At 70.1% G+C, this 57504-nt stretch carries 47 protein-coding genes (1 of these 47 only partly in view); 33 read left to right on the top strand and 14 right to left on the bottom strand.

The window, feature by feature from the left end; all coding sequences use genetic code 11:
- The 3 genes in view from ACZ3HL_RS25090 to ACZ3HL_RS25080 are tightly spaced (at most 15 nt apart) and all read right to left on the bottom strand, a layout consistent with a single transcriptional unit that may run on beyond the window.
- A protein-coding gene (locus ACZ3HL_RS25090) for an FtsX-like permease family protein (RefSeq protein ID WP_465534117.1) crosses the window boundary here: on the bottom strand, positions 1-1984 show its 5' portion. It extends 251 nt beyond the left edge of the window; the window shows 1984 of its 2235 coding nt (coding positions 1-1984); it begins with the start codon at positions 1982-1984; its stop codon lies off the left edge, out of view.
- The gene (locus ACZ3HL_RS25085; protein WP_465534115.1) at positions 1981-2661 is read right to left on the bottom strand and encodes an ABC transporter ATP-binding protein; all 681 of its coding nucleotides are present in this window, start codon (positions 2659-2661) and stop codon (positions 1981-1983) included. The genes ACZ3HL_RS25090 and ACZ3HL_RS25085 overlap by 4 nt, the downstream gene beginning before the upstream one ends.
- A gap of 15 nt (positions 2662-2676) precedes the next feature.
- Positions 2677-3201 carry a PadR family transcriptional regulator gene (locus tag ACZ3HL_RS25080; protein WP_465416901.1) on the bottom strand — a complete coding sequence of 175 codons (525 nt, stop codon included), beginning with the start codon at positions 3199-3201 and terminating at the stop codon, positions 2677-2679.
- 179 nt (positions 3202-3380) lie between these two features.
- On the opposite strand from ACZ3HL_RS25080, the gene ACZ3HL_RS25075 reads away from it, so the two are divergent.
- Genes ACZ3HL_RS25075 through ACZ3HL_RS25050 form a run of 6 tightly spaced genes read left to right on the top strand, consistent with a single transcriptional unit; the run spans position 3381 to position 12210 of the window.
- Entirely contained in the window at positions 3381-5450 is a 2070-nt protein-coding gene (locus ACZ3HL_RS25075) for a molybdopterin oxidoreductase family protein (protein ID WP_465534113.1), read from the top strand.
- Positions 5447-6874, top strand: coding sequence for an FAD-dependent oxidoreductase (locus ACZ3HL_RS25070; protein WP_465416897.1), 1428 nt, complete (start codon positions 5447-5449; stop codon positions 6872-6874). Before ACZ3HL_RS25075 ends, ACZ3HL_RS25070 begins: the two co-directional genes overlap by 4 nt.
- Positions 6875-6903: 29 nt before the next feature.
- On the top strand, positions 6904-8262 hold the full coding sequence (locus ACZ3HL_RS25065; protein WP_465534111.1) for a nitrate/nitrite transporter: 1359 nt from the start codon (positions 6904-6906) through the stop codon (positions 8260-8262).
- Positions 8262-10766 (top strand): nitrite reductase large subunit NirB, encoded by a 2505-nt coding sequence (gene nirB, locus ACZ3HL_RS25060; RefSeq protein WP_465534109.1) that lies wholly within the window; start codon positions 8262-8264, stop codon positions 10764-10766. Before ACZ3HL_RS25065 ends, nirB begins: the two co-directional genes overlap by 1 nt.
- Complete coding sequence (gene nirD / locus ACZ3HL_RS25055; protein WP_465534107.1) at positions 10763-11110, top strand: nitrite reductase small subunit NirD; 348 nt, start codon at positions 10763-10765, stop codon at positions 11108-11110. Before nirB ends, nirD begins: the two co-directional genes overlap by 4 nt.
- Positions 11107-12210 (top strand): uroporphyrinogen-III synthase, encoded by a 1104-nt coding sequence (locus ACZ3HL_RS25050; RefSeq protein ID WP_465534105.1) that lies wholly within the window; start codon positions 11107-11109, stop codon positions 12208-12210. The genes nirD and ACZ3HL_RS25050 overlap by 4 nt, the downstream gene beginning before the upstream one ends.
- 77 nt (positions 12211-12287) lie before the next feature.
- Here ACZ3HL_RS25050 and ACZ3HL_RS25045 read toward each other — a convergent pair whose 3' ends face one another.
- Together ACZ3HL_RS25045 and ACZ3HL_RS25040 are read right to left on the bottom strand one after the other, a co-directional pair.
- Entirely contained in the window at positions 12288-13406 is a 1119-nt protein-coding gene (locus ACZ3HL_RS25045) for a DNA glycosylase AlkZ-like family protein (RefSeq protein WP_465534434.1), read from the bottom strand.
- Between the two features lie 9 nt (positions 13407-13415).
- On the bottom strand, positions 13416-13811 hold the full coding sequence (locus ACZ3HL_RS25040) for a DUF3224 domain-containing protein (RefSeq protein WP_465534103.1): 396 nt from the start codon (positions 13809-13811) through the stop codon (positions 13416-13418).
- Between the two features lie 60 nt (positions 13812-13871).
- On the opposite strand from ACZ3HL_RS25040, the gene ACZ3HL_RS25035 reads away from it, so the two are divergent.
- The 5 genes from ACZ3HL_RS25035 (at position 13872) to ACZ3HL_RS25015 (ending at position 19594) form a co-directional block, all read left to right on the top strand.
- Positions 13872-14840: a helix-turn-helix transcriptional regulator gene (locus ACZ3HL_RS25035; RefSeq protein WP_465534101.1), complete on the top strand. Its 969-nt coding sequence runs from the start codon at positions 13872-13874 to the stop codon at positions 14838-14840.
- Positions 14833-15630 carry a uroporphyrinogen-III synthase gene (locus ACZ3HL_RS25030; RefSeq protein WP_465534099.1) on the top strand — a complete coding sequence of 266 codons (798 nt, stop codon included), beginning with the start codon at positions 14833-14835 and terminating at the stop codon, positions 15628-15630. The genes ACZ3HL_RS25035 and ACZ3HL_RS25030 overlap by 8 nt, the downstream gene beginning before the upstream one ends.
- 96 nt (positions 15631-15726) lie before the next feature.
- A complete protein-coding gene (locus ACZ3HL_RS25025) occupies positions 15727-16590 on the top strand; it encodes a response regulator transcription factor (protein ID WP_465534097.1) in 864 nt (287 codons plus the stop codon).
- A 48-nt stretch (positions 16591-16638) separates the two neighbouring features.
- Positions 16639-18204 carry a peroxidase family protein gene (locus ACZ3HL_RS25020; protein ID WP_465534095.1) on the top strand — a complete coding sequence of 522 codons (1566 nt, stop codon included), beginning with the start codon at positions 16639-16641 and terminating at the stop codon, positions 18202-18204.
- A 100-nt stretch (positions 18205-18304) separates the two neighbouring features.
- The gene (locus ACZ3HL_RS25015) at positions 18305-19594 is read left to right on the top strand and encodes a sensor histidine kinase (RefSeq protein WP_465534093.1); all 1290 of its coding nucleotides are present in this window, start codon (positions 18305-18307) and stop codon (positions 19592-19594) included.
- A gap of 268 nt (positions 19595-19862) precedes the next feature.
- On the opposite strand, the gene ACZ3HL_RS25010 is transcribed toward ACZ3HL_RS25015, so the two are convergent.
- Positions 19863-20693 carry a siderophore-interacting protein gene (locus ACZ3HL_RS25010; RefSeq protein ID WP_465416874.1) on the bottom strand — a complete coding sequence of 277 codons (831 nt, stop codon included), beginning with the start codon at positions 20691-20693 and terminating at the stop codon, positions 19863-19865.
- Between the two features lie 14 nt (positions 20694-20707).
- Positions 20708-21031 (bottom strand): MGMT family protein, encoded by a 324-nt coding sequence (locus tag ACZ3HL_RS25005; RefSeq protein WP_465534091.1) that lies wholly within the window; start codon positions 21029-21031, stop codon positions 20708-20710.
- A 54-nt stretch (positions 21032-21085) separates the two neighbouring features.
- On the opposite strand from ACZ3HL_RS25005, the gene ACZ3HL_RS25000 reads away from it, so the two are divergent.
- Together ACZ3HL_RS25000 and ACZ3HL_RS24995 are read left to right on the top strand one after the other, a co-directional pair.
- Positions 21086-24301, top strand: a complete 3216-nt coding sequence (locus tag ACZ3HL_RS25000; RefSeq protein WP_465534089.1) for an ATP-dependent helicase — start codon at positions 21086-21088, stop codon at positions 24299-24301.
- The gene (locus ACZ3HL_RS24995; RefSeq protein WP_465534087.1) at positions 24298-27555 is read left to right on the top strand and encodes an ATP-dependent helicase; all 3258 of its coding nucleotides are present in this window, start codon (positions 24298-24300) and stop codon (positions 27553-27555) included. Before ACZ3HL_RS25000 ends, ACZ3HL_RS24995 begins: the two co-directional genes overlap by 4 nt.
- Before the next feature lie 68 nt (positions 27556-27623).
- Here the strand turns inward: ACZ3HL_RS24995 and ACZ3HL_RS24990 are convergent, their stop codons facing one another.
- On the bottom strand, positions 27624-28010 hold the full coding sequence (locus ACZ3HL_RS24990) for a DoxX family protein (protein ID WP_465534085.1): 387 nt from the start codon (positions 28008-28010) through the stop codon (positions 27624-27626).
- 88 nt (positions 28011-28098) lie between these two features.
- Between ACZ3HL_RS24990 and ACZ3HL_RS24985 the strand changes: the two genes are divergently transcribed.
- On the top strand, positions 28099-29175 hold the full coding sequence (locus tag ACZ3HL_RS24985) for a potassium channel family protein (protein WP_276366998.1): 1077 nt from the start codon (positions 28099-28101) through the stop codon (positions 29173-29175).
- Between the two features lie 165 nt (positions 29176-29340).
- Positions 29341-29748, top strand: coding sequence for a hypothetical protein (locus tag ACZ3HL_RS24980; RefSeq protein ID WP_465417345.1), 408 nt, complete (start codon positions 29341-29343; stop codon positions 29746-29748).
- Positions 29749-29942: 194 nt separating this feature from the next.
- Here the strand turns inward: ACZ3HL_RS24980 and ACZ3HL_RS24975 are convergent, their stop codons facing one another.
- Entirely contained in the window at positions 29943-31028 is a 1086-nt protein-coding gene (locus ACZ3HL_RS24975) for a neutral zinc metallopeptidase (protein ID WP_465416860.1), read from the bottom strand.
- A 216-nt stretch (positions 31029-31244) separates the two neighbouring features.
- Here ACZ3HL_RS24975 and ACZ3HL_RS24970 point away from each other — a divergent pair, with 216 nt between their 5' ends.
- The 6 genes from ACZ3HL_RS24970 to ACZ3HL_RS24945 all read left to right on the top strand — a co-directional run bounded on the left by ACZ3HL_RS24970 (position 31245) and on the right by ACZ3HL_RS24945 (position 37371).
- A complete protein-coding gene (locus tag ACZ3HL_RS24970) occupies positions 31245-32423 on the top strand; it encodes a DUF7847 domain-containing protein (protein ID WP_465534082.1) in 1179 nt (392 codons plus the stop codon).
- The gene (locus ACZ3HL_RS24965; RefSeq protein ID WP_465534080.1) at positions 32417-33058 is read left to right on the top strand and encodes a DUF4129 domain-containing protein; all 642 of its coding nucleotides are present in this window, start codon (positions 32417-32419) and stop codon (positions 33056-33058) included. Before ACZ3HL_RS24970 ends, ACZ3HL_RS24965 begins: the two co-directional genes overlap by 7 nt.
- Positions 33055-34179 (top strand): DUF4350 domain-containing protein, encoded by a 1125-nt coding sequence (locus tag ACZ3HL_RS24960; RefSeq protein WP_465534078.1) that lies wholly within the window; start codon positions 33055-33057, stop codon positions 34177-34179. The genes ACZ3HL_RS24965 and ACZ3HL_RS24960 overlap by 4 nt, the downstream gene beginning before the upstream one ends.
- Before the next feature lie 17 nt (positions 34180-34196).
- Positions 34197-35156, top strand: a complete 960-nt coding sequence (locus ACZ3HL_RS24955) for an AAA family ATPase (RefSeq protein ID WP_465534433.1) — start codon at positions 34197-34199, stop codon at positions 35154-35156.
- A complete protein-coding gene (locus tag ACZ3HL_RS24950; RefSeq protein WP_465534076.1) occupies positions 35156-36442 on the top strand; it encodes a DUF58 domain-containing protein in 1287 nt (428 codons plus the stop codon). The genes ACZ3HL_RS24955 and ACZ3HL_RS24950 overlap by 1 nt, the downstream gene beginning before the upstream one ends.
- Positions 36443-36588: 146 nt before the next feature.
- Positions 36589-37371, top strand: coding sequence for a hypothetical protein (locus tag ACZ3HL_RS24945; RefSeq protein WP_465534074.1), 783 nt, complete (start codon positions 36589-36591; stop codon positions 37369-37371).
- A gap of 70 nt (positions 37372-37441) precedes the next feature.
- Here the strand turns inward: ACZ3HL_RS24945 and ACZ3HL_RS24940 are convergent, their stop codons facing one another.
- Positions 37442-38515 carry a hypothetical protein gene (locus ACZ3HL_RS24940; protein WP_465534072.1) on the bottom strand — a complete coding sequence of 358 codons (1074 nt, stop codon included), beginning with the start codon at positions 38513-38515 and terminating at the stop codon, positions 37442-37444.
- A 17-nt stretch (positions 38516-38532) separates the two neighbouring features.
- Positions 38533-39540 (bottom strand): stage II sporulation protein M, encoded by a 1008-nt coding sequence (locus ACZ3HL_RS24935; RefSeq protein WP_465416845.1) that lies wholly within the window; start codon positions 39538-39540, stop codon positions 38533-38535.
- Between the two features lie 61 nt (positions 39541-39601).
- On the opposite strand from ACZ3HL_RS24935, the gene ACZ3HL_RS24930 reads away from it, so the two are divergent.
- Entirely contained in the window at positions 39602-40480 is an 879-nt protein-coding gene (locus tag ACZ3HL_RS24930) for an RDD family protein (protein ID WP_465534070.1), read from the top strand.
- Between the two features lie 76 nt (positions 40481-40556).
- Here the strand turns inward: ACZ3HL_RS24930 and ACZ3HL_RS24925 are convergent, their stop codons facing one another.
- On the bottom strand, positions 40557-41819 hold the full coding sequence (locus ACZ3HL_RS24925; protein ID WP_465534431.1) for a neutral zinc metallopeptidase: 1263 nt from the start codon (positions 41817-41819) through the stop codon (positions 40557-40559).
- 228 nt (positions 41820-42047) lie between these two features.
- On the opposite strand from ACZ3HL_RS24925, the gene ACZ3HL_RS24920 reads away from it, so the two are divergent.
- From ACZ3HL_RS24920 to nudC, 5 genes are all read left to right on the top strand, one after another.
- Complete coding sequence (locus tag ACZ3HL_RS24920; RefSeq protein ID WP_465534068.1) at positions 42048-43817, top strand: DUF2207 domain-containing protein; 1770 nt, start codon at positions 42048-42050, stop codon at positions 43815-43817.
- A gap of 73 nt (positions 43818-43890) precedes the next feature.
- The gene (locus tag ACZ3HL_RS24915) at positions 43891-45480 is read left to right on the top strand and encodes a DUF2207 family protein (protein WP_465534066.1); all 1590 of its coding nucleotides are present in this window, start codon (positions 43891-43893) and stop codon (positions 45478-45480) included.
- Between the two features lie 21 nt (positions 45481-45501).
- Positions 45502-46800, top strand: coding sequence for a M16 family metallopeptidase (locus ACZ3HL_RS24910; RefSeq protein ID WP_465416839.1), 1299 nt, complete (start codon positions 45502-45504; stop codon positions 46798-46800).
- Entirely contained in the window at positions 46797-48173 is a 1377-nt protein-coding gene (locus ACZ3HL_RS24905) for a M16 family metallopeptidase (protein WP_465416837.1), read from the top strand. The genes ACZ3HL_RS24910 and ACZ3HL_RS24905 overlap by 4 nt, the downstream gene beginning before the upstream one ends.
- Complete coding sequence (gene nudC / locus ACZ3HL_RS24900) at positions 48173-49186, top strand: NAD(+) diphosphatase (protein WP_465534064.1); 1014 nt, start codon at positions 48173-48175, stop codon at positions 49184-49186. The genes ACZ3HL_RS24905 and nudC overlap by 1 nt, the downstream gene beginning before the upstream one ends.
- A gap of 356 nt (positions 49187-49542) precedes the next feature.
- On the opposite strand, the gene ACZ3HL_RS24895 is transcribed toward nudC, so the two are convergent.
- Entirely contained in the window at positions 49543-49905 is a 363-nt protein-coding gene (locus ACZ3HL_RS24895) for a hypothetical protein (RefSeq protein WP_465534062.1), read from the bottom strand.
- Positions 49902-50285: a TetR/AcrR family transcriptional regulator gene (locus ACZ3HL_RS24890; protein ID WP_465416831.1), complete on the bottom strand. Its 384-nt coding sequence runs from the start codon at positions 50283-50285 to the stop codon at positions 49902-49904. The genes ACZ3HL_RS24895 and ACZ3HL_RS24890 overlap by 4 nt, the downstream gene beginning before the upstream one ends.
- A 341-nt stretch (positions 50286-50626) precedes the next feature.
- Here ACZ3HL_RS24890 and ACZ3HL_RS24885 point away from each other — a divergent pair, with 341 nt between their 5' ends.
- The 6 genes from ACZ3HL_RS24885 to ACZ3HL_RS24860 are packed head-to-tail and all read left to right on the top strand — an operon-like array spanning position 50627 to position 57405.
- The gene (locus ACZ3HL_RS24885; protein ID WP_465534429.1) at positions 50627-51877 is read left to right on the top strand and encodes an ROK family transcriptional regulator; all 1251 of its coding nucleotides are present in this window, start codon (positions 50627-50629) and stop codon (positions 51875-51877) included.
- A 10-nt stretch (positions 51878-51887) separates the two neighbouring features.
- The gene (locus tag ACZ3HL_RS24880) at positions 51888-53270 is read left to right on the top strand and encodes an extracellular solute-binding protein (RefSeq protein ID WP_465416829.1); all 1383 of its coding nucleotides are present in this window, start codon (positions 51888-51890) and stop codon (positions 53268-53270) included.
- A gap of 4 nt (positions 53271-53274) precedes the next feature.
- The gene (locus ACZ3HL_RS24875; protein WP_465416826.1) at positions 53275-54264 is read left to right on the top strand and encodes a carbohydrate ABC transporter permease; all 990 of its coding nucleotides are present in this window, start codon (positions 53275-53277) and stop codon (positions 54262-54264) included.
- A complete protein-coding gene (locus tag ACZ3HL_RS24870) occupies positions 54261-55154 on the top strand; it encodes a carbohydrate ABC transporter permease (RefSeq protein WP_465534060.1) in 894 nt (297 codons plus the stop codon). The genes ACZ3HL_RS24875 and ACZ3HL_RS24870 overlap by 4 nt, the downstream gene beginning before the upstream one ends.
- Positions 55151-56416: a 6-phospho-beta-glucosidase gene (locus ACZ3HL_RS24865; RefSeq protein ID WP_465416822.1), complete on the top strand. Its 1266-nt coding sequence runs from the start codon at positions 55151-55153 to the stop codon at positions 56414-56416. The genes ACZ3HL_RS24870 and ACZ3HL_RS24865 overlap by 4 nt, the downstream gene beginning before the upstream one ends.
- The gene (locus ACZ3HL_RS24860; RefSeq protein ID WP_465534059.1) at positions 56401-57405 is read left to right on the top strand and encodes an N-acetylglucosamine kinase; all 1005 of its coding nucleotides are present in this window, start codon (positions 56401-56403) and stop codon (positions 57403-57405) included. Before ACZ3HL_RS24865 ends, ACZ3HL_RS24860 begins: the two co-directional genes overlap by 16 nt.
- The last annotated feature ends 99 nt before the right edge of the window (positions 57406-57504 follow it).

Raw genomic sequence — 57504 nt, 5'->3', positions numbered from 1 at the left:
CCGGGACGCCGGTGGCGGACAGCGCCCCGAGCGCCCGGCGTCGTTCCCGGACCTGTTCCTGGGCGAGCACCAGCAGGCTCACCCCGGCCAGCAGCAGGACCAGCAACGCGCCGCCGAGCAGGATGTTCCGCGCGTCGGCGAACATCCGGGTCTCGTCGGCGGCCCGTTCGTCGTTGTAGGACGCCACGGTGAGCTGCCCGCTGTAGGGTGCCACCGAATTCCGCACCAGTTCGACGAAGTCCGGATTCCCGGACGGCCCCCGCAGGCTCACCGCGACCGAGGCCCCGGCCAGGTCGACGCCCGTCATCGCGGCAGGCGTCGCGAGCACATCCAGCCCGAGCTGCTCGGCGAGCCCCGACGGCTTCGCGTCGAACGGGCGCGGAGTGGCGGGAACGGTCCAGGTCTGCTCCCGCTTGTCGCCGTCGGTGACCTTCATCGCCTGTCCTTTGTGGACAGATCCGGAGCGGGAGAACACGTCTCCGTCCCGGCATCCGGTCGCGGTGGTGGCCGCCTCGATCGTGGCGCAGTCGGCGACGGCGAACAGGACGAGCGCGCTGTCCGCGTCGACGAACAGTGAGCGCATGGCCTGGAAATCGGTCGCGCCGGGGACCGCGCGGACGGCGGCCATCGCCTGGTCGGCCACCGAGCCGTCGGCATGGACGGTGGTCCGGCCACCGGACCGGTCCTGGTAGAGGGCGGCCGTCGCCGCCTGTCCCGCCAACGCGCTCTGCACCGCGATCGCCCCGGCGAGCACCACGCAGAGCCCCGCGACCACCCGCGCCGCGGTCCCGCTGTCGCTCCGCAGGCGGCGGATCGCGAGCTGGAACGACGGCGGTCCGCCCTTGATCCGGGCGACGGCGCGTTCCAGCAGCCACGGCAGAACCGCGGGTATCCCGAGCATCAGCAGCACGGCACCGCCGATCAGCGCCGTGCGGCCCAATTCGCTCGCGACGCCGAGATCCGGTGCGGTCAAGGCGATTCCGACCACGATCGGCAGCAGCCGCCACCACAACCGCCGCTTCGGCGGCGCCGTCTCGCGGACGACTCCGAGCGGTTCGACGACCGTATGCCGTTGGGCCGCCCATGCCGCCGCCACGGCCAGGGCGGGGACCACGAGCACGATCAGCACCACCAGCGGCCACGACGGCGTCAGGTCCTTCGGGTACACCCCGAACCGGAACACCTGGAAGTCCGCCACCGCGCCACGGAAGAGCAGGAACGCCGCGGCGCCGGCGATCAGCCCGGCCACGGCGCCCACGAGGGATTCCGCCGCGGTGATCCGGCGCAGCTGGGTGAGGGACGAGCCCGCCAGCCGCAGCGCGGCGAGCCGCCGGTCGCGGGCCGCACCACCGAGCCGGGAGACCGTCCCGACGAAGATGAACACCGGTGTGAGCAGGACGAACAGGCCGACCAGCAGCAGCGAGAGAATCCCTCGTTCGAACGACGTTTCGTAGCCGGGAGGGGCGCCGAAGGCGTAGGTCGCGGCGCCGTTGCGCGGAGTGGCCGTGCCGACGTAGGCGACCAGATCGTTCGGATTGAGCACGGCTTCCGCGGCGATGATCCCGACCGGACTGCCAGGCAAGCGGGGCCGCAGCAGCCCGCTGGTGTCGGCCGCGACGAGTTCGTCCAGCTTCGGGGAAAGGAAGACCTCACCCGGCGCGGGCAGCCGGTCCACCCCCGGCGGGACCGGCGAGTTCGGCCCGGTGGGGTGCAGGTGGACGAGTGAGATCGCCTGACCTCGGAAGTCGGTCGTCGTCGCGTGGTGGTTCAGCGGTGCGACACCCGGGATCGGTTCGTGCCGCGGGGCGGCGGCGTACGCCCGCTGGTCGCGGTTCTCCTTCACGGTGCCCGCGGAGGCGCCGACCAGGAGGACCGCCACCGCGAGCCCGATGCCGGCGGTGCTCAGGACGAGCCTGACGATCGAGCCCCGGCCGCCCCCGACGGCCAGCCGGAACCCGAGCAGCAGGTCTTCGCGCCCGGTCATCGGGTGACCACCGGTTCGCGGGTCCGGCCGTCTCGCACGATGACCTCCCGGTCGGAGTAGGCGGCCACCCGCGGTTCGTGGGTGACCAGGACGACGGCGGCGTCGGTCTGCTTCGCCGTCTCGGACAGCAGACGCATGACCAGCTCACCGCTGAGCGTGTCCAGCGCGCCGGTCGGTTCGTCGGCGAAGATCACCGACGGTTCGGTGACCAGCGCCCTGGCCATGGCGACACGCTGGCTCTGCCCGCCGGAGACCTGGCCGGGTGTGCTGTCATCGGCGTCGCCCACCGCCAGCCGGTCGAGCCAGGTCCGCGCGATCCGCTCGGCGTGGCGGCGCCTCATGCCGCCAAGGCGCAGCGGCAGCGCGACGTTCTCCAGGCAGGTCAGCTCCGGGACGAGCTGCCCGAACTGGAAGACGAAGCCGAATTCGGTGCGCCGCAAGGCGCTGCGCTCGGTGTCGGACATGCTCGCGAGATCTCGTCCGCGGAACAGCACCTGACCTTCGTCGGGCCGCATGATTCCGGACAGGCAGTGCAGCAGCGTCGATTTCCCGGAGCCGGAGGGGCCCATGATCGCGACGATCTCGCCGGCTTCGAGTGTCAGCCCGGCCCCGTCGAGCGCCTGATTCGGGCCGAGGGCCTTGTGCAGGCCGAGCCCGTGTAACAACGGTGTTTCCACTGTGTGGTCCCCAGATCAGCGCGCCAGCTGGCGCGCGAGGTCGTCGAGGCGCGCGGCGGTGAGCTCCAGCCAGCGCAGATCCGCCTCCAGGTGGAAGAGCGCGTGGTCGCAGATCAGCTGGTCGGCGAGGTCGCCGTCGGTTTTGCGGGCGGTGAGCTCGCGCATGGCGCGCAGGTGGGAGCTCCGCTGGACGTCGAGCAGATCCTGCGCGCCGCGGCCGGACAGCAGCGCGAGCACGACCTTGGTGTAGAGCGTGTTCTGCAGGTAGACCGAGGGGTTTTCCGGGCTTTTCAGCCACTCCTCGACGTTGGTGACGCCGGCCTCGGTGATCGCGTACCGCTTCCGGTCCGGGCCGCCGCCCGCCTCGACGCCGTTCTCCTCGACCAGGCCGTTCTTCAGCAGCCGGTTCAGCGTCGAGTAGACCTGCCCGTAGTGCAGCGGACGGTCTTGCCGGAACTGCTTGTCGTAAAGCTGTTTGAGGTCGTAGCCGTGCTTCGGGCCGGCTTCGAGCAGGCCGAGCAACGTGTTCCCGATGGACATGCGGGCGACTATACACACGTTCTATACACGGTGTGTATAGCTGCTGAAAGGGCCCCCGCGTCCTCACGGTGTGACGTCCATCGGCGGCGGGCAATGTCAAACGCCTGAAACATTCGGGAGTTTCCAGGTAACACGGCCTACCTACCTTCAAGCGCTATCGACGCCTGGAGGAGGTGCCCGTGCCGCTCGCCGCCCCCACCGTGACCGCGGTGGACACGCACTGCCCGTACTGCGCCCTGCAGTGCGGGATGAGCCTCGACGGCGCCCGCGTCGCCCCGCGTGACTTCCCGGTCAACGCCGGCGGCCTGTGCCAGAAGGGCTGGACGTCGGGGGAGCTCCTCACTTCGCCCTCCCGTCTGACGACACCGCTGATCAGGGTCGACGGCGAACTCCGGCCCGCGACCTGGGACCAGGCCCTCGACCTCGTCGCGAAGCGGCTCACCGAGATCCGCGCGGCCAAGGGGGCCGATTCGGTCGCCGTCTTCGGCGGCGGCGGGCTGACCAACGAGAAGTCGTACCTGCTCGGGAAGTTCGCCCGCGTCGCGCTGGGCACCTCGCAGATCGACTACAACGGCCGGTTCTGCATGTCGTCGGCGGCGGCCGCCGGGATCAAGGCGTTCGGCGCGGATCGCGGTATGCCGTTCCCGGTCACGGATCTGGCTGACGCGGACGCGGTCCTGCTGATCGGCGCGAATCCCGCCGAGACGATGCCGCCGTTCACCCAGCACCTGCGGGGCGCGGACCTGATCGTCGTCGACCCGCGCCGCACGCCGACCGCCGAACTCGCCGGACTGCACCTGCAGCCCGCGCCGGGCACCGACCTCGCGCTGGCGCAGGGCATCCTGCACGCCGTCGTCGCCGACGGCCTGCTGGACCAGTCCTATGTGGACAAGCGCACCAACGGTTTCGAGGAGCTGTGGCGTTCGGTCGCGGCCTGGTGGCCGGAGCGCGTCGAGCAGATCACCGGCGTATCCGCCGCGGACCAGCGCCGCGTCGCCGCCAAGCTCGCCGCCGCCCGCAACGCCTACGTCCTCACCGCGCGCGGCACCGAACAGCACGCCAACGGCACCGCGATGGTCAACGCCTGGATCAACCTCGCGCTCGCCCTCGGACTGCCGGGGCGCAAGGGTTCCGGTTTCGGGTGCCTGACCGGGCAGGGCAACGGACAGGGCGGACGCGAACACGGACAGAAGGCCGACCAGCTGCCCGGCTACCGCAAGATCGACGACCCCGCGGCCCGCGAGTACGTCGCCGGGGTGTGGGGCGTGCCGCCGGAATCCCTGCCGGGGCCGGGCCGGTCGGCCGTCGAGCTGCTGGACGCGCTCGGCACCGAGGACGGCCCGAGCGCGCTCATGGTGTTCGGCAGCAACCTCGTCGTTTCCGCGCCCGGCGCCGGGAACATCCAGGACAAAATGTCCTCTTTGGACTTCCTGGTGGTCTCGGACCTCGTCCTTTCGGAGACGGCGGCGATGGCCGACGTCGTCCTTCCGGTCACCCAATGGGCCGAGGAGGACGGCACGATGACCAACCTCGAAGGCCGGATCCTCCTGCGCCGCAAGGCGATCGACCCGCCGTCCGGCGCGAAGACCGATCTCTACGTGCTTTCCGAGCTCGCCCGCAGGTTCGGCCAGCCCGACGGCCGGTTCCCAGCGGACGCCGAGACGGTCTTCACCGAACTCCGCCAGGCATCCAAGGGCGGTGTCGCCGACTACTCGGGCATCACCTACGGCCGGCTCCGCGACGGCGAGGCCCTCTACTGGCCCGTCCCGGCGGAATCGCATCCCGGCACGCCGCGGATGTTCCTCGACCGGTTCGCCCATCCGGACGGCCGCGCGCGGTTCGTCCCGGTGGACCACGTCGGCCCGGCCGAGCTGCCCGACACCGAATTCCCCTTGCAGGCCACCACCGGGCGGGTCCTGCAGCACTACCAGTCGGGGGCACAGACCCGGCTGGTCAAGGAGCTGAACGACGTCGTAGCGGAGGCCTTCGTGGAAGTTCATCCCGACACCGCCGCGAGGGCGGGACTGGCCGAGGGCGACCTCGCCGTCGTGCGATCCCGGCGCGGCGAGACCGTCGCGCGGGTTCGCTGCGTGGCGTCGCTGAGTCCCGACCTCGTGTTCCTGCCGTTCCACTTCCCCGGCGAGGGCAGGGCGAACCTGCTGACCAACCCGGCGCTCGACCCGACGAGCCGGATGCCCGAGTTCAAGGTGTGCGCGGTCGCGCTCGCCCCGGCCGAGGACGTCGCGTGAGCCCCCGGTCGGTGGTCATCGCCGGATACGGGATGGCGGGCGCGCGGCTCGCGGACGAGATCCAGCGACGCGATCCCGATGGCGAACGCGTGCGGCTCACCGTCGTCGGCGCGGAGGAGCACACCGCGTACAACCGGGTGCTGCTCTCGTCGGTGGTCGCCGGCACCATGCGGCCCGAGGCCGTCCGGCTGCACGACGACGAATGGCCGTCCCGCACCCGCGCCGACCTGCGCCGGGGTGTCTCCGCGACGTCGATCGACCGTGACGCGCGGCGGATCCACCTCGACGACGGGTCCACTGTGGACTACGACGCCCTCGTGCTCGCCACCGGCGCCAACCCGTGGATGCCGCCGGTCGAGGGGCTCGAACCCGGCCCGGACGTCGTCGCGTTCCGCACGCTCGACGACTGCGCGCGCATCCTCGACGCCGCCAAACTGGGCGCGCCGGTCGCGGTGCTCGGTGGTGGGCTGCTCGGCCTGGAGGCCGCGCGGGGCCTCGCCGGACGCGGGAACCTCGTCACCGTCGTGCATCCGATGCCGCACATCATGGAACGCCAGCTCGACGCGGAATCCGCGCGGGTGCTGACCAGGAAACTCGAAGAACTCGGCGTCGCCTTCCGGCTCGGCGTCGGGGCCGCGCGCTACGTCAGCGGCGACGGGCTCAAACTCGACGACGGCACGCACGTTCCCGCCGACCTCATCGTCGTCTCCACCGGTGTCCGTCCCGAGACGAAGCTGGCCGTGGACGCCGGGCTGACCGTCGAAGGCGGCATCGTCGTCGACGATCTGCTGCGCACCAGCGACGGCCGGATCCACGCGATCGGCGACTGCGCGAAGCATCCGGGCGCTTTCGGCGGCCTCGTGCAACCCGCGTGGGAACAGGCCACCGTCGTCGCGGATCTGGTCACCGGCACGAAATCCGCGTCACGTTATCGCGGCACCCAGGCGGTGACGCGGCTCAAGGCCCGCGGCATCGACCTCACCGCGCTCGGCGAGACGATGACCGGTGCGGACGACCCGAGCGCCGAAGTGCTCACCTTCAGCGACCCGGCGGGCTGCCGCTACGGCAAACTCGTCATCCGCGAGAACCGGGTGGCCGGCGCGATCCTGCTCGGCCTGCCCGACGCGGCCGCGACGATCACGCAACTCTTCGACCGGGGCACCCCGGTGCCCGAAGACCGGTTGGCCGTCCTTTTAGGACGATCACTGCCGCCCGGGGCGCCGTCGGCGGCGAGCCCGGCCGATCTGCCCGCGTCGGCGGTCATCTGCCGCTGCAACGCGGTGACCAAGGGGCGGCTCGTCGAAGCGTGGCGCGGTGGCGCCACCGACGTCGCCGCCCTCGCCGGGGCGACCCGCGCGACGACCGGCTGCGGCGGCTGCAAGGACGCCGTCGGCGGGGTCGCGAAATGGCTGGCCGCCCAGTGAACCCGAACGCATCCACCAAGGAGGACCGCATGGCAGCTCGTGGAAAGCGCTGGATCGAGCACTGGGATCCGGAGAACGAGCGGTTCTGGGAGGAGACCGGGAAGAAGGTCGCCCGGCGGAACCTCTGGTTCTCCGTCCTCGCCGAGCACATCGGCTTCTCCGTCTGGACACTGTGGTCGGTCATGGTCCTGTTCATGGGCCCGCAGTACGGGTTCTCGGCCGCCGACAAGTTCCTGCTGGTCTCGACGCCGACGCTGATCGGCGCGCTGATGCGGCCGCTGTACACGTTCGCGGTGGCGCGGTTCGGCGGACGGAACTGGACGATCGTCAGCGCGCTGCTGCTGCTGGCGCCGACGATCCTGGCGGCGATCGCGATGCAGCCGGGCACCTCGCTCGGCACGTTCCTGCTGATCGCCGCGCTCGGCGGGGTCGGCGGTGGGAACTTCGCGTCGTCGATGACCAACATCAACGCGTTCTACCCCGAGAAGCACAAGGGCTGGGCGCTCGGGCTCAACGCGGGCGGCGGGAACCTCGGCGTGGCGGCGATCCAGCTGATCGGCCTGCTGGTCATCGGCACCGTCGGCGCGACCGCGCCGCGGGTGGTCCTCTACATCTACATTCCGCTGATCGTGGTCGCCGCGACCTGTGCGTACTTCTTCATGGACAACCTCGCCTCGATGAAGGGCGACACCAAGGCGATGCGCGAGGTCGTCAAGGATCCGCACACCTGGGTGATGTCGTTCCTCTACGTCGGCACGTTCGGTTCGTTCATCGGGTACAGCTTCGCGTTCGGCCTGGTGCTGCAGAACCAGTTCGGCCGGACGCCGTTGCAGGCGGCCGCGGTGACGTTCCTCGGCCCGCTGCTCGGTTCGCTCTCGCGGCCGACGGGCGGCTGGCTGGCCGACCGGATCGGCGGCGGCAAGATCACCTTCGTGACGTTCGTCGGCATGGCCGCGGCGACCGTGGTGCTGATCCTCGCGTCGACGTCGAACTCGCTGGCACTGTTCACCGTCGCGTTCATCGTGTTGTTCGTGCTCACCGGTATCGGCAACGGCTCGACGTACAAGATGATCCCGGCGATCTTCCGCGCCAAGGCGAAGGTCGCGATCAGCGAGGGCGCGGACGAGACGCTGGAGATGCTCAAGGCCCGCAGGCTTTCCGGTTCCTTGATCGGGCTGGCCGGGGCGATCGGCGCGCTCGGCGGGCTCTTCATCAACCTGGCCTTCCGCCAGTCGTTCGCGGACACGAAGAGCGGGGTGCCGGCGTTCGTCGCCTTCCTCGTCTTCTACGGCCTGTGCTTCGCCGTCACTTGGGCGGTGTACCTGCGCAAACAGCAGTCGGAGGTGGCGAGCACCCGAGGTCTGGCGCTCGCCGGGGCGGAGGTCTGATGCGGAAACTCGTCGTCGTCGGACATGGCATGGTCGCGCACCGGCTCGTCGAAGCGGTGCGCGCGGAGGACAAGGCGGGCGAGTGGCAGGTCGTGGTGCTCGCCGAGGAGGCGCGGCCCGCCTACGACCGTGTCGCCCTGACGTCCTATGTGGACACCTGGGATCCCGCGTCCCTCGCGTTGGAAGGCGCGGACTACGCGGACGATCCGCTGGTCGAGCTGCGGCTCGGTGACGCCGTCGCCTCGGTGGACCGGGACCGCAAGGTAGTCCTCACCGAGGCCGGATACGAGCAGCCGTACGACTCGCTCGTGCTGGCGACCGGTTCGCGGCCGTTCGTCCCGCCGGTGCCGGGGCACGATCTCCCCGGCTGCTTCGTCTACCGGACGATCGAAGACCTCGACGCCATCCGGGAAGCCGCTCAGCGTCCCGGCCGTGGACGTCGTTCGGCGGTCGTCATCGGCGGCGGGCTCCTGGGGCTGGAAGCCGCGAAGGCATTGCGGGACATGGGTCTTTCGCCGCACGTGGTCGAGATGGCGCCGCGCCTGATGCCGCTGCAGGTCGACGAAGGCGGCGGCGGTCTGCTCCGGCGGCTGATCACCGACCTCGACGTGACCGTCCACACGGGAACGTCGACCGACGCCATCGAGTCGGACGGCGAACGCTACATCGCGAAGCTCGGCAATGGCACCGAACTCGACGTCGACCTGGTCGTGTTCTCCGCCGGTATCCGTCCGCGCGACGATCTGGCGCGTTCGTCCGGCCTGGAAGTCGGCGCGCGGGGCGGGATCCTGGTCGACGACACCTGCCGGACGTCCGATCCCGCGGTGTACGCGATCGGTGAATGCGCGGCCGTGGACGGCAAGGTGTACGGCATCGTGGCGCCCGGGTACGCGATGGCGGAGATCGTCGCGGCACGGCTGACCGGCGGCGAGGGCAGCTTCCCCGAACCGGACATGTCGACGAAACTCAAGCTCATGGGGGTCGACGTCGCCAGCTTCGGCGACGCGCACGCGGCGACCGAGGGCGCGCTGGAGGTCGCGTTCAACGACGCCGTCGCCGGGACGTACAAGAAGCTCGTCGTCTCGGACGACTCGAAGACGTTGCTCGGCGGCGTGCTGGTCGGTGACGCGAGCGAGTTCAACACGCTGCGCGCGATGGTCGGCAGGCCGCTGCCCGCCGAACCGGGCGCGATCCTCGCTCCGGCCGGTGGCGGGGCGGCGGTCGGTGTCGACGCCCTGCCCGACGCCGCGCAGATCTGTTCCTGCAACGCGGTTTCCAAGGGCGCGATCACGCACGCGATCACCGAAGAGGGTTGCGATTCGGTCGCCAAGATCAAGGGCTGCACGCGGGCGGGCACGGCCTGCGGATCGTGTGTCCCGCTGCTGGGCAAGCTGCTGACGGCGTGCGGTGTCGAGCAGTCGAAGGCGCTGTGCGAGCACTTCACGCAGTCGCGCGCGGAGCTGTTCCAGATCCTCCAGGCCACGCGGATCACCACGTTCAGCGAGATGATCGACCGCTACGGCACCGGAACCGGCTGCGCGATCTGCAAACCGGCGATCGCGTCCATCCTGGCCACACTGGGCAACGGACACATCCTCGCCGGCGAGCAGGCGACGTTGCAGGACACCAACGACAAGTTCCTCGCGAACCTGCAGCGCAACGGGACCTACTCGGTGGTTCCGCGGATTCCGGGCGGCGAGGTCACGCCGGAGAAGCTCATGGTGATCGCTCAGGTGGCGATGGATTTCGGGCTGTACACCAAGATCACCGGCGGTCAGCGCATCGACCTGTTCGGCGCAGGAGTCGACCAGCTCCCGCTGATCTGGCGGCGGCTCGTCGACGCCGGGTTCGAGTCGGGGCACGCGTACGGGAAGTCGTTGCGCACGGTGAAGTCGTGCGTCGGTTCGACGTGGTGCCGCTACGGCGTGCAGGACAGCGTCGGGCTCGCGATCGAGCTCGAACTGCGGTATCGCGGCCTGCGTTCCCCGCACAAGCTGAAGTCGGCCGTCTCGGGCTGTGCGCGGGAATGTGCGGAGGCGCGGAGCAAGGACTTCGGTGTCATCGCCACCGACAAGGGCTGGAACCTCTACGTCGGCGGGAACGGCGGCGCGACCCCCCGGCACGCCGATCTGCTGGTGTCCGAAGTGGACACCGAGACGCTGATCCGCACGATCGACCGGTTCCTGATGTTCTACGTCCGCACGGCCGACCGCTTGCAGCGCACCGCGCCGTGGGTCGAGGAGATGGAGGGCGGACTCGACCACCTGCGCGCGGTGATCGTCGACGACAAGCTCGGCATCTGCGAAGACCTCGACGCGGCGATGGCCAAACACGTCGGCGACTACGCCGACGAGTGGCGCGGCGTGCTGGAGGACCCGGAGAAGCTGGCGAAGTTCAGCTCGTTCGTCAACGCGCCGGGCACGCCGGACCCGACGATCTCGTTCCGCACCGAACGCGACCAGAAGGTGCCCGTGCTGCTGGGCATCCCGGAGGTGAAACAGTGACGACCTCGATCCAGCGCACGTGGACCGCCGTCTGCGCGGCCGGTGCCGTCCCCGAATGGTCCGGGGTCGCCGCCCTGCTCGAAGGCGGGACGCAGGTGGCGATCTTCCGGCTGCCCGGAGACCGGTGGTACGCGCTGTCCAATGTGGACCCTATCAGCGGCGCGGCGGTGCTTTCACGAGGCATCGTCGGCGACGCGGGCGGCGTCCCCGTGGTGGCGTCGCCGGTGTACAAGGAACGCTTCGACCTGCGGACCGGGTCGTGCCTGGATGCCGAAGGAGTCTCGGTCGCGGCCTATCCGGTGCGGGTCACCGAGGGCATCGTGGAGGTGGAATTCTCACCGTGACAGAAGTCCTTCCCCTGGCGGGATTCGTCATCGGGATCACGGCGGCGCGGCGGGCTGACGAGCTCGGCGCGCTGTTCGTGCGTAAGGGTGCGACCGTGCGCTACGGCCCGGCCATCCGGATCGTGCCGCTCGCCGACGACACCGAACTGCGGGCGGCCACTCAGCGTCTGCTCGAAGACCGGGTCGACGCCGTCGTCGCGACGACCGGGATCGGCTTTCGCGGCTGGGTCGAGGCGGCTGAAGGCTGGGGCCTGGGGGAGGAGCTGCTCGACCGGCTCGGGAAGTCGTCGCTGCTGGCTCGCGGTCCGAAGGCGAAGGGCGCGATCCGCGCGGCCGGGCTTTCGGAGGATTACTCGCCAGCCTCGGAGAGCAACGCCGAAGTGCTTCGGCATCTGCTCGATTCCGGTGTGGACGGTCAGCGAATCGCGGTGCAGCTGCACGGCGAACCGCTTCCGTACTTTGTGGACAGTCTGCGCGCTGCGGGCGCCGAGGTGATCGAGGTGCCGGTGTACCGCTGGGTCGGGCCTGCCGATCCCGGCCCGCTGGACCGGCTGCTCGACGGTGTTCTCGACGGTTCGGTGGACGCGTTGCCGTTCACCAGCGCGCCCGCGGTGGCGTCCATGCTGGCGGTCGCGAAACGGACCGGACGATTGCCGGGAATCGTGCGGGCGCTGGAGAAGCGGGTCGTGGCGGCCTGCGTCGGGCCGATCACCGCCGCGCCGCTGGCCGCGCTCGGGATCCCGACGGTCCAGCCCGCGCGGTCGCGGATCGGGGCGTTGGCGCGGACGGTGTCCGAGGCGTTGGAATCCCGTTCGCCTCACCTGACCGCGGGTGGCCGGAGTATCGAACTGCGGGGGCAGGCAGCGCTGGTGGACGGGCAATGGTGTGACATCGCGCCCGCGCCGATGGCGATGCTGCGGGCGCTGGCGGAGTCACCGGGGCGGGTGTTCTCCCGGCGGGAGCTGATCTCGGCGTTGCCCGACGGCGGCGAGGAACACGCCGTCGAGACCGCCATCGGGCGTCTGCGGAGCTCGTTGGGGGCACCGAAACTCGTCCAGACGGTGGTGAAACGCGGCTACCGCCTGGCCGTCGACCCCTGACGCCCGCATTTCGTCCTCTGGATGCGGTCCTTGCGCGTGCAACTACCGCATTCAGAGGACGAAATGCGGGAGGTCGGTCAGGAGAAGGTGACGCGGTGGGTGGGGAAGCCCCGGGCGGCGGCGACGCGGGCCGCCTCCGCTTCGGCCGCTTGACGCACGGACGGGCGGAGGGCGTCGAACGAGGTGACGGTGAAGTCGAGCCGTTTCTTCCCGCTCGCTTTGGCCCGCCACACGCCGGCGATCTCGCCGTCGGCCAGCAGCGCGCCGGGACTGCCGAGGATCTTCCAGACCTCCTTCTGCCGGGCCTTGTCCGGCACCAGCACGGCGCGGTCGCGCGCCTGGACGAACGGGTCCAGCGGCGGCAGCAGGCGCACGACGTCCGGCTCCGGCGGTTTCTCCAGCAGCGGCACGCGGTCTTCCGGCAGGTACGCCTTCTTGCCGTCGACCCGGACCTCGGCCAGGCCGTCCGGCCACATCGCGTCGACGCCGCCGCGGGTCGTCCCGACGTACGCGGCGGCGTCGCCAGGGGCGGCCGGACCGTTGATCCGCAGGTAGCCCTCGACGACGCGTTTTGCCGCCTCGACGTCCGGCGAGGTCTTGAGACGGCCTCGCCTTTCCAGCGGTGCCAACGTCGCCGGCGTCGCGCCCGCTTCCAGCCGGACCCCGCCATGGATCGACGCGACCCGCATCAGCTGCTCGTAGATGTGCACGACACCGCAGCCGCGACAGGCGTACGACAGTCCGCTGGGGATCAGTTTCGTGACCGCGCCGCTGACCGTGCCCTTGGTCTGAGGGCCGGTGACGACCTCGCGGATCGCCTTCGCCGCGGTGAACAGCGCGTCCGTCGCGGACATGCCCGCGTCCTCCACCTGCTTGCGCTGCCAGAGGACCCGCGCCATCGCGTCCTTCTCGTCGAGCGGCACGAGCGCGGCCCGGATCGCGTCCAGTTCGGCGCGGCGGTGGAAATGCGGCGCGCCGCGATGCGTCCATGCGAGGACGAAACGTCCGTCGTCCCAGACCGCGGGCGTGACGTCGCCGTCGACCCGGGCGGCGAGGCCCAGCAGCGCGGTGTCCCGCACGGAATCCTGCAGCCCGAGGTCGAACACGGCCGCCGCGGCCGGATCCGTCTCCTCACGGTGCAGCCCGTGGGCCGCGATCCGGTACGCCAGCACCTGCTCGCGATCGACCTCGATCACCATTCCTCCCTAGAGCGCGTATTCGAGCGTGTACGACATCGTCGGCTCACCGAGCGCGCCGGTCGTGGTGCCGGTGCCGGTGATCCCGGCGAGTTCACCCGTTCCGGAGCCCTCGACGACCGTGAACGCCGACGTGATCCCCTGCGCGTCGAAGCCGGTTTCGTGTTTGATCACGAAGCTTCCCTTACGTCCGTCCATACTGCCTTCGATCCGTTCCAGGCCGGGAGAGGTCGTGTCGCCGCCGTCGTAGCCCTCACCCGCGTAGTACAGCAGGTAGTCGATGACCGACTCGCCTTCGATCAGCCCGCTGTAGGCGAACGTGGCGTGCGCGTAGGCGACTCGCGGCGCTCCCTCGGTGCCGCTGACGATGGATTCTTCCCAGTTCTTCATGGCGAACGTGTTCATGGGTTCACCCTGTCAGCCATACCTGTCAGGATGTGTCAGGTTTTCTGGGATACTCGGTTCATGCGCGCGAGCAGGCTCCTGTCCGTTCTCCTCCTGCTGCAGAACCGCGGCCGGATGACGGCCGAGGAGCTGGCGGCCGAGCTGGAGGTGTCGGTCCGGACGGTCTACCGCGACGTCGAGGCGCTGTCCGCGGCCGGCGTGCCGGTGTACGCCGATCGCGGCCGCACGGGCGGGTATCAGCTGGTCGACGGGTATCGCACGCGGCTGACCGGGCTGACCGAGGAGGAGGCGCAATCGCTTTCGCTGGCGGGCCTGCCGGGCGCGGCCGGCGAGCTCGGGCTGGGTACGGTCCTCGCCGCCGCCCAGCTCAAACTGCACGCGGCGATGCCCGCGGAGCTGCGTTCCGGGGCGAGCAAGATCTCCGAACGGTTCCACCTGGACGTCCCCGGCTGGCACCGCGGGATCGAAAGCCTGCCGCGACTGTCCGCACTGGCGGACGCGGTCTGGCACGCGCGACGGATCAAGGTCAGGTACGAACGCTGGGGGCAGCGGAAGGTCGATCGCGTCCTCGAACCGCTGGGGTTGATCCTCAAGGTCGGGAACTGGTATCTCGCGGCGCGGTGCGACGGGAGCGACCGGACCTACCGGGTTTCCCGGATCGAGGAGCTCGAAGACCTCGGTGAGACCTTCGAACGGCCGTCCGACTTCGACCTCGCCCGCTACTGGCACGAATGGTCGGAGCAGTTCGAAAAGCGGATGTACTCGCGGACGGCGGTGGTGCGGCTGAACGGGTTCGCCCGCACTCTTCTGCCGTTCTACCTCGGGGCCGTCGGGGCCCGGGCGTTGCGGGAAACGGACGCAGAGCCGGACGAAGACGACTGGCTCACGATGGAACTGCCGGTGGAACCGGGAGAATCGGCCGTCGGCGAACTACTGCGGTTCGGCGGGAACCTCGAAGTGCTCGAACCGCCGGAGCTGCGCGAGCGGCTGGCGGACGAGATCAGGAAGATGGGCGTGCGTTATGGCTGACCTGGACGGCATCACGATCGGGATCACCGCCGAGCGGCGGGCCGACGACTTCATCGGTGCGCTGACGCGGCGCGGCGCGACCGTCCTGCACGCGCCCACCATCCGGATCGTCCCGCTGCCCGACGACACCGAACTGCGGGCGGCGACGGACGCCGTACTGGCCGGACCGGTCGGGTTCACCGCGGTCACCACCGGCGCCGGGTTTCGCGGCTGGCTTTCGGCGGCCGAAGGCTGGGGGCTGCGCGAGCCGTTGCTGGACCGGCTGGCGGCGTCGAGGATCTTCGTACGGGGACCGAAGGCGGCAGGCGCGGTGCGGGGCGAGGGGCTGCGCGAGGAATTCTCGGCACCCGAGGAGAGCAACGCGGAACTGTTCGAGGGGCTGCGTGACGCCGGGGTGCGCGGGGAACGGGTCGCCGTCCAACTGCACGGCACCCTGTTGCCCGAACTCACCGGTTCGCTGCGGGACGCGGGCGCCGAGGTCGTCCAGGCGCAGCCGTATCGCTGGCTTTCGCCCGCCGACGTCGCACCTGTGCACGAACTCGTCGAAAGCGTCATTTCCGGACGCGTGCACGCTTTGGCCTTCACCTCCGCTCCGGCGGCCGCGAACCTGCTGACGCTGGCGGGGTCGCGTCGCGAGGAGCTCCTCGACGCACTGCGCGGTCCGGTGCTGTGCGCGTGCGTCGGACCGGTGACCGCCGCTCCGCTGGAAGCGGCCGGGGTACCGACCGTCCAGCCCGAACGTCAGCGGCTCGGCGCGTTGGTCAAATTGCTCGCCGCAGAACTCGGCTGACCGAATCGCCCGATTCCCCCTTTTGGTCCAGACCTGTCGGCGCATATTCGGCTACCCTGTGTCCACCCTGCGGTGTGGGCAGGAAGCAGGCCGATCATGTCCGGACCTCATTCTCCAACCTGTGACCGCGTTGCGAAGATCGTCCTCCGCTGCCGTGACGGACTGCTCCGGGACGCGCTTTCCGATTGGCTCGGCGCCCAGCCGGGTTACACGGTGGCCGGAGCGAGTGCGACCGGCACGGGATTGTTGCGCCTGTGCGAACTGCGGTCGCCCGACATCGCCGTCGTGGAGTTCCGCGACGCCGGTTCCGATGAGCTTGATCTGCTTGCCTGCCTGAAGAAGTACGGCTCGCTACGGGTGGTCGGGATGCACAACGCGCTGGACGCGCAGGCCGTCGCCGTGCTGTTCCAGGCCGGAGTGGATCGTGTGGTGAGCATGCGTTCCGGGCTCGTGCGGCTCCTGGAAGCGCTGAACGAAGCGCGGGGGGCCCGGGGGCAGGCCGTCACGGGTGGCCTGACCGAACGCGAACTCCAGGTGCTCGCGCTCATCTGTGCCGGGCATTCGGCGAACGAGGCGGCCGACATCCTGGCGATCAGCCCGCATACGGTCATCAACCACAAACGTCGTATCTTCACGAAACTCCAGGTACAGAGCCGAACCGAAGCCGTGGCCGAGGTCGCGCGCCTCGGCTTGCGGCTCCCCGGTGAGGTTTCCGGTGACAGCGGCGAGATCCGGCCCAGGGCGGGCGACCTCACCAGACGCGAACGGGAGATCCTCGATTCGATCGCCCGCGGTGATTCGGTCCGCCAGACCGCGCAGTCCTTGGGTATCGCGATCAAGACGGTCCAGTGTGAACAGCGCCAGCTCTTCACCAAGCTCCGCGCGCGGAACCGGCCGGACGCCCTCACCCGGGCGCTCCGGCTCGGCCTGCTCGACCTAGGTGTCCCGAGGCAGTCCTAGGTCGTACTCGTCATGGCGGGCGATCACGGCTGGGTGGAAGTTCTCCTTGTGAGCGCAAAAGATCGCAGTCGAGCGACGACCATCAGCCGTCGAGGAGTCCTCGGTGGCATCACCGCCGGTGCGGCGGCCGTGGCCTTGCCGGGCACCGCGCGGGCGCAGGAAGCGGTGACGGCGACGTCACCGCGGTTCTTCGGCCGGATGTTCCCCTCCCTGCCGCCGTTCCGGCAGCCCACACCCCAGGTGCTGGCGGCATTGAGGGAATTGGGCAGACCGGGCGGGATCATGGACGCCAGAGATCCTTTGCACGAGGGCCCGGTCCGGCTCATCACCAACCCGGAGTTGAGCCCGAACAACACCGACAACCCGTTCCACACGGCAGGAACGACGTTCTTCGGGCAATTCGTGGACCACGATTTCACCTTCGATCTCGATTCCCGGCTCGGCGTTCCCACCGCGCCGGAGACCTCACCGAACACACGGATACCGACGCTGACCTTGGATTCGGTGTACGGAGGCGGTCCGGACGCGACGCCCGAGTTCTACGACCCGGCCGACCGGGTCAAGTTCCGGGTGGAGAACGGCGGCCTGTTCGAAGACCTGCCCCGCCGCGCGGACCGGGTCGCGATCATCGCCGACCCGCGCAACGACGAGAACCTGATCATCGGCGGCATGCACGCGGCGTTCCTGTTGTTCCACAACCGGGTCGTGGACCACCTTCGTGCCCAGGGAGTGCCGACGCCGCAGGTGTTCGCCGAAGCGCGGCGGCTGGTCACCTGGCACTACCAGTGGATCATCGTGCACGAGTTCCTGCCGCAGACCATCGGACATGGCCTGACGCAGGACTTTCTCACCCACGGCAGGCGATTTTTCAAGCCGGCGCCCGGGCAGCACTTCATGCCGGTCGAATTCCAAGGTGCGGCGTATCGGTTCGGGCACAGCATGGTCCGGCCGTCCTACCGGGCGAATCTGCGCGGCGACGTCGGTGGTGATCCGGCCACCGGGGCACCGGCGTTCTTCGGGTTCATCTTCGACCCGGCGGGCGAGGGTCAGGCGGACCCGGTCGACCTGCGTGGCCGCGCGCGGGCCCGGCGCCGGTTCATCGGCTGGCAGACGTTCTTCGACTTCGGTGACGGCGAGATACGGCCGAACAAACGGATCGACACGCTGATCTCCTCACCGCTGTTCACCCTGCCACTGGCCGCGATCCCGACCGGCGACGCGCCGACGGCGCTGCCGCAGCGAAACCTGCTGCGGCACGTGACCTGGTCGCTGCCCTCGGGGCAGGAGGTCGCGCGGTTCATGGGCATCCCGGTGCTCACCGCGGAGATCTTCCCGGAGTTGCGGCAGTTCGGCGTGGGGTTCGAGGCCAACACCCCGCTTTGGTACTACGTCCTGAAAGAGGGCAAGTATCTCGGCGATGGCATCACGCTCGCCGGGGTGGGCGCGCGGATCACGGGCGAGGTGTTCTTCGCGATGCTGGAACTGGATCCGTCGTCGTACCTGTCGGTGAATCGCTCGTGGAGGCCGACGTTGCCGCGAAGGGCGGGGCACACGTTCACGATGGTCGATCTGCTGACCTTCGCTCGCGTCGATCCAGCTTCGCGGGGGCAGTGAAGGGTCGTGAGTGGCGACTCCGGTCGGCGCATTCGGCCGTCTTGACGGAGGTGGCCCCCTTTGCCAGGCTCGACACACCGGACGCACGGGAGGGCGGCGGATGTCCGAGTCTCAATCGGTCACCTTCGTGCGCGCGATGTTGCGGAAGGGATCTTCGGTGCTGGGCGCCAGCCCCGCCGACGAAGCACCCGACCCCGATTCCGTCCCCGACTGGCGCTATCGCGAAGACGCCGGCGATTCGCTGCTGATGCGCGCGATCCGTTACTCCGCACTCGGCCCGATCTTCTACCGGGTGGCCGCGTTCCCCAAGGTGTACATCGGTTTTCTGGTCGCGAACGGATCGGCCGGGATCGTCCCGGTGCTGAGCACGACGATCTTGGCGGTCTTGCTGAACGTCTTCGCGATCTGGTGGGTAGTGCGGGGCCGCGGGATCCGGGCGAAGACGTCCGGGCGGCTGATGTACGCGGATCTCGCGGTGGGCATGGTGCTCACGACGGTCGCCGCCGCCACGGCGCCGCCCGAGATCCAGCCGTTCGCCGTCGACGTCGCGTGGACCTGGCTGGTGGGGACGGTGGGACTGTGGACGCTGTCGTTCGGCCTGCCTGCCGCGTCCCTGCTGGTGGTCGTGGCCGTTCCCTTCCGGGCGTTCCTGACCTGGATCGGCGGGCTCCCGATCGACGACCCGCTCGCGGTGAGCCGGTCGGTGGGGTGCATGGTCGCGTTGGTCGTGGCGATGGTGACCACGGCGGGGATCCTGATCCTGCTCGGCGTCGGGACCCGGTTCGCACTGGGGATCGGAATGCGCCGCGGGCAGCGCGCCGAACGCCTGCGGACCCAGCGGGTCATGCACGACTCCGTGCTCCAGACCTTGGAAGCGATGGGCTTGGAAGCACCGGACGACGAATCCGCGGCCCCGGGAAGGCTCGCGGAGGTGCGCGCGACGGCGCGGGCGCAGGCCGCCGAACTGCGGCGTGAACTGACGGGTCCCGATGTGCCGTCGGCGCGTGGCCTCGCGGCGGACCTCGCCGAGGTCGCCACCGAAATGGCGCGCGACGGCCTCCGCACGCAGCTCGTCGCCGCCGAGACCGAAGAGGACTACCGTCTCTCGCACGCGCGCCGGACCGCCATCCGCGACGCCGTCCGCGAAGCGCTCCGAAACACCGTGAAGCACGCTGGGACGAAACAGGTCGTGCTTCGCGTCGAGGAGTGCGAAGGCGGCGTCGCGGTCATCGCGCGGGACCAGGGGACCGGCTTCAGCATGCTGGACCGGCCGCCGGGCTTCGGGATCAGCCAGTCGATCATGGCGCGGCTGGCGGAGGTCGGCGGGCGGGGGACGATCGATTCGCAGCCGGGGCGGGGGACCCGGGTGACGTTGTGGGTGCCGCACTGAGGCCTCGGCTTGGGGGAGCAAGGGACCTTTGCTATCGCTTGGTTAGCATGCCTACGTAAGTGGTAGCAAAGGTCCCTTGCTCTCTTTCCGCAGGTCAGAGCGGCGACTGTGTGGATTTCGGGTCATCTGACGCACCAAAATCCACACGGTCGGTAGGCGTCGTTACGCGGAGTGCGGGGTGTGTGGAAATAGGGACACTCAACGTCCCTATTTCCACACACCCCTCTTGGCGCCGGTAGCCGAAGTGCGCCACGTCCAGCGCGAGAGCTCAGTCCTCGTCGGGCGAAGGAGTCTCTCCCGCCTCCGCCTGCCTCATCGCTTCGCGCCCAGCGGCCTCTTCGCTCACCCCTTGCCGCCAGTACCCCGTGAAGCAGATCGCCCGCTTGTCGATCCCGCGCTCCCGCACGAGGTGCCGCCGCACCAGCTTCACCATGTTCGCTTCGCCGGAGATCCACGCGTACGGCGTCCCGCCCGGCAGCTCCGCCTTCTTCACGGCTTCGAGCACCGCGTCGCCGACCGGGCCCGAGCCCCGCACCACCCAGTGCAGCTCCACGGTCCCCTTCGTTTCGAAGACCTGCCGATCTTCGCGATCACTGATCTCGACGTAGACCACCGCTCGCGTCCCGGCGGGCAGCGCTTCGACGATCGCGCCGATCGCCGGGATCGCGGTCTCGTCGCCGACCAGCAGCTGCCAGGTCGTGTCCGAGGGCACGTCGTAGAGCCCGTGCGGCCCGAGGAAAGCGACCCGATCGCCCTCCGAGGCGCGCGAAGCCCACGCGGAGGCCGGGCCTTCGTCGCCGTGCAGTACGAAGTCGATGTCGACCTCCTGTACCGACGGTCGCAGCGCGCGCACGGTGTACGTGCGCATCGCCGGGCGGACGTCGTCGGGCATCGCGAGGTAGGTCCGGTACCAGGACAGCACTTCGTCGCCGGCCAGCGGCGCGGGCAGCACGGGTTCCGCCTGGCCGGGGCGCGGGAAGAACACCTTCAGGTACTGGTCGGGCGCGTGGTCCACCAGCGACGCCCCCGAGAAGGTCACCCTGCTCATATGCGGGGTCAGCCTCCGGACCCCGGTCACCTTCGCCTCGATGTAGCTCATTAGGGGAGGCTAACCTAAAACAGTCCGCCCGAACCAGCGTCGTCGCCCGGATCACGCTGCCAGCGGTATTTTCGCAGGTCGACGCGCTGGCCGTCGGGTATCACGCCTTCCGCGCGCAGCCGTTGCAACTGTTCGTCGACCAGATGCGGAGCGGGTGTCCCGTCGGCTCGCAGAATGCGGTGCCACGGCAGATCGTGGCCGTCCTCGCCGAGGATCCGGCCCACCAGCCGCGGCGACGGCGCTCCCGAAACCGACGCTATATCCCCATAAGTCGCGACCGAGCCGGCGGGCACGCTCGCGATGACCTCGCGCACCCGCTCGTGCAGTTCGTCATCCATGGGACCACTTTGCCGTGCCGCTGCGAGGTTGTGTCGGCGGGGCGTGGTTCCATCGTGGGCGTGAACGGGCGGCGAACAGCGGCAGGAACCGACGCGCGGCTGGTCCGCACGCCGGTCACCGGCACGCCGTCCTTCCAGTGGGATTCCGGCGCCCGCCGCCTGCTGGCCGCCCCGGACGGCTTCCGCCGGGTCCTCGGCGGGCCGGGCACGGGCAAGACGGCGTTGCTGGCGTCGGCGGCGTCGCGGCGTATCGCCGAGGGCGCGAATCCGGAGAGCGTGCTCATCCTGACCACCTCCCGCAAGGCGGCCGAGGTCCTGCGCGCCGACATCACCCACCGGCTCACCACCGACCCGGAAGAGGATCCGCTGCCGCGCACGATCCGTGAGCCGCTCGTGCGCACGGTGCACTCGTACGCGTACGCGCTGTTACGGATGGAGGCGCAGGCCGACGATCTCCCCCCGCCCCGCCTGCTGGCCGGAGCGGAACAGGACGTCGTCGTCCGAGACCTGCTCGCCGGCGACCTCGAAGAGGGCGCGCTCGACTGGCCGGAGCAGCTGCGGCCCGCGCTGTGCGTGCCCGGCTTCGCCGAGGAACTGCGAGACCTCCTGCTCCGCGCCGCCGAACGCGGGCTCGGCCCGGAGGATCTGGCCGAGCTCGGCAGGCGCCGCGGCCGTGAGGAATGGATCGCGGCCGGGCGCTTCTGGAGTCAGTACGAAGAGGTCACGCTGCTGCAGGGCGCGGGCGGCAACGCGCTCGGCGTGGCGAGCGCGCCCGCGCTGGACGCCGCCGAGCTGGTCACTTCCGCGCTGCTCGCGCTGGAGGACGATCCCGATCTGCGTGAGCGCGAACAGCGCCGCGTCCGGCACCTCTTCGTCGACGACGCACAACATCTCGACCCGTTGCAGACGCAGCTCATCCGGCTCATCGGGCACGCGGCCGACGAGTTCGTCGTCGCGGGCGATCCCGATCAGTCCGTGTTCTCCTTCCGCGGCGCGGATCCCAGCCTGTTCGCCGACGCGGACGAGGACGGCGAGCGCACCGTCCTGCTCACCACGGCCCACCGGCTCGCCCCGGTGATCCGCACGGCCGTCACGAAACTCGGCTCCGTGCTGCCCGGTTCGTCGCCGCAGCGCAAACTCGTCGACGCGCCGGACGCCGAGGGCGGCGCCGTCCGAGTCCGCCTGATGCCGACCCCCGCCGCCGAGGCGAGCTGGATCGCCGATCAGCTCCGCCGCGCGCATCTCGTCGACGGCGTGCCGTGGTCGGAGATGGCGGTGCTCGTCCGCTCGCCTGCTCGTACTTTCCTTGTCCTGCAACGCGCTCTGCGAGCTGCCGGGGTGCCCATCGGTTCCGCCACCGAAGAATTGCCGCTCGCGAAGCAGCCCGCAGTTCGTCCTTTGCTGGCGATGCTGCGGCTCGCCGCGGATCCGGAGCTGCTGGACGTCGACCTGGCCGAGATGCTGCTGTCCTCGCCCTTGGGCGGCGCGGATCCGCTCGCCCTGCGAAGGCTGCGTCGCGGCCTGCGCAGGCTGGAGCTCGCCGGTGGCGGGCAGCGGTCGAGCGACGAGCTGCTGGTGGAAGCCTTACGTGCCAACGATGTCCTCACCGGTCTGGCCGACGCCGAGGCGTTGCCGATGCGCCGGATCGGCGGCCTGCTGCACGCGGCGCACCAGGCCGTCGTGCGCGGGGACGGCGTCGAGCAGGTGCTGTGGGATCTCTGGCAGGCGAGTGCCCTGGAGGATCGCCTGCTGCGATTGGTCGATCGTGGCGGTTCGCTCGGCTCCCAGGCGGATCGCGACCTCGACGCGATCGTCGCGCTCTTCGACGCGGCCGGTCGCTATGTCGACAGATTGCCGAAGGCGAGTGTCGCCTCGTTCGCGGATTACCTGTCCTCGCAGAACATCGCCGGTGACACACTGGCGCCCGCGGCCATGAAGAGTGACGGTGTTTCGCTGCTCACCGCGCACGCGTCCGCCGGTCGCGAGTGGACGGTCGTGGCCATCGCCGGTGTCCAGGAGGGCAGCTGGCCGGATCTGCGGCTGCGCGGTTCCGTGCTCGGCGTCGAGCGGCTGGTCGACCTCATGTCCGGCGTGGACGCCGAAAAGGTGTCCGCCACCGCGCCCATCCTCGCAGAAGAACGGCGGCTGTTCTACCTGGCCGCGAGCCGCGCGCGGAAGACGTTGCTGGTCAGCGCGGTCGCGGGGGAGGACGAGCAGCCCTCGCGGTTCATCGACGATCTGGAGGAGAACGGCGCGGACGACGGCGGCCTCGATTCGCGGATGAAGCCGGCGGGACGCTCGCTGGTGCTCGCCGAACTCGTCGGCGAACTGCGCGAGGTCGTCTGCGACGAATCGAGCGAGCCGGAAAGGCGCCAGCGGGCGGCGCGTCAGCTCGCCAAACTGGCCGCCGCCGGGGTGCCGGGCGCGCATCCGGGCACCTGGTACGGGTTGCTGGAACCCTCCACCGGCGAACCCGTGCACGGGCCGGGCGATCTCATCCGGATTTCACCGTCCACTGTGGAGGTTCTGGTCAAATGCCCGCTGCGCTGGCTGATCGAACGCCACGGCGGCAGTGACCCGGCGCAGCTCGCGGCGGTCACGGGGACGCTGGTGCACGGTCTCGCGCAGGCGGTGGCGGGCGGCAGCAGTGACGAACAGATCCGCGCCGCCCTCGACGAAGCGTGGGTGCGGGTCGACGCGGGAGCTCCGTGGTTCTCGCGCCGCGAGCGGTCGCGGGTCGAGCAGATGCTGCGGAACTTCATCACCTGGCTGGAATCCAGCCGCAAGGAGCTGATCGAAGCCGGAGTCGAGCAGGACATCGAGGTCGAGCTCCCGGTGGGCGATGACGACGTCCGCGTGCTCCTGCGCGGCCGCGTCGACCGCGTGGAGATGGACAAGGACGGCCGTCCGGTCGTCATCGACATCAAGACCGGCAAGGTCCCGATCTCGGCCGCCGACGCCGAACAGCATCCGCAGCTCGCCGCGTACCAGCTCGCCGTGCTGCTCGGCGCGGTCGAGGGCGGTTCGAAACCCGGTGGCGCGCGGCTGGTCTACGTCGCGAAGTCCAACAACAAGACCGGATCCACCCAGCGTGAGCAGGCGCCGCTGGACGAGGACGGCGGCAAGCAGTGGCTCGAACTGGTGCGCTCGGCGGCCGGATCCGCCGCGGGACCGGAGTACGGCGTCACCGAGAACCCGGACTGTGACCGTTGCCCGGCAAGGGGTTGCTGCCCGCTGCGGCCCGAGGGCAGGCAGGTGACCGGCCCGTGATCTCCGAACTCCAGCGCCGCCAGGTCGAGCCGGGTGAGATCGCCCGCGCGCTCGGCCTGCACAGCCCCACCGACGAGCAGGCCGAGGTGATCGCCGCGCCGATCGAGCCGTCGCTGGTCGTCGCGGGCGCCGGTGCGGGCAAGACCGAGACGATGGCCGCGCGCGTGGTGTGGCTCGTGGCCAACAGCGTCGTGCCGCCGGAACGCGTGCTCGGCCTGACCTTCACCCGGAAAGCCGCCCGCCAGCTCGGCGAACGCGTCCGCACCCGGCTGCGCCGCCTCGTCGGATCGGGCCTGCTCGACAAGATCGACCCGACCGGCGACCTGCGCACCACGGTGACCGCGGGCGAGCCGACGGTGCTCACCTATCACGCGTACGCCGGGCGGCTGCTGTCCGAACACGGCCTGCGGTTGCCCGTCCAGCCTGGCGTCCGGCTGCTTTCGGAGACGTCCTCGTGGCAGTTCTCGCATCGGGTCGTGTCCACTTGGGACAATGACCTGGACACCGACCGCGTGCCCGCGACGGTGACGGCGCAGTTGCTGGCGCTGGCCGGGGAACTCGGCGAGCATCTGGTCGAGACCGAACGGCTCGCGGAGTACACGTCGTGGCTGTGCGAGGTCATCGAGAACGCGCCGCGCGCGAAGGGGCAGCGCGCGTCGTTGCCGCAGAAACTGGCCGAAGTCATGGCCGCGCAACGGTTCCGGCTCGCACTCCTGCCGCTGGTCGAGGCGTACCACACGCGGAAACGGGCGGAAGGCGCGCTCGACTTCGCCGACCAGATGTCGCTCGCCGCGCAGCTCGCCAGCAGCTATCCCGCGGTGGTCGCGGGGGAGCGCGAGCGCTACGGCGCCGTCCTGCTCGACGAGTACCAGGACACCGGGCACGCCCAGCGGATCCTGCTGCGGTCGCTGTTCGGCGGTGTCGAACATCCGCCGATGCCGGTGACGGCGGTGGGTGACCCGGCGCAGGCCATCTACGGCTGGCGCGGGGCGAGCGCGGCGAACCTGCCCCGGTTCACCACGGACTTCCCGCGTGACAACGGCGAACGGCTCGTCCCGGCCTGGGATTTCGGGCTGCTGACCAGTTTTCGCAATCCACCGGAGGTGCTCGAACTCGCGAACGCGATCTCGGAACCGTTGCGGGAACGCGGTCTCGGCGTCGCCCGGCTGCGCGCGCTGGAAGGCGCAGGGTCGGCCGATATCGCCGCCGCGCTGCTGCCGGACGTCCGCGCCGAACGCGAGTGGGTGGCCGACGCGGTGGCGAAACGCTGGTTCGAAACCGTAGAGGAGACCGGAAAACCGCCGACGGCCGCGGTACTGGTGCGCCGTCGCGCCGACATGGCGCCGATCGCGGCGGAAATGCGGGCACGCGGGCTGCCGGTGGAGGTCGTCGGTCTCGGCGGCCTTCTCGACGAACCCGAGGTCGCGGACCTGGTCAGCACGTTGCGCGTCCTCGCGGACCCGCTCGCGGGCAGCGCCGCCGCCCGGTTGCTGACCGGGGCGCGCTGGCGGATCGCGGCGGCCGACCTCGCGGCGTTGTGGCGCCGAGCGGGCGAACTGTCGTCGCCGGTTCCGCCGTCGGGGAAGTCCGATGTGGACGAACCGGTGCTGGTGACCGAACGGGTCGAGCAGGCCGGGCTCGCCGACGCCATCGACGATCCCGGGACGCCGGAACGGTATTCGCCCGAGGGTTACCGGCGGATCCGGAAGATCGGCGCCGAGCTTTCGGCGTTGCGACGGCGGCTGGACCAGTCGCTGCCCGAACTGGTCGCCGACGTGGAACGCACCATGCTGCTCGACGTCGAATCGCTGGCCCGCCCCGGACCCGCCGGGCGCGCGCACCTGGACGCTTTCGCCGACGTCGTCACGGATTTCGCCGAAACGTCGCCGACGGCCACCCTCTTGTCCTTTGTGGACTATCTGAACACGGCCGCGCACGCGGAGGACGGGCTCACGCCCGGCGAGGTGGAGGTCGTCCCGGATCGGGTCCAGGTGCTGACGGTGCACTCGGCCAAGGGGCTGGAATGGCGCATCGTCGCGATCCCGCATCTGGTCAAGGAGGTCTTCCCCGGCAGGCGGCGTTCGTCGTCGTGGCTGCGGACGTCGACCTCGTTGCCCGCCGCGCTGCGCGGTGACTCCGAGGACTTGCCTGAGCTGCGGATTCCCGAAGGCGCGGACCGCAAGGAAGTGCAGGAAGCGCTGGAGCTGCACGAGGAAGGCTTCGTCGCGCGTGAAGCGGACGAGGAGCGGCGGCTCTGCTACGTCGCGCTGACCCGTTCCGAGCACACGATGCTGATCTCCGGTCATTGGTGGAACGAGAGCAGCGCGCGGCCGAAGGGGCCGTCGGAGTTCCTGCTCGAAATCGGCGAGGTGATGCGGGCGAACTCGGTCGGCCGGATCGAGCACTGGGCCGACGAGCCGGAGACCGACGGCGAGAATCCGCTGGTCGCCGACTCCCGGCGGTCGCGGTGGCCGGTCGATCCGCTGTGGCCGCGGCGCGAAGGCGTCACGAACGGCGTCGACCTGGTGCTCGGGGCGATGGAAGACGCCGAACACGCCGAGGAAGAGGAAGAGGACGATCCGGACGGCTGGATCTCCGACACCAAGGTGCTCCTGGAGGAGCGCGCGCGGGCGCGGGATCGCGTGCAGCAGGTCGTCCTGCCGCCGCATCTTTCGGTGAGTCAGCTGGTCGAACTGTCGGCCGACCCCGCCGCGCTGGCCAAACGGCTGAGGCGGCCGCTTCCCGTGCGCCCCAACACTTACGCGCGCCGGGGGACGGCGTTCCACGGCTGGCTGGAGCAACGGTTCGGCGGCGAGCAGCTGCTGGAGATCCACGACCTGCCGGGCGCGGCGGACGTCGACGAGGCGCCCGATACCGAGCTGGAGGCGTTGCAGACCGCGTTCGAGAAGAGCGAGTGGGCGCATCGGGTGCCGCACGCCGTCGAGGTCCCGTTCTCGGCGGACGTCGTGGGTGTGACGGTGCGCGGGCGGATGGACGCCGTGTTCGCGGACGCGGACGGCGGCTGGACCGTCGTCGACTGGAAGACCGGAGCCGTGCCGGACAAGGACCGGCTCGAACCGCTGGCCGTGCAGCTGGCGGCGTACCGGCTGGCTTGGGCGGCACTCAAGAAGGTGCCGGTGGAGAAGGTCCGGGCGGCGTTCCACTACGTGAAGCACGACAAGACCGTCCGGCCGGCGGATCTGCTGGACGCCGAAGGCCTGCGTCAACTCCTGCGGAGCGTCCCGACGATCTAGCATTTAGTCCTCTGGATGCGGTCCTTGCGCGTGCAACTACCGCATCCAGAGGACGAAATGCGGGGGGATCAGGCGCGGTCGCGCACCTTCAGGGCCCAGGCCACCAGCGGGATCTGGAGGGGCACGCGGGCCCAGAAGGCCGCCCGCCAGTGCTTCGGGGCTTTACGGCGGTCGGCGTCGACGGCCATCTTGACGTTCCCAGGCAGCACCACGACGAACAGCAGCGCGGCCGCGAGCCCGCCGAGCCGTCGCGTCTTCGGGTTGGCGACCGCGGCGGCGACGCCCAGCTCGGCCACGCCGGAGCCGTAGGTCCACGCGCGCGGGGAGCCGGGGAGCTGCTTCGGGATGATGGCGTCGAACGGCTTCGGCTGGACGAAGTGCAGCACACCGGCCGCGCCGAGCAGGCCGGCGAGGAAATACGCGGGCCGCTGAGACGGCTTGGAATCCGAAGACATGCCCTGAGCTTCGCATACCGCGCTCAGGGCGAGGATCTTCGGCTATCCTCCCGACCGTGAGTGACGCGGACCAGGCCGGAGCCTGCGCATGAAGGTTCTCAAGCGTTTCCCGGTCCGGCTGAGCGACCGACCGGACCACGAGCTCGTCGGCGTGATCCGCATGCCGGAACTGACGGTCAGCCCGCTGCGGGCCATCTCCAAGCGGATCATCGGCGCGATGCTCGCCCTGCTCGCGACCGTTCTGATCGTCTACCTCGACCGGGACGGCTACCGCGACGCCAACGGCGACGGGCTCACCTTCCTCGACAGCCTCTATTACGCGACGGTGTCGCTGTCGACCACGGGATACGGCGACATCGCGCCCGCGACGCCGTCCGCGCGGCTGGTGAACGTCCTGGTGATCACCCCGCTCCGGGTGCTCTTCCTCATCGTCCTGGTCGGTACCACACTCGAAGTGCTCACCGAGCGCTCCCGCCAGGCTTTCAAGATCCAAAAGTGGAGGACGAAGGTGCGTGACCACACGGTCGTCGTCGGATTCGGCACGAAGGGCCGGTCGGCGGTCAACGCGCTGCTCGGGGACGAGAACGTCGAACCCGACCACATCGTCGTCGTGGACACCGACCAGCAGGCCCTCGAAGCGGCCACGTCACTCGGCCTGGTGACCGTGCACGGCTCGGCCACCCGCGCCGACGTGCTGCGCGTCGCCGGCGTGCAGCGGGCCAAGGCCGTCGTCGTCGCCCCGAACCGGGACGACACCGCCGTGCTGGTCACGCTGACCGCGCGTGAGCTGGCGCCGAAGTCGCATATCGTGGCGTCGGTGCGGGAGGCGGAGAACGTCCACCTGCTCAAGCAGTCGGGCGCGAACCAGGTCGTGGTGTCGAGCGAGACCGCCGGACGCCTGCTCGGCATGGCGACGTCCACGCCGCTGGTGGTCGACATGGTCGAGGACCTGCTCACCCCCGAATCCGGCCTCGCGATCGCCGAACGCCCGGTCGAGCCGTCCGAAGAGGGCGGTTCGCCGCGGCACCTGCCGGACATCGTGCTGGGTGTCGTCCGCGACGGTGTCCTGTACCGGGTGGACGCGCCGCAGGCCGACGCGATCGAGCCGGGGGACAAGCTGCTGTACATCCGGAAGGTGACCTCGGCGGAGACGATCGAGCGGTAGCAAGGGACCTTTGCTACCACCCTCCCCGGACGAGAAGGGCTCCTCTGCTCTGCCGCCGCCTCCCGGGGCTCCTGTGTTTTGCCGCGAGGTTCTGGGAGCATGGCGTTCGTGCGCAAGCGATCGGACCCCGCCAGAGGGCTCACCCCGGGGTGGAACTCCCTGGCCGTGGCGGCCGGTGCCGGCCTGCTGGTGATCTTCCTGGCCTGGCTCGCCGGGCCGGGGCTGTTCGGCATCACGAACGAGACCAAGGGGACGACCGTGCAGGCGGAGGTCGTCGAGCCCGCGACCTGCGCGGGCGGCGGCTCGACCGAGAAGGTCAAGTTCGAATTCGGCGGCAAGCCGATGGAGGGTTCGCTCAACGGCTGCGGTCACGGCAAGGGTGAGCGCCTCGAGGTCGTCGTCCCCGACGGTGCTTCGGGGGACGCGGTTCCGGTGCACGCGGCCGACGCGACGGCGGGAGCGAGTGACGCGCGGCGGCCGCTCGGGCTGGCGCTGCTGGTTTTCAGCTGCTTCGCGGGCGGAATGTACGTCTTCTTGGTGGTGCGCGGGCCGCGGGTGCCGGTGACCGCCTGATCCCTGGCTCGTGAGTGGTAAGGACGGTTCTAACCGTCCTTACCACTCACGAGACCGGATACTCGACGTGAGTGGGACGTTCAACGTCTCTGAAACCACACACCTCCGTCGTGACGCCACCCCACCACCCCAAGCGCGTGAAGGCCCCCTTCCCTCGGCTCAGCCGAGGGAAGGGGGCCTTCACGCGCGAAAGGTCAGGAAACGGCGCTCGCCGGGGCCGAGAAGGTGTTGCAGTCGGCGATCCGGTTGTTGCTCGCACCCGCCCGCCACCAGGACGCGTAGTGCGCGTTCGTCCCGTGGTCCTGGCTGCGCGAGGTGTTGTCGCCCCGGGTCTCCTGGTCGTTCCAGGCCTTGTTGTACATGTCCCGGCTGACCGTGCCGCCCTGGTCGACGTGCGCGCCGAGGAACATCCCGGAGAAGCACTGCGCCTGGAGTTCCTTGCGCCGCGACATCTCCAGCCCGGCGGGGCTGTTCTGGCCGGCGTCGTAGATCTTCTGCCAGGCCGCGTCCATCAGCCCGGCGACCTCCTGCACGTGGTGCCCGTACTCGTGCGCGAAAAGAGCGAGGTAGACGCCGGGGTTGTTGCCGTACTGGTCGGTTTGAAGACCACGGAACGGCACGTAGAGATTGTTTTCGCAGTAGTACGCCGCCGTCGCGATACCCACCTGGATCGTGCCGCATTCGGTCTCGAAGCTGGCCCCGGTCGGGAAGTGCAGCGCGGGCGGGGTGAACGGCAGGTCGTAGGCGTCGAGGAACGGGCCCCAGGCGTTGTCGAGGCATTTGCCGGCCGCCGTGAAGAACGCCTCGGCGGCCTGCTGGCTGCTCTGCCACTGCGGCAGCGTGCAGACGCGGTTCCGCAGGCCGGCGTTGGGATCCTGGAGGATCGGGTGGTCGGCGAGCTTGAGGATCTTCTGCGGGCCGCTCGACGAGGACGGCGCCCGGGACGGCGACGTCGGGAACGGGTTCGTCGAGGACGAGGGCGACGAAGACCCGCTCGGCGGCAGTTCCGCCCGCGAGGACGTGTTCGGCAGCGTGCTGTAGCCCGCGTTCGCTACGTGATCGGAGTCGTCACGATTGAGTGAAACGATCGCCACCAGCCCGAGGACCAGTACGGCGACCGCGCCGAGGCAGATACCGATGATCGCGCCCACGGACCTGCGCGGCGGCGGAGGCGGGAAGTGGTGCGGCGCGCCGTGCCACTGGGCAGGGTGCTGGCCGTGCACCGGCGGTGGCTGGACGGCGCCGCGTGGCGGCCACTGGCCGTGGGGCGGTTGCGTCATCAAGTCGGTCCCGGTGGTTCTAGGGGCGAACCGGGGGTACCCGGCCCGATGTTCAGCATAACGAGCTAACGGTGTCCCCACCCACAGCTCGGCTGCAGAGGGTATCCAGCGTGAGGCGAGCGGTCACCCATCAGTGTCTTCCCCCCAGCTCTGGCTGGGTGTCGGACCCTCTGGAAGAGTGGGCGCAAGCAACGTGAACGGGTAAGGGGCTGTCGCATGACGGAGACCGGCGGATCGTCCGGGCCTGAAGGCACCGAGACGCCGAAGCCGCAGGCGGGGGGACCAGCACAGTCGCAGGCGGGGGGATCGGCACAGTCGCAGGCGGGGGAGTCGGCACAGTCGTCCGCCGACACGCCGACGCCGCCGCAGGGGCAAGTACCGCCTTCTCCGGCGCCGGAGCAGCAGTGGCAGTCCCCGTCCGGGGCGACGCCGCCGCCTCCTCCGCTGCCGTCGTATCAGCCGCCGCCGCAGCAGCAGTATCCGAATTGGAAGGTCGGCCTCGGCAGGCCCGGCGTCATCCCGCTGCGCCCGCTGAACCTGACCGACATCCTCGACGGCGCGGTCACCGCCATGCGCAAGTACTGGCGGATGGTCTTCGGTGCCGCCGCGGTCACCGCCGTGCTCACCGCGGCCATCAACCTGGTCGGGTTGCTGCTGGTCGACACCACCGCCGACCTCGAGCGGATGCGCGATCTCGGCCCGGCGGCCACCGATCAGGAACTGATGAACCAGATGCTCGGCGTTCTCGGCGGGACGCTGGCGTCGTCGTCGATCAGCCTGGTCGCCACCTTGCTCGGGACGACGATCCTCACCGGATTCCTGACCGTGCTGATGGGCAAGGCCGTGCTGGGCAAGCCGGTCACCTTCAAGGAGGCGCTGCGTGAGGCGACGCCGCGGCTGCTGCCGCTGCTCGGCCTGACCGTGCTCTACACGCTGGCGATCATGGTCGCCGCGATCTTCTGCCTGCTGCCCGCGATCATCCCCTACACCTTCTGGGCGCTGGCCAGCCCGGCGTTCATCCTCGAACGCGGCACGGTGATGGAGGCGTTCCGCCGGTCGGTGAAGCTGGTGTCGGGGATGTTCTGGCGGGTCTTCGGCATCCTGCTGCTGGCCACCGTGATCTCGTCGTTCCTGGCGTCCATCATCACGATCCCGTTCAGCTTCAGTGCCTTCCTGTCCATTTTCGGTGATCTGGATCAGATGTACGTCCCGTCGACCGGTGACCTGATCCTGCAGTCGGTGGGCACGGTGATCGCGCAGACGATCGTCGGCCCCTTCACCGCGCTGGTCACCGTGATCCTCTACATCGATCAGCGGATGCGCCGTGAGGGCATGGACATCGAGCTGGCCCGCGCGGCCGGGATCGCGACGCCGCCCCCGCCGCGGGCATGGTGACGCGTTTCCTCGCCGAGGTCCCGGTCGACATCGACCGGGACACCGCGCGGCTGCGCGCGGCCGAGGAGCTCTCGGGCGAGGGCTATCAGGCCGCGAGGCCGAGCTGGCTGTCCGAAGCGTTCAACTGGGTGGTCGAAAAGCTGCTGGGCTTCCTCGAAACGGTGGACAGCGCGGTGCCCGGCGGGATCTTCGCCGTGGTGCTGCTGGTCGTCGTGCTGATCGTGCTGGTCGTGGTGATCCGGCTCAAGTCCGGTCCGCTGGCGACGTCGGCCAAGAGCGGGCGAGCCGTGTTCGCCGGGCAGCGCAAGGCGTCCGGCGAACATCGCAAGGCGGCCGAGGAGGCCGCGTCGCGCGGTGACTTCGACGACGCGGTCCGTGAGCGGTTCCGTGCCGTGGTGCGGTCCTTGGAGGAGCGCGCGCTGCTGGACGAGAAGTCCGGCCGGACCGCCGACGAGGCCGCCATCGAAGCAGGACGGCTGTTGCCCGGCGTCGCCGGTCCTTTGCGCGCGGGCGCCCGCCTGTTCGACGACGTCCACTATGGCGGGATCCCCGCCACGGAGGCGAGTTACCGGTCACTGTCCGAATTGGACGAAAGCTGCCGTCGTGCCAGGCCCGTCGCCTTGGCGGCCGGATGACCTCGGTCTCGCCCGACGCCCGCCGGATCTGGCGCGGGGTGCGGCTCCCGCTCGCCGTCGTGCTCCTGATCGTGCTGACCGGGACACTGCTCGTCCTGCTGCGGGGCGACCAGACCACCGGCGCGCTCGAACCGGGTTCGTACGAGCCTGCCGGGAGCCGCGCGCTGGCGACCTTGCTGGAACGGGAAGGTGTCAAGATCCCGGTCGTGCGCACCGCCGCCGAGGCCAAGGGGGTCGCGAGGGGCGCGACGGTCTTGATCACCCGGCCGGAGTACGTCCCCAAGAGTGCCTTCACGGAGATCAGGCAGAACGCCGAGCACATCGTGCTTGTGCAGCCGGGCGCCGGCGCGGTCGAAGAAATCCTTCCCGGCGTGCGGGTGACCGGCCAGGCCGAGACCGAGACTCGCGCGCCCGACTGCGAGGCGAAGGATCCCGTCGCGGCGGGGAACGCGACGATGGGCGGCCTGAAATACTCGGCCACGCAGCCGAGGGCGCAGGAATGCTACGGCGGCTCGTATCTCGAAGTCCCGGGTCCACAAGGGACGGTGACCGTACTCGGCACCCCCGCCCCGCTGACCAACGACCGGCTGGCCGACGAGGGCAACGCGGCGCTGGCGATGCGGCTGCTCGGAAAGCACGAGCGGCTGGTCTGGTATCTGCCGACGGCCGCCGATCCGTCGCTGGAGACCGAGAAGAAGCCGCTGTCCGAGCTGATCCCGGCGGGCTGGTCGTACGCGGCGTTGCAGGCCGGGGTCGCGGTGGTGCTGCTGGCGCTGTGGCGTTCGCGGCGGCTGGGGCCGGTGGTGACGGAACCGATCCCGGTCGTGGTCCGCGCGGCGGAAGCCACCGAAGGACGAGCGAGGTTGTATCGCAAGGCGAAGGCCGCCGCGCACGCCGGGGAAACCCTGCGGGAGGCGGCCCGCGCGCGGCTTCGGCCGTTGCTGGGGCTCACCCGGGACGCCGAGCCTGCCGCGCTCGTGGAGTCCGTCGCCGCGCGGACCGGCCGTGCGCCCGCCGAGATCGGCGCGCTGTTGTACGGGGACCCGCCCGCCGATGACCCCGCGCTCGTGCGGCTGGCGGACGGACTCGATGTCGTGGAACGAGAGGTGGAGCGGTCTTGAGTACCGAACAGTCCAATATGGACGCCGCGGCCGACGCGCGGGCGGCGCTGATCGCGCTGCGTACCGAGGTCGGAAAAGCCGTGGTGGGCAACGACGCGGCCGTCACCGGGCTCATCATCGCGTTGCTGTGCCGGGGGCACGTGCTGCTCGAAGGCGTCCCCGGGGTGGCGAAGACCCTGCTGGTGCGGGCGCTGGCGGCCGCGCTGGATCTGGAGACGGCCCGGGTGCAGTTCACGCCGGACCTCATGCCGGGCGACATCACCGGTTCGATCGTGTACGACGCGCACAGCGGCGAGTTCTCGTTCCGCGAGGGCCCGGTGTTCACGAACCTGTTGCTGGCCGACGAGATCAACCGCACCCCGCCGAAAACCCAGTCCTCGCTGCTGGAGGCGATGGAGGAGCGTCAGGTCTCCAGCGACGGCAAGACGCGGCCGCTGCCCGACCCGTTCATCGTCATCGCGACGCAGAACCCGGTCGAATACGAGGGCACGTACCCGCTGCCCGAGGCGCAGCTGGACCGGTTCCTGCTGAAGCTGACCATGCCGATGCCGTCCCGTGAGGACGAATTCGGCATCCTTTCCCGGCACGCGCAGGGTTTCGACCCGCGCGACCTGTCGGCGGCGGGGGTCACCCCGGTCGCCGGGATCGCCCAGCTCGACGCCGCGCGGCGCGCGGTCGCCGGGGTCACCGTGCGCCCCGAGGTGCTCGCCTACATCGTCGACGTCTGCCGGGCGACGCGGTCGCTGCCGTCCGTGCGGCTCGGCGTCTCCCCGCGTGGCGCGACCGCGTTGCTCGCCGCGACCCGGGCGTGGGCGTGGCTCGCCGGCCGTGACTACGCCACCCCGGACGACGTCAAAGCCTTGGCACGCCCGGCTTTGCGGCACCGGCTCGATCTGCGGCCCGAGGCCGAACTCGAAGGCGCGACCGCCGACGGCGTGCTGGACCGGGTCCTCGCGTCCGTGCCCGTTCCGCGCTGATGGCCGTCACCGGGCGGCTCGGGCTGCTGGCGCTCCTCGCGGCGCCGGTGGTCGGTTTCCTGCTGCCCTCGTGGGCCGGGATCGGGCTGGCCGCGGCGGTGCTGCTTTTGTTGGTGGTGCTGGATCTCCTGCTCGCCGGGAGCGTGCGGCGGCTGGAATTCGCGCGCTCCGGCGCGACGTCGGTGCGGCTGGGGGAGGCGTGCGAGGTCACGCTCACCGTGGCCAATCCCGGCGGCCGCCCGGTGCGCGCGTGGCTCCGGGACGCCTGGCCGCCCAGCGCCGGCGCGGACGACCGGCACCGGTTGACGTTGCCCCCGGGCGAACGCCGCGTCGTGACCACGCGGCTCCTGCCGACCCGGCGCGGTGACCGGATCGCGGCCAGGGTGACCGTCCGGTCGGCCGGGCCGCTGGGGCTCGCCGCGCGGCAGGGTTCGCACGACGTGCCGTGGACCGTGCGGGTGCTGCCGCCGTTCCACAGCCGCAAGCATCTGCCTTCGCGGCTCGCGCGGCTGCAGCAGCTCGACGGCCGCAACGCGGTGCTGATCCGGGGCCAGGGAACGGAATTCGACTCCCTGCGCGAGTACGTGATCGGCGACGACGTCCGGTCGATCGACTGGCGTGCTTCGGCGCGCGCGTCCGACGTCATGGTGCGGACCTGGCGCCCCGAACGCGACCGGCACGTGGTGCTGGTGCTCGACACCGGCCGCGTTTCGGCGGGCCGGGTCGGGGACGCGCCCCGGCTCGACGCGGCGATGGACGCGGCCCTGCTGCTGGCCGTGCTCGCCGCCCGGGCGGGTGACCGCGTCGACCTCCTCGCTTACGACCGGCAGGTCCGCACCGCGGTCCAGGGATCGACGGAGTTGTTGCCCGCCTTGGTGAACGCCATGGCACCGCTCGAATCGTCGCTGGTCGAGACCGACGCGCGGGGGATGGTCGCGGAGGTGCTGCGGCGGACCCGGCGGCGCGCGCTGGTCGTCCTGCTGACCGGGCTGGACGCGGCACCGCTGGAAGAAGGCCTGTTCCCGGTGCTGTCGAAGCTGACTTCGCGGCACCAGCTGATGATCGCTTCGGTGGCGGACCCGCGGGTCGCCGAGATGGCGGCGGGCCGTGGCGACGCGGAAGCCGTGTACGACGCGGCCGCGGCCGAGCGCGTGCTGGCCGAACGGCGTCAGGTCACCGCGCGGCTGGCGCGGCACGGGGTCGAGGTCGTCGACGCCGTGCCCGAGGAGCTGCCACCGCGGCTGGCGGACCGGTATCTCGCGTTGAAGGCGGCCGGACGGCTCTGACGTCGGGCGGTTCGCGACATGAGCACCCTGGTCCGGCTTGGGGGAGCGGGCGTCGGGCTGAACCCGATGGAGTGGTGCCGGTTGGCGAAGGCGGTCGCGGGCGGTTAGCTCGGGAGAGATCCGGACCGACGGGATAGGGGCCAGGTTTGCGCAGGTTCGTGCTGTTCTTCGCGGTGGTTTCGGTGCTGCTGTCGGGGTCGCCCGCTTTCGCGCAGCCCGCCGGGGCGCCGGTCTACCTCGCCGACGGGGGCGGCACCATCTCCTTGGCCGCGGCCGACGGCAAGCTCGCCCTCGCCGACGCGAAGGACGCCAACGCGCAGTGGGTGTACGACAAGGCCGCGCTTTCGTACAAGCAGGTCGCGAGTGGACAGTGCCTGGCGGCGATCAGCCCGGTCGACGGGGTCGGCGTCAAACTCGTGGCGTGCGACGGCAAGGACCGTCACCAGCAATGGCGCCGCAACGCGGGGCTGCCCGGGCTGGTGCTGCTGGCGAACGTGGCGACCGCCCGCTGCCTGACCGCGGAGGCGCCGGTCGTCGGGGCCCGGCTGTACCAGGAGGTGTGTTCGCTGTCCGGACTCTCCAACACCTGGGCGGCCGGTGGGCGGACGCTCGCGATCCTGTCGGGGAACGGGCAGCGGCTGTCGACGAAGACGCCCGGGCAGCCGTTCGTGGTGCGCGTGGTCGGGGAGAACGGTCAGCCCGCGGCCGACGTGCCGGTGAACTTCTTCGTCCGCGCGGCGCGGCCGAAGAACGTGCTGGTCTTCGAAGGCGGTGCCGAGACGGCGACCGCGAAGACCGGGGCCGACGGCTCGGCGGCGAGCCCGAAGATCGTCCTGACCGAACCGGGCGAATTCGAGATCCGGTTCACGGGCAGCGCGAGCCTGGAGGACGGGAACAGCATCACCTTCGAAGGTAGTTGCAGCTGCTAAGCACGCGCTTCGGCGAAGGCCCCTTCGGCCCAGCTGACGAGCACGCCCCCGACCGTCCGGCAAACCCCAACTACGCCACCAGAGCGAAACTCGAGTAGTACTCGCCTGAGGGATCCCGTGAGCCGCTCCGGTCGGGGCTGACCTCGGCGCCGACCCAGCCTTGGAACGCGCCCGCGTCGTCGATCACCTGAAGGAGCGGCCGCACGTGGCTGTTCCCGAGGTAGCAACCGTTGTAGGACAGGCATTCGCACCAGAACTCGTAACTGTTGCGCCGTCCGCCGAATGCGTCGCTCAGGTAGTAGAACCGCCTGTCGCCGGTGTCGGCGATCTTCTTCGCGCAGGCCTCGTAGCCGGGGCCGGCGGGGCAGCAGGAGGACGGGTCGCATCCGGAGTCGTACTGCACGAATCCGAGACAGGAGCCGTCGTCGCATTCGTTCCACCCCGGGCCGACGCCGAGGGCACCGCTGCCGCCCCGGGTCCAGTTCGTGATCGCGCGGCGATTCACGCCCTGTCCTTCGAGCAGGTACGACCGCTGGGTCGCGCGGACCGAGCTCATCGGTGCCTTGCTGGTCTGCGCGAGGGAGGCGTTGCTGCCGTAGGCGATGCCGCTGGTGATCGAGTAGTTGTCGCTCACGAGTCGCAGGCGGCCGAGACCCGGCCGAGTCTCCGAAACCGCCCACGTCTCTTCGAGGTCGACGGCGGTGGTGGTGCCGTCGACGGTGCTGCTGGTCCAGGTGATGGCCACCTGCCCGGAGGTCTCGGCGTAGGTGCCGGTGAAGTGGCCGTTCGGGGCGCCGGTGAAGCCGGGCGCGGTCTTGATCGGGCAGTTGTTGCGGGGATTGGTACCCGGCGCCCAGTCTCCGCAGTAGTAGACGTCGCCGCTGTCGACCGGGACAGGGAAGCCCGCCTGGCTCCAGGTCCAGAAGTTGTGCGCGACGGTGTTGTCGGCCGGGTTGAACACGAGGTAGCCGAGACGGACGTAGTTGCGGTCGGCGTCGGTCCGGAATCCGCCGACGCTCACCACCCAGTTCTGTTTGCCCGACGGCGCGGATCCGGTCTGCGCCTGGGACGCGCCGACGAGGAGCGTCGAGGCGAGCACGGACAGGACGACGATCGCGAAGACACGTAACCGTTTTCTCCCCATGAAAGGAGCTAACCAGGTCAGCCGGCTTCCGGTCGAGAATCTCCAGCGTATCGCCAGTCGACGTCACCCACTTCGCCCGCTTTCGCGGCGCGACGCCCGACGACGAACACGTACAGTAAGAACGCGACCTCCGCGACCACTCCGATGCCGATACGCGCCCAGGTCGGCAGGCCCGACGGGGTCACGAACCCTTCGATCACGCCGGAGATCAGCAGCACCACGGTCAGCCCCAGCGCCATCACCACGACCGACCGCCCCTGTTCGCCGAGCGCCGCCGTCCGGGAACGGCGTCCCGGGTCGATGACCGTCCAGCCGAGCTTCAGTCCCGTCCCGGCGGCGACGAACACCGCGGTCAGCTCCAGCAGGCCGTGCGGGAGGATCAGGCCGAAGAACACGTCGAGCCGCCCGGCCGAGGACATCAGCGCCGCGCCGATCGCGAGGTTCAGGGAGTTCACCCAGAGCGCGTAGATCACCGGGACTCCCAGCACCACGCCGAGGAACAGGCAGGTCGCGGCCACCCACGCGTTGTTGGTCCAGACGCGCGCGGCGAACGAGCCCGCGGGGTCGGACGAGTAGTACGTCTCGTACTTCCCGCCCGGCGCGGTCAGGTCCTTGAACTCCTCTGGCGAGGCCAGCGACGCGAGCACCTGCGGGTCACCGGCGATCCACACCGCCGCGATCGCCATCACCGCGATCGACGCCGCCGCCGACGCGAGCCACCAGCGACGGCTCAGGTACAGCGCCGCCGGGAACCGCTGGGTGAAGAAGAGGCCGAACTCGCGCCAGGCGGGGCTGTGCGAACCGGTGACGGCCGAGCGCGCCTTCGCGACCAGGCCGGACAGCTGCGCGACGAGCACGGGATCGGGCGCGACCGAGCGGATGATCGACAGATGCGTCGCGACGCGCTGATACAGCGTCACCAGCTCGTCGGCGTCCGGGCCGCTGAGCTTGCCGGCGCGGCCCACGAGGTCGCGCAGCCGGTTCCATTCGGCCTGATGCGCGGCGACGAACACGTCCACGTCCAACTCGGAGCCCTCCCGGCGATCGTCCTTGGTCGCCCAGCCTATTCGTCACTACGCTTGCCCGGTGGAACAAGAGTCCGAACTCGTCACCGGCGAGGCCGTCGTCCTGGACGTCCGCGCGGCGAAACTGGCCAGCCGCGGGCTCGCCATGATGCTCGACGTCGCCCTCCAGCTCATCGCCCTGATCGTCGCGATGCTGGTGCTGAGCCAGGTCGCCGCGTTCGGTGACGAGGCGCTGGCGCTGACCCTCTTCCTGGTGACCGTCGTGCTGATCATGGTCGGCTACCCGGTGATGTTCGAGACACTGAGCCGCGGCCGCACCCTCGGGAAGATGGCGCTCGGCCTGCGCGTGGTCCGCACCGATGGTGGCCCGGTGCGGTTCCGGCACGCGCTGGTCCGCGGGCTCGCCGGGTTCTTCATCGACTTCTGGGCGCTCGGGATGCTCGGCGTCGTGGCGGTGGTCACGTCGCTGCTTTCGCCCAACGGCCGCCGCGTCGGCGACTATCTCGCCGGCACGCTGGTGATCCGGGAACGCATGCCCGCCGCCAGGACGCCGTACGTCGGGATGCCGCCGCAGCTGGCGTACTGGGCCTCGCAGCTCGACCTGACCCGGCTTTCGAACGACCTCGCGCTGGCCGTCCGGCAGTACCTGAGCCGGACGAGCGAGCTTCGCCCCGAAGCGGTCGAGGCGCTCGGGTACGGGCTCGCGCAGCAGGTCGCGGAGGCGATCGGGGCGCCGGTGCCGCCGGGGGTGCCGTCATGGGCGTATCTGTCGGCGGTGCTCGCCGAGCGACGTCGGCGGGACCAGGCGAAGCTGCAACCGGCGGTCCAGTACGGGCAGCCGGTGCCCGCCGCGCCGGGGCATGCCGCTCCGCAGGCGGTCGCCCAGCCGGAACCTCCGTCAGCGCCGGTTCCCGAGAACCCCTTCGCGCCGCCGGGCTGACCTTGCGCCTGGCCAGAAGTCCGTGAAGGCCTCCTTGCCTACCCTCAAGGTAGGGAAGGAGGCCTTCACGGACCGGTCAGGAAACGTCGGCCGGCTTCGCCGCCCAGGTGTTGCACTCGAACATCCGGTTCTTCTGCGCGCCGTGCTGCCACCACGAGACCGCGTGCGCGTCGGAACCGTGGTCGCGAGGGCCGCCGTTGTGGTCGCCGCGGTCCTGGGTCTGCCAGGCGTCGCGGTACATCGCCTGGTCGACCGAGCCGCCGCGGCCCACCGTCGAACCCAGGAACGTCCCGGAAAGACACTGCGCCGAAAGCTCGTTGCGCCGTGACATCTCCAGACCCGCCGCCGAGTCGGTGCCCGCTTCGTACCGTGCGGTCCAATAAGCCTCCGAAATTCCGGAAAGCGCTTGGACGTGGTGCGCGTACTCGTGGGCGAAGACGGCCAGATAGACCCCCGGCCGGCTGCCGTACTGGGAGACCTGAAGGCCTTCGTACGGCATGTAAAGCGTCTCGTTTTGCGAGCAGTAGAACGCCGCCACCGAACCGCCGCTGGCGTCGCCGCAGGGGCTCGACCAGTTCTTGCCGGACGGGTACTTCACGGTCGGGACCCGGAACGGCAGTTTCGTGTAGTTCATGACCTGCTGCCAGACGCTGTCCAGGCACGGCCGCGCGCTCTCGAAGAAGGCCGACGCCGCGTCCGGGTTGTTCGCCCAGCGCGAGAGGTTGCACGGCTGGTTCGGCAAGCCGACCCGGGAATCGAGCCACAGCGGGTTGTCCGCCAGTTTGAGGTGTGGCCGCGGGCCGGACGGCGCGCGGCTGGCCGACGTCCCGCGGGTCGAGCCCGCCGAAGTCTCGCGTGAGGCGGTCGAATCGCGTGAACGGGTGCTCGTCGTCGACGTGTCGCTGGACGTGGTCGTCGTCGTGTGGTCCGAAGTGGAGGTGGAGGTCGTGGGATAGCTCGAGTATCCGACGTCCGCGACGTGACTCGAGCCGCCGTTGGCGATGGTGACCACCATGAGCAGCCCGCCCATCACCGCCATCAAGGCCACGATCGCGACCGCCGCGATCACCCCGCCGTTCGACTTCTTGGCTTGGTAACCCCCGTAGGGCGTGAACGGGGGCTGCGCGAAACGCGGACCGTACGGAAGCTGCGGCGGGCCGACGGCGCCGGGCCGGAACGGGACCGGCGCGCCGATCCGCGGCGGGGGCAGCGGCGCCGCGCCCGGCGGGGGCAGCGGCAGACCACCGCTCGGCGGGCCCGGACGGAACGGCGGCGGCTGCGAAACCGGCGGCCGGGGGCGACCGGGCGGGACGGGGCCCGGCCGGTTCGGCGGCGGCATCGGCGGGCCGCCGCGCGGCGGCAGCGGACGCGCTCCCGGCGGCGGGAGCGGACGGCCGCCCTGTGGCGGACGTGGTGGCGGAGTCGGCCTGCGCCGCGGATCGGGCGCGCCGGGCGGCTGCTGGTTCATCGAGTGGATCCCCCATGTATTCGGCAACGCCGTTCGCCCAGGTGGCGGATTCGGCGTTTCGGCGGTCAGCATAGATCGGCTGCCCTAGAGTGTGTGGCTGTGTTGACGAAATGGGGGGCGGCGGTCGTGGCCGTCGCGGCGAGCACGGCCTTGATGGCCCCGCCGTCGGATACGAACGTTCCCGAGGCGCCCGCGGCGGGCCCTTCGCTGACGAACGCGCCACAGTTGCCGAAGCCGCCGCCGATCGGCGCGCGCGGTCAGCTCGGGCTGCTCCAGCCGCCGATCGGCGCGGCCGCGAACGTCTCGGTGAAGGTGGAACGCGACGGTTCGCTGTCGATCACCGAGCAGGTGACCGTCCCGGGTGGACAGCACCTCGTGCGCCGGATTCCCTTGAAGGTTCCCGCCGGTGAAGAGCAGGATCGCGTGTACGTCGTCCGTGACGTCTCGGTCGAGGGCGCGGGCAAGGCGGAGCCGAACGGCGAACAGCTGGTCGCCACCTTCGACGGCGGATCGTCCACCCTCAAGTACAAAGTGGACGGAGCGGTCGCGGACGTCGCCGGCGCGCAGCAGGTCCGCTGGCAGGTCGCGAGCGGCTGGGACGGCGAGCTGTCCCGGGTTTCCGCTTCGTTCAGTGCGCCGACGCGCGAAATGCCTACAGTGGACTGTTTCGCCGGGCCGCTCGGTTCGGACCGGCAGTGTTCGCTCGCGGAGACCGACCACAGCGGCGTCGTCCGGGTCGAACAGGACAAACTCCCGGCGGGTGACCGGGTCGACATCGCCGTCCAGCTCCCGGCGGGCACGGTGCCCGCGAACGCGCGGTTCGAGCAGATCGCCACGGTCGGCGGCGCGTTCGCCCTCACCACCCTCGCCGGCCTCGGTTTCGGTGCGCTGGCACTGATCCTGGTTCTCGGCGCGCTCGCCGTCTGGCTGCTGCGCCGCCGCGACAAGGGCGCGCTCACCGCGGGCACCGGTCCGGTCGACGTCCTCATGCGCGAAGGCGATCGGGTCTCGTTCGCCTCGCCCGACGGTGTCCTGCCGGGACAGGTCGGCACGGTCGTCGACGAGACGGTCGACGTCGTGGACGTCAGCGGCACGGTGGTCGACCTCGCGGTCCGCAACTACCTGTGGATCGCCGAGGTCCGCGGCGCGGGCACGGTCGACTGGCGGATCGCGCGCCGCAACGCGCCGGACGAGCACCTCGCCGCGTTCGAACGCGAGATCTGCACCGCGATCCTGCCCGAGGGCACCGATTCCGTGCTGCTGTCGGAACTCCGCGGTCGCGGCACCGTCGATCTCCGTGTCGCGGGCGAGGCGATGTACGCCGACGTGGTGCGCCGGGGCTGGTTCTCGCGCCGCCCGGACAGGGGCAAGGGCAAACTCACGTGGGCGGGTATCGGCCTGATCGCGCTCGGCCTCGTGGGCACCGCCGTCCTGACCTTCACCGTCGGGCACGCGCTGCTCGGCGTCGCGACGGTGCTCGCCGGGGTCGCCGCGCTGCTGGGCGCTTCGTGGGTGCCGCCGCGGACCTCGCGCGGCAGGCGTCTGGTCGGCCAGGTGCGCGGGCTGCTCGAGTACCTGCACACCGTCAAGGTCGCCGACATTCCGGTGGGGGACCGGGAAATGGTGTTCTCCCGGTCGCTGCCGTACGCCATCGTGCTCGGCGACGTCGAGCGCTGGCTCCGGACGTTCGAAGGGCTCGACCCGTCGGCGGACGGCTCGGCCGGGCTGTACTGGTTCGGCGGCCTCGAAGGCGACCGGGACCTGCGCCGGTTCGCCGCGCACCTGCCGTCGTTCCTGTCCGCTTTGGACGGTCTGCTCGCCGAATCCGGGCACCTGCGCTCGCTTCGCCCCGAACCGGTCCCCGCCTGACGTGAACACTCGCAATTCGTCCTCTGAATGCGGTAGTTGCACACGCAAGTACCGCATTCAGAGGACTAAATGCGTGCTGTCACTGGTGCTCGCCCTGCTGGTGCTGAGTGCGGCACCGGCGGGGGCGCAAGGCGAACCGCAGCTGCCCGCATTGCCGAACAGCGCGGAGATCTCGCTCAAGGTGGAACGCGACGGCGCGCTCTCGGTCGTCGAGGCGGTGTCCGTGCCGAGCGAGGCGACGATGACCCGCCGGATCCCGCTCCGCACGGCAGCCCCGCACGACCGCGACCGGATCATCGGCATCCGTGACGTCGTCATCGAGGGCGCGGGCAATGCCGAGCTGACCGACGACGAGTTCACCGTCAAGCTCAAGGGCGGCACCTCGATCGTCCGGTACACAGTGGACGGTGCCGTCTCCGAAGCCGACGGCCTGACCCGGGTGAGCTGGCAGCTCGCGGGCGGCTGGGACTCCCGGCTCGAACTCGTGCGGGCGAGCTTCGCCGCGCCGTCCGTCCCGAACGCGGTCACGTGTCACGCCGGGCCCGAGGGGTCTCGCGCGCGCTGCGGTACCGCCCAGATCGCGCATTCCGGGCTGACCAGGTTCAGCCAGCAGAATCTCGCGGCCGGGCAGCGGATGGAGATCTCGGTCGAGCTGCCCGGCGGGACCGTCCCGGCGAACGCGCGCCTGGAGCCGTCGAAGACCTTCGCCGGGGCTTTCGCGCTCACCGCTCCGGTCGGCTGGGCCTGGTTCGGCTTCGCATTCGTGCTGGTCGCGGCCGTCGTGGCGTTGGTCCTGCTGCGGCGGCGGGACGAGCACCCGGGCGGCGCGCTCCCCGTCCGCTTGCTCACCGGCAAGGCGTTCTCGTCACCCGACGGCGTGCTGCCCGGACAGGTCGGAACCGTCCTCACGGGTCGCGCGGACGCCGTCGACCTGGCCGCGACGGTCGTCGACCTCGCCGTCCGGAACTACCTCTGGGTGAGCGAGGAACCCGGCGAACTGACCGGCTGGCGGCTCGTCCGCCGCAACCAGCCGGACGACCAGCTGACCGCCTACGAACGCGCGGTCTTCGACGCGCTCCTGCCCGGCGAACGCGAGTCCGTGCTGCTGTCGGAGATCCAGTCGGCGCGGATCGGGATCGAAACGGTGCGGGACGCGCTGGACGACAGCGTGGTCGAGCGCCGCTGGTACTCGCGGCTGCCCGGCAGGCTGTCCCGCGCCGGCCTGCGGATCTGCTTCTACGGTCTGTTCCTCACCGTCCTGCTGGCCTTGACCGTCGGCTATGCCCAGCTCGGGGTGATCGTCATCGCGGCGGGCGCGGTACTCGCCGTCGCCGCCCGGTGGCTGCCGGTGCGCACCGGCGCGGGTGTCGTGCTGCACCGGCGGCTGCTCGGCGTCCGCGAAGCGCTGCTGGCGACCAAGGCGGCGGCCGTCCCGAAGCTCGATCGCGAGGTGCTGCTTTCCCGGGCGCTGCCGTACGCGCTCGCTCTCGGCGAACAAGAATCCTGGGTCGCCGGATTCGCCGAGCTCAAGGGGCCGCCCAAGATCTACTGGTACGGCAAGGAAGACGGCGATGAGGTCCCGATCGAGCGGGTGAGCGACTTCACGGCCGCGCTAGTGGGAACCTTCGCCGCGACCCGCCAGGGTCGTCGCCTGGAGGCCTGAGTAGCCCGTAGGGTGGTGCGCATGGCCGATCCCGAGCTTGTCCGATTCACCCTCGACAACGGTCTGCGCGTGGTGCTCGCGCCCGACGCGACCGCTCCGGTGGTGGGTGTCAGCGTCCACTACGACGTGGGCTTCCGTTCCGAGCCCGAAGGGCGCACCGGTTTCGCGCACCTCTTCGAGCATTTGATGTTCCAGGGGAGCGAGAGCCTGGAGAAGCTCGCGCATTTCCGGTACGTCCAGTCGAGTGGTGGCAGCTTCAACGGCTCCACCCATCCGGACTACACGGACTACTTCGAGGTCCTCCCCGCCGCGGCTCTCGAGCGCGCCCTGTTCCTCGAAGCGGACAGGATGCGGGCGCCGAAGCTGACGCAGGAGAACCTGGCCAACCAGATCGACGTGGTCAAGGAGGAGATCCGCCTCAACGTGCTGAACCGGCCGTACGGCGGGTTCCCGTGGATCCTGCTCCCGCCGGTGCTGTACTCCACGTTCCCCAACGCGCACAACGGTTACGGCGGTTTCGAGGATCTCGAACAGGCCACCCTGGACGACTGCGCGGCCTTCTTCGACACCTACTACTCGCCCGCGAACGCGGTGCTGACCGTCGCCGGTGACTTCACCGTCGAGGAGGCCCGCGAGCTGATCGAGAAGCACTTCGGCGACGTGCCGCACCGGCCCGCGCCGGAGCGCCCGTCGTTCGCCGAGCCCGCCCCCGAGGGCGAGCTGCGCGGCGAGCACGTGGACCCGCACGCCCCGCTGCCCGCGGTGGGCGTCGGCTACCGCATGCCGGACCCGATCAACGACCTCGACGGCTACCTGGCGAACCTCGTGCTCGCCGGCGTGCTGACCGACGGCGACGGCTCCCGCCTGCAGCAGCGCCTGGTGCACCGTGAGCCGCTGGTCGTCGACATCGGCGCGGGCGCCGGGCTGTTCGGGCCGTTCGAGGCCCGCGACCCGGACACGTTCACCATCACCGCGATCCACCCGCACGAGGTGAGCACCGACCAGGTCCTCACCGCGCTGGACGAGGAGCTGGAGAAGCTGGCGGCCACCCCGCCGGAGGACCACGAACTGAAGAAGGTCACCGCGCGCTGGGCCGCGAGCCTGCACTCCGAGCACGACAAGCTGGTGTCCCGCACGCTGGCCCTCGGCTCGTTCGAGCTGCTGTACGGCGACGCGTCGCTGGTGTACCGGCTGGCCGAGAAGATGTCGGCGGTCACCGCGGAAGCCGTTTCGGCGGCGGCGAAGGCACTGCGGCCGGACTCGCGCGCCGTCCTCGTCATCCGCCCCGGCAGTTCCGATCAGGAAGGTTCCGAGCAGTGAGCGCACCGCACCGCACCGCCGAGGAGATCGGCCGCACGGCCACCGGGCCGCGTCCGGTCCCTTCGCTGGGGACACAGCGCGCCGCCGCCGATCTGTCCCATGTGGACACCACGCTGAGCAACGGGCTGCGGGTGCTCGCCGTCCGCAAGCCCACCGTGCCGCTGGTCGAGCTGCGCGTCTGGATCCCGTTCGCCGGTGAGGACAAGCTGCACCCGGCCACCGCCGAGGTGCTGGCCGAAACCCTGCTGACCGGCACCGCCCGCCGCGACCGCATCGAGATCGACGCGGACCTGGCGTTGATCGGCGGCGACCTCGCGTCCGGCGTCGACCCGGAGCGCCTGATCATCACCGGTACCTCGCTGGCCGACGGCCTGCCGACGATGCTCGACGTCCTCGCCGACGCGCTCACCGGCGCGTCGTACGCGGACGCCGAGGTCGAGCGGGAACGCGAGCGGCTCATCGAGCGGATCGCCGTCTCCCGCACGCAGCCGAGGACGATCGCCCGTGAGGCGCTGCAGAAGCACCGCTACGGCGATCACCCCGCGGTGCGCGAGGTCCCGCAGGCCGAAGACGTGGCGGTCGTGACGCCGGACCAGGTCCGCGCGCTGCACCGGGCTTCGGTGCTGCCGCGGGGATCCGTGCTGGTGATCGTCGGCGACATCGACCCCGAGACCGTCATCGGCGACCTGGAGAAGGCGTTCGGCGGCTGGGCTTCGGACCGCTCCGCCGTCCGCCTGCCCGTGCTGCCCGACCTCGCCGGCGGCAACGTCCTGCTGGTGCCGCGGGCCGGTGCCGTGCAGTCGCAGATCCGGCTGTCCGCGCAGGCCGTGTCGCGTACCGACCCGCGGTACCCGGCGCTGCAGCTGGCGAACCTCGTGTACGGCGGGTACTTCTCGTCGCGGCTGGTCGAGAACATCCGCGAGGACAAGGGTTACACCTACAGCGCGCACTCCGGATTCGAGTTCACCGACCAGACCGCCGTGGTGAACGTCGACGCGGACACCGCGACCGACGCGACCGCGGCCGCGCTCATGGAGACGCGGTACGAGCTGGCCAGGCTCGGTCTCGTGCCGCCCACCGCCGACGAGGTCGAGTCGGTGCGGCAGTACGCGATCGGTTCGCTGGTCACGGCGGCGTCGTCGCAAGGCGGCCTGGCCGCGCAGCTGTCCGCGCTCGCCGCGACGGGGCTGGGCGTCGAATGGCTCGCCGGACATCCGGAGCGCCTCGCCGCCGTCACCGCCGAAGACGTGGCGAACGCGGCGCTGGAGTTCTTCGCGCCCAAGCGGTTCACCGGCGTCGTCGTCGGCGACGCCGAGGTCCTCGCGCCGAAGCTGACGGCGCTGGGCGACGTGACCGTCGGGGAGCCCTCCTGATGGAGACGCCGTTCGGGTTGGGCGCGCTCCCGACGCTTTCGCGCTCCACGGCGGACCGTCAGGAATCCTTGCGCACCAACCCGGACAGGCTCGCCGAACGCTGGCCGAACGCCCGCGTGGTGCTGCTCGACGAGCACGCGCGCACCCCGGTGGTGGAGGGCTCCGGCACCCTCGCGACCCGCAAGTCGCAGGATTTCGGCGCCGAGCCGCCCGCCGACGCGGTGTTCCTGGGGGAATGGCAGGGCACCGACTACTGGTCGATGCCCGGCCGCCCCGCCGGGGAGACCGAGACCGTCGAAATGGCGGGCAGCTGGGGCGTCGTGGAACAGGTCGCCCGGCACGATGGTGAGATCTGGGTCGACCTGCGCGGCTACGGCGATCTGCTCGACGACACGTCGGCCGGGCTGTTCACCACCGCGCAGGCGCTGCAGGCGTGGCGGCGGCAGGCGAAGTTCTGCACGCGCTGCGGCAGCCCGACCGAGCTGATCCAGCTGGGCTGGGCCAGCAAGTGCACCGGCTGCGGCCGCGAGGAGTACCCGCGCACCGACCCGGCGGTGATCTGCCTCGTGCACGACGACGCCGGCGTCGACGGCGAGCACGTCCTGCTGGCGCGGCAGCCGATCTGGCCGCCGGACCGGTACTCGATCCTCGCCGGTTTCGTCGAGGCGGGGGAGTCGCTCGAAGGTTGTGTCGAGCGGGAGATCCGCGAAGAGGTCGGCGTCGAGGTGCGCGATGTGCGTTACCTCGGCAGCCAGCCGTGGCCGTTCCCGCGGTCGATCATGCTCGGCTTCACCGCGCGAGCCGACATCTCCGCTCCGCTCGTACCGGCGGAGGGCGAGATCGAAGAGGCGTTCTGGGTTTCGCGCTCCGAGGTGCGGGCCGCCTTCGCGAACAGTCAGCTGCGGAACGCCGGCGCCGTGCCGACGCCGATCGCCGGCGGCACCAGGCAGCTGGTGCTGCCGGGGAACTCGTCGATCGCGCGCGTGATGCTGGCGGCCTGGGCCGGCGTCTGATACCGGGCCCGAAGGCGTAACTCGCGTGCTTGAACGCGTAACTCACGTGCTTGAACGAGTTCCGTCTCCAAGCACGCGAGTTACGCCTTTGATCACGGGGAAACATGAAGAACACCTTGCGGCGGTTCGCCGTCGCCGAAGGGCCGCGCGGGAGGCCTCGAACCTCCTGAGCGGCGCTCAGTGTCCCCAATGTGGCATTGGGGACGCTGAGTGTCTCCAATGCCACATTGGGGGCATCGGATGCTGCGACGAGGATCGGTTTCCCTTGTGGGCAGGATAGGGCCGACAACGTGAAGGCCTCCGCCGCGTTCGCCCCACCCGCACCAGCAGTCACCAGGGCTATGCGTGAAGGCCGCTCACGCGAGCGCGATCGCGTTGTTGACGGCGGTGACGGTCCCGGCGGGATCGTCGACCGTGAGCACGAGCCGGTTGAAGTCTTCGGCCTCGTCGAGGGTGATGACGACTGTGCGGTCGAAGCCGGAGACGTTCCAGAACTGCCGGTCACCGTCGGCGTGAAAGGTGCCGCTGAGCTTCCCGGGGATCCGCAGACCCGGCCCGCGCCACCCCTTCGGCTCGTCGCGCATTCCCGGGTCGTGTGTCGCGCCGCGTACGTGGGCGAGCGGGAATTCGAGCCGCCGGGTGAATGACCAGATCTTGTCGATCCCCACCGGTTCGACCACCAGGCGGTCTCCGGTGATGGTGACGCGGTTGTTGCTCATGTCGTTCCTCCGTTGTCGATATGCGGCAATCCGGCGCGGGCCAGCAGCCGTCTTCCCAGCTCGTCCGGGGTGGTCCCGAGGTCCTGGATGACGGCCTGGACCCGGGCGCGCAACCGCTCGTCCTCGGGCGCGAGTTCGAGCAGGGCGATCAGCAGGACGTCGAGCCGTCCGGCGCTGTCGTGCCGGTCGGCGGCGACGTGCTCCAGCACCCGGGCGAACAACCCGTGCTTGCTGCCGAACGCGCCGTACAGGCTCCCCCGGTGGACACCCGTCGCCTCGACGAGGTGATCGACCGAGGTCGCGTGGTATCCGCGCTGCCGGAAGACCGCCGCCGCGGCTTCGATCGCTGTCTTCTCGTCGAACTGGCGTGGTCGGGCCATGAGTTTGAGAATAGTCATTCAAGAATGACCGGTCAAGAACTCCGATGGCCGTCTCTCGTGCTTGGACGGACGACACGCGGCTGATGTTCGAGTCGTCCATCCAGTCACGCGTGTCGTCCGCCGGATCACGCGTGTCGTCCAATCGGTCGCACGGGTGATCGTGAGCGGACACCCTCCGCGCCGGTACGTATACCCACTGTGCGGAACACGCCAAGCGTTACCTCCCCGTTTCCCGGCCCCGTTGACGGCTGTGGCTCGGCTCACTACAGTCCCCGGAAACCGTCTGTAAAGTTTCCTAACGAAGTCGGGAGCGAGCCCAAGTGCGAGCCGGTAGTCCGCGAATGCTGCGCGAGATCAACGATCGCGCGGCCATCGAGGTCCTCCTCAGGGACGGCCCTCTGACGCGCTCCGAGCTCGAAGTCGCCATCGGCCTGTCCAAACCCGCGACGGCACAGCTCCTCACTCGCCTCGAGCAGGACGACGTCGTCACCAAGGCGGGCGTCCGCGGCGGGGGCCGCGGCCCGAGGGCGCAGCTCTGGCAGGTCAACGGCGGCGTCGCCTACGTCGCGGCCGTGGACCTGACGCCGCAGCGGGCCGACTTCGTGGTCGCCGACGTCACGGGCGCGGTGCTCGCCGAGTACCAGGTCCCGCTGCCGGTCCACGAGGGCGCGGACGTCGTCGGCACCTTCGGCGCGGCGCTCACCCACGTCGCCGCCGAAGCCGGGCTCGCCATCACCGATCTCCGCCACGTCGTCATCGGTGCGCAAGGCGCCTTCGATCCCCGCACCGGCTTGCTCTCCTCGGCACCCCACATCCCCGGCTGGCTCGGGTTCGACGTGCCGCGCAGGCTCAGCCAAGAGCTCGGCGTCGAGGTCACCATCGAGAACGACGTCAACCTCGTCGCGATCGTGGAGATGACGGTCGGCCAGGCCGTCGGCCTCGACGACTTCGTGATGATCTGGCTCAGCGACGGCGTCGGCGGCGCGGTGGTGGTCGGCCGCAGGCTGCTGCGCGGCGCGACCGGCGGTGGCGGCGAGATCGACTGGATGCGCGTGCCCGATCCGGTTTCCGTTGCCACGCCGAAGGAAAAGCCGCGCGCGGGAGATCGTTTCGGCGATCTCGTCGCCTCGCCGGCCGTCGTCGAGCTGGCCGCCGCGCACGGCATCGAGGCCGAAACCGGCGCGGACGCCGTCGCCAAGGCGCGCGAAAGCCACAACGAAGCCTTCCTCGACGACCTCGCCCGCCGTGTCGCGGGCGGCGCGGCGGGCCTGATCGCGGTCGTCGACCCCGAACTCGTGCTCCTTTCCGGTGACACCAGCCGGGCAGGCGGCGACGAATTCGCCGCGCTGGTCGCGAAAAGGCTGCACGAACTGGTCCTGCCCCGCACCCCCGTCGGGGTCGCTTCGGTGCAGGGCAACGCGGTCCGCGCGGGTGCGCTCCAATCGGCGCTCGCCACCGTCCGCAGGGACATCTTCGGCGTCAACACCCCTTCGCTCCTCGGGCCGAGACGGTCCGGGGCGGGAGAGCCCAATCCGATCGTGGCGATCCCGGATTCACGAACAGAACCACCGTCTCCCGCCCCAACCAACTAGGAGGAGGGTCATGAGTTCCACGACCCAGGTTCGGAGAAGCGGCCGCCGTTGGCGCGGCTCGATAGTGCTCGGCGCGGTCACCGTCGCCGCACTGGTGTCCGCTTGCTCGGGCGCCGCAAGCGGCCCGAACGGCGGGGCGGGCGACGCGGCGGCCGCCCCCGCCGCGGACGCGAAGCTCACGCTGACCGTCTACAGCAAGTTCACCGACCGCGAGTACAACGTGGTCACCGCCGGGCTCAACAAGCTCAAGGCGAAGTTCCCGAACATCGAGATCAAGCACGAAGGCCAGCAGGACGACGACAAGATCACCCAGTCCATCCGCGGTGGCAACCCGCCGGACGTGGCGATCTCGTTCTTCACCGACAACCTCGGCGCGTGGTGCTCGACGGGCAGCTTCCAGGATCTCAAGCCCTACATCGACCGCGACAAGATCGACCTGACGCAGATCCCCGACGCGGTGCGCAGCTACACCGAGTTCCAGGGCAAACGCTGCGCCATGCCGTTGCTCGCCGACGTCTACGGCTTCTACTACAACAAGGACATGTTCGCGGCGAAGGGCGTCACGTCGCCGCCGAAGACGACCTCGGAACTGTTCGAGGCCACCAAGAAGCTGACCGAGTTCAACGCGGACGGCTCCATCAAGGTCGCCGGTTTCCTGCCGTCGATGCCGTTCTACGCCAACATGGCGCAGTACTGGGCCCCGAACTTCGGCGCCACCTACCTCGGCCCGGACGGCCAGTCGCACCTCGCCGACAGCCCCGAGTGGAAGGCGATGTTCGACTTCCAGAAGCAGCTGGTGGACTTCTACGGCGGCCACGCCAAGGTCGAGCAGTTCAAGGCCGGTCTCGGCGAGGAGTACTCGGCGGACCACGGTTTCCAGCGCGGCAAGCTCGCGATGATGATCGACGGCGAGTACCGCACCGCGTTCATCAAGGACCAGGTGCCGGAGCTCAAGTTCGGCACCGCGGCCCCGCCGGTGCTCGACAGCAAGCCCGACCGCTACGGCGGCGCGTTCACCACGGGCACGATCATCGCGATCCCCAAGGGTGCGAAGAACCCCGGCGCGGCTTGGGAACTGATCAAGCAGGTCACCCTCGACACGTCGACGCTGGTCGAGCTGTCGAACGGCCTGAAGAACGTCCCGAGCACCAAGGCCGCGCTGACCGACCCGAAGCTCGAGGTCACGCCGGAGTTCAAGACGTTCCTCGACCTGTACAACGGCGGCAAGCTGATGCCGAACCCGTCGACGCCGATCGGCGACGCGCACCTCAAGGCGGTCAACGACTTCGCCGAGAAGTGGCAGGCGGGCAACGTCCCGGACATGGTCGCTGGTCTGAAGCAGGTCGACGCTCAGATCAACGACGAGCTGGCCCAGAAGCGCGCCGGCGGCTGATCGCATGACTTCGACCCTGGATTCCAGGGCGGTCGCCTCCCCTTCCGCGTCCACCCGGACGCGGAAGGGGAACGCGGCGCGCCGCCGTCGCACCGTCTTCTACTTCATCGCCCCGGCGATGCTGGGTTTCCTGATCTTCTTCGGCTACCCGCTGATCGCCACGGTGTACTACTCGTTCACCCGGTACGACCTGATCAACGCGCCGGAGTTCATCGGCTTCGACAACTACGTCCGGATGTTCACCAGCGAGCCGCTGGTCGGCACCGCCGCGTACAACACGTTGTGGCTGGTGATCGTCCTGACCGTGTGCCGGGTGGTGTTCGCGCTCGGCGTGGCCTCGGTCATCTCCCGGCTGAAATCGGGCGTCGGCCTGGTCCGGACGTTGTGCTACCTGCCTTCGCTGGCCCCGCCCGCCGCGGCGACCCTGGCCTTCGTGTTCCTGTTCAACCCGGAATACGGCCCGGTCAACGCGTTCCTGGACTTCGTCGGCATCGACGGCGGGCTGTGGTTCAACGACCCGGCGATGTCGAAGCCGGCGCTGACCCTGCTGGTGATGTGGGGTTCGGGCGAGCTGATGATCATCATCCTGGCGGCGCTGCTCGACGTGCCGCAGGAGCAGTACGAAGCCGCTCAGCTCGACGGCGCCGGGCCGGTCCGCCGGTTCTGGCATGTCACGCTCCCGTCGATCTCGCCGGTGCTGCTGTTCGGCATCGTCAACTCGATCATCTTCGCGTTGCAGTTCTTCACGCAGGCGATCGTCGCGGGATCGGCCGCGGCGGGCGCGGCCGACGTCGCGGGCAACACGAAGTTCATCGGCGCACCACAGAACTCGACGCTGACCTATCCGGTCTGGCTGTACGTCCAGGGTTTCCGGTACTTCAACATGGGCTACGCGGCGGCGATGGCGGTCCTGCTGTTCGTCGTCTCGGCGGGCTTCACGTGGATTCTCGTGCGGCAGCTTCGTAAGTCCCAGCATCAGGAGGAGGGCGGATGACGACACTCGCAGAACCTCGACACGCCGCCCCGGCATCCGAACCGCCGAAGGTGCGGATGCGGCGCCAATGGGACAAGAAGCTCTACTGGATCGCGACGCACAGCGTGGGCATCGCGATGGGCGTGATCTTCATGATGCCCATCCTGTTCGTGTTCCTCACCGCGGTGATGTCCAGCGACCAGGCGCTTTCGTCGAACTTCTGGCCGAAGGAATGGCATTTCGAGAACTTCGTCGAGGTGTTCGAAAAGGCGCCGCTGTTGCAGTACTTCGGCAACAGCATGCTGTATTCGACGCTGGCCACCGTCGGGGCGCTCGTCTCGGCGATCCCGGCCGCGTACGCGCTTTCGAAGCTGAAGTTCCGCGGGCAGAACCTGTTCTTCATGCTGACCGTCGCCGCGATGATGCTGCCTCCGCAGGTCACCGTCGTGCCGTTGTACGACCTGTGGGTGCGGCTCGGGTTCACCGGGACGCTGATCCCGTTGATCGCGCCGTACTTCTTCTTCGACGCTTTCTCGATCTTCCTGCTGCGGCAGTTCTTCCTCACCATTCCGAAGGACTACCTGGAAGCGGCGAAGATCGACGGCTGCACCGAGTTCAAGGCGATGGTCAAGGTCCTGATCCCGATGGCGAAGCCGGGGATCGCGGCCACCGCGATGTTCTGTTTCCTGTTCACCTGGAACGACTATTTCGGTCCGCTGCTCTACACGGGTGAGACCAGGGACAGCTGGCCGCTGTCGCTGGCGATCGCGTCGTTCCGCGGTATGCACCACGTGGAATGGAACCTCACCATGGCGGCCACCGCGCTGATCATGCTGCCGGTGATCGTGTTGTTCGTGTTCGCGCAGAAGTCCTTCGTCAAGGGCATCACATTCACAGGGGTCAAGGGATGAAACTGGCAGTCGTCGGTGGTGGGTCCACGTACACGCCCGAGCTGATCGACGGGATCGCCGGACGGCGGTCCACTTTGGACGTCGACGAGATCGTGCTGATCGATCCCGACGCGTACCGGGTGGAGGCGGTCGGGGACTTCAGCAATCGTTTGCTGGGCCACGCCGGGCATCCGGCGCGGGTCCGCACCACGTCGAGTCTCGAAGAGGGTGTCGACGGGGCGTCGGCGGTGCTGATCCAGCTGCGGGTCGGCGGACAGCGCGCGCGGCGCGGGGACGAGACGTTCCCGCACGCCTGTGGCTGTGTCGGGCAGGAGACCACGGGCGCGGGCGGCCTGGCGAAGGCGTTGCGCACCGTTCCGGTGGTGCTCGACATCGCCGACCGGGTGCGGAAGATCGCCGGTGACGACACGTGGATCGTCAACTTCACCAACCCCGTCGGCATCGTCACCCGGGCGCTGCTGAACGAGGGGCACCGCGCCGTCGGGCTGTGCAACGTCGCGATCCACCTCCAGCGCACGTTCGCGCATCTGCTCGGGGCCGGCGTCGACGACGTCAAACTCGTCCACACCGGGCTGAACCACCTGAGCTGGGAGCGAAAGGTGCTCGTCGACGGCGAGGACCGGCTGCCGGAACTGCTGGCGGAGCACGCGGAATTCCTCGGCGAGCACGTCACCGCGCCGGTCGAGTGGATGCGGCGGATGAACGTCGTGCCGTCGTACTACCTGAAGTACTACTACGGGCACGACGAGCAGGTCACGAAGCAGCGCACCGAGCGGCCGCGCGCGGACGTCGTCAGCGACGTCGAGGAGGAACTGCTGAAGGTCTACCTCGACCCGGAGGTGGTGACCAAACCGGAGCAGCTGGAGAAGCGGGGCGGTGCCTACTATTCCGAGGCCGCGGTGCAGCTCGTTCACGCGCTCACCTCGGGTGGGCCGGCGGAGGAGCACGTCGTCAACGTCCGCAACGAAGGCACCTTCGACTTCCTGCCGGACGACGCCGTCATCGAGGTTCCGTCCCTTGTGGACGGTGCTGGGCCGCGTCCGATCCCGCAGCCGCCGGTGGAGCAGCGGTTCGCCGGGCTGATCGCCGGTGTGACCGCGTACGAGCACCTCGCGCTGGAGGCGGCGATCAAAGGCGGCCGCGATCGGGTCGCCGACGCGTTGCTCGCGCATCCGCTGGTCGGCCAGTACACCAAGGCCGATCAGCTCGCCGACTCGCTGGTGCGGATCAATCGCGAGTTCCTCCCGTGGGCGGGGGCATGACGGCCGGCTCGTCCGACGTCGTCGTCGCGATCGACGGCGGCAACAGCAAGACCGACGTCCTGATCGTCTCCCGCGACGGACGGGTGCTCGGACAGTCGCGAGGGCCGGGCGCGTCCCCGCAGAACATCGGGGTCGACGGCAGCGTGCAGGCGCTGGAGAAGCTGGTCCTGGAAGCCCTTCGCGGGGCAGGGCTTCCCGCCGACCGTCCGTTCGCGACACATACGTCGGCCTATCTCGCGGGGCTGGATTTCCCGCAGGAGGAAGCGATCCTGCACGCCGCGCTGGCCGCGCGCGGCTGGAGCGACACGCTGATCGTCGGCAACGACACGCTCGCGTTGCTGCGTGCGGGCAGCTCCGACGGGACCGGGGTGGCGGTGGTCTGCGGCGCCGGGATCAACGGCGCAGGCGTCAGCGCCGACGGCCGTGAGCACCGGTTTCCCGCGCTGGGCAAGATCTCCGGCGACTGGGGCGGCGGCTACCGCCTGGGCGAGGAAGCACTGTGGTGGGCCGTCCGAGCCGAGGACGGCCGGGGCCCCGGCACGGCCCTGCAAGCCGCCGTCACCGCGCACTTCAAGGCGTCTTCGGTGCTGGAAGTGGTGCAGCGCCTGCACTTCGAGGAGTTGCACTCCGACGCGATCCACGGCCTGTGCCCGCTGCTGTTCGCCGTCGCGGCGGGCGGCGACGAGGTGGCGCAGGACGTGGTCGACCGGTTCGTCGAAGAGGTCGCCTTGCTGGTCTCGGTCATCCTGCGGCGGCTGGAACTCACCGAGGAGGCGCCGGAGGTCATCCTCGGCGGGGGAGTGCTGACCGGCGTCGGCGCGCAGGTGATCGCGGAGATCGAGCGGCGGTGCCTGAAGGTGGCGCCGCAGGCTTCGATCCAGGTGGTCGACGTGGCCCCGGTGGTCGGCGCGGCGTTGTTCGCGCTGGACACGATCGGCGCTTCGGCTGCCTCGAAGGCCTCTCTGAAGGCCGCCACCAAGCGGGTCTGAATGTCCGTGAAGACATCCCTGGGTTTTGTGTGTCAAGCGGTGGTGGTGTGGTGGGCCCAGGCGGTGTTTTCGTTGTAGTGGGTGTGGGTTTTGAGGCAT

It is taken from the genome of Amycolatopsis sp. NPDC000009, from assembly GCF_055563465.1.
Note: the sequence above shows the minus strand (reverse complement) of the source record. Positions and strands in the feature narration are given on the sequence as shown.

Coding starts and splice junctions, on each gene's coding strand:
- ACZ3HL_RS25080 (WP_465416901.1), bottom strand. CDS start 3,201: ATGTCCATCGGGAACACGTTGCTCGGCCTGCTCGAAGCCGGCCCGAAG.
- ACZ3HL_RS25065 (WP_465534111.1), top strand. CDS start 6,904: ATGGCAGCTCGTGGAAAGCGCTGGATCGAGCACTGGGATCCGGAGAAC.
- nirB (WP_465534109.1), top strand. CDS start 8,262: ATGCGGAAACTCGTCGTCGTCGGACATGGCATGGTCGCGCACCGGCTC.
- ACZ3HL_RS25040 (WP_465534103.1), bottom strand. CDS start 13,811: ATGAACACGTTCGCCATGAAGAACTGGGAAGAATCCATCGTCAGCGGC.
- ACZ3HL_RS25035 (WP_465534101.1), top strand. CDS start 13,872: ATGCGCGCGAGCAGGCTCCTGTCCGTTCTCCTCCTGCTGCAGAACCGC.
- ACZ3HL_RS25030 (WP_465534099.1), top strand. CDS start 14,833: ATGGCTGACCTGGACGGCATCACGATCGGGATCACCGCCGAGCGGCGG.
- ACZ3HL_RS25025 (WP_465534097.1), top strand. CDS start 15,727: ATGTCCGGACCTCATTCTCCAACCTGTGACCGCGTTGCGAAGATCGTC.
- ACZ3HL_RS25015 (WP_465534093.1), top strand. CDS start 18,305: ATGTCCGAGTCTCAATCGGTCACCTTCGTGCGCGCGATGTTGCGGAAG.
- ACZ3HL_RS25010 (WP_465416874.1), bottom strand. CDS start 20,693: ATGAGCTACATCGAGGCGAAGGTGACCGGGGTCCGGAGGCTGACCCCG.
- ACZ3HL_RS25005 (WP_465534091.1), bottom strand. CDS start 21,031: ATGGATGACGAACTGCACGAGCGGGTGCGCGAGGTCATCGCGAGCGTG.
- ACZ3HL_RS24990 (WP_465534085.1), bottom strand. CDS start 28,010: ATGTCTTCGGATTCCAAGCCGTCTCAGCGGCCCGCGTATTTCCTCGCC.
- ACZ3HL_RS24985 (WP_276366998.1), top strand. CDS start 28,099: ATGAAGGTTCTCAAGCGTTTCCCGGTCCGGCTGAGCGACCGACCGGAC.
- ACZ3HL_RS24975 (WP_465416860.1), bottom strand. CDS start 31,028: ATGACGCAACCGCCCCACGGCCAGTGGCCGCCACGCGGCGCCGTCCAG.
- ACZ3HL_RS24970 (WP_465534082.1), top strand. CDS start 31,245: ATGACGGAGACCGGCGGATCGTCCGGGCCTGAAGGCACCGAGACGCCG.
- ACZ3HL_RS24965 (WP_465534080.1), top strand. CDS start 32,417: ATGGTGACGCGTTTCCTCGCCGAGGTCCCGGTCGACATCGACCGGGAC.
- ACZ3HL_RS24960 (WP_465534078.1), top strand. CDS start 33,055: ATGACCTCGGTCTCGCCCGACGCCCGCCGGATCTGGCGCGGGGTGCGG.
- ACZ3HL_RS24955 (WP_465534433.1), top strand. CDS start 34,197: ATGGACGCCGCGGCCGACGCGCGGGCGGCGCTGATCGCGCTGCGTACC.
- ACZ3HL_RS24950 (WP_465534076.1), top strand. CDS start 35,156: ATGGCCGTCACCGGGCGGCTCGGGCTGCTGGCGCTCCTCGCGGCGCCG.
- ACZ3HL_RS24940 (WP_465534072.1), bottom strand. CDS start 38,515: ATGGGGAGAAAACGGTTACGTGTCTTCGCGATCGTCGTCCTGTCCGTG.
- ACZ3HL_RS24925 (WP_465534431.1), bottom strand. CDS start 41,819: ATGCCGCCGCCGAACCGGCCGGGCCCCGTCCCGCCCGGTCGCCCCCGG.
- ACZ3HL_RS24910 (WP_465416839.1), top strand. CDS start 45,502: ATGGCCGATCCCGAGCTTGTCCGATTCACCCTCGACAACGGTCTGCGC.
- nudC (WP_465534064.1), top strand. CDS start 48,173: ATGGAGACGCCGTTCGGGTTGGGCGCGCTCCCGACGCTTTCGCGCTCC.
- ACZ3HL_RS24895 (WP_465534062.1), bottom strand. CDS start 49,905: ATGAGCAACAACCGCGTCACCATCACCGGAGACCGCCTGGTGGTCGAA.
- ACZ3HL_RS24890 (WP_465416831.1), bottom strand. CDS start 50,285: ATGGCCCGACCACGCCAGTTCGACGAGAAGACAGCGATCGAAGCCGCG.
- ACZ3HL_RS24885 (WP_465534429.1), top strand. CDS start 50,627: ATGCTGCGCGAGATCAACGATCGCGCGGCCATCGAGGTCCTCCTCAGG.
- ACZ3HL_RS24880 (WP_465416829.1), top strand. CDS start 51,888: ATGAGTTCCACGACCCAGGTTCGGAGAAGCGGCCGCCGTTGGCGCGGC.
- ACZ3HL_RS24875 (WP_465416826.1), top strand. CDS start 53,275: ATGACTTCGACCCTGGATTCCAGGGCGGTCGCCTCCCCTTCCGCGTCC.
- ACZ3HL_RS24870 (WP_465534060.1), top strand. CDS start 54,261: ATGACGACACTCGCAGAACCTCGACACGCCGCCCCGGCATCCGAACCG.
- ACZ3HL_RS24865 (WP_465416822.1), top strand. CDS start 55,151: ATGAAACTGGCAGTCGTCGGTGGTGGGTCCACGTACACGCCCGAGCTG.